The following is a 56,223-nucleotide window of genomic DNA, read 5'->3' as shown; positions in this document are numbered from 1 at the left end:
GCCGACCAGGTGCCAGGCCCAGTCCACCGGGGACTCCGAGAACGACACGAACCCCGAGTACGGCAGCGCGTTGAGCATGAAGCCGAAGACCTGGACGACGAGCAGGCCGACGAGGAAGGTCGGCACCGACAGCCCGAACATCGCGAAGCCGGTCGAGAACCGGTCGACGACCCCGCCCTTGCGTATCGCCGACAACGCGCCGAGACCGATGCCCATGACGAGGCACAGGACGGCCGCGCCGATCGCGAGCGACAGCGTGACGGGCAGCCGCTCGGCGATGAGCGTCGTGACGTCGCTGCGGTTGGGGAAGGAGTAGCCGAAGCAGGGGGCGTCGCAGTGCACCTGCTGGGCGCCCTCGCCGTAGGCACGGCCGGCGACGAGGCCCTTCACGAACTCGGTGTACTGCCACACCGGGCTCTGGTCGGTCTGCATGTAGGCGCTGACCTTGGCCCGGGTCTCGGGCGGGCACGGCTTGCCGCACATCGCGCGGGCCGGGTCCTTGGAGGCCCCGAAGAACAGGGCGATCGTCACGAAGGCGATCGCGAGGAGCATGAACACCGCGGTGAACAGGCGGCGGGCGATATAGACGATCATGCGGCATCCTCCGTGCGCACGTCGAGGACGTCGCGCAGCGCGTCGCCGGCGAGCGTGGCGCCGAACACGATCAGGAACACCACGGCGCCCGGGAAGAGCATGTACCAGACGTCCGCACCGCTGTAGATCCACGGCAGCGAGTCCGAGAGCAGCTTGCCGAGGTCGGGGACATCGCCGCGCAGGCCGACGCCGAGGAACGACAGGCCCGCGATGACGCTGACGTTGCCGGGCAGTGACATCGCGAACAGGACGACGACCAGCCCGAACAGGTGCGGCAACAGCTCACGGCGGATGATCTGCCAGGGCGGCGCCCCGGTCGCGCGCGCCGCCTCGACGAAGGCGCGGGCGTTGACGGCGCCGGCCTGGGCGCCGATGATCCGGGCCGGAACGGTCCAGCCGAAGAAGGCCAGCACCAGCACGAGGACCAGGCCCCGCGGCAGCTCGGGCGGCACGATGGCGGTGATCGCGATGACGAACATCAGGCCCGGGAAGCCGAACATGAAGTCGATCACCCGCCCGGCAACGGCGTTGAGCCAGCCGCCGAAGTACCCCATCGCCGTACCGAGGACGGCGGCGAAGCCGAGCGCCAGGATGCTCGCCCCGAACGCGATGAACAGCGACGAGCGGATGCCGTAGACGATCTGGGCGAACAGGTCGACGCCCGTCACCGGGACGACGCCGAGCCAGTGGTCGGCGCTGACGCCGCCGAGGGCCCCCAGCGGACGGCCGCCGTCCGGGGCGAGCAGGTCGGTGTGCATGGTGTTCGGATCCTGTCCCTCGATCCGCACGAGCAGCGGGGCGCAGAGCCCCGCGACAAGCGGCACGACCAGCATGACCAGGCCGGCGACCCCGGACCGCTTCCGGAGCAGGCGGCCCAGGACCGACGTGCGCCGGCCCCGTGCCTGCCGCGACTCAGCGATCGACACCGACGACCAACTCGTTCGCGAACGGCGGGTAGGCGGGGATGAAGTAGTTCGAGATCTTCGACCCTGCCAGGGCCTGCGTGCGCTGCACGAGGATCGGCACGACGGGGGCGTCCTGCATGATCTGCCTGTCGATCGCGGCCCACATCGTGGCGGCCTTGCCGAGGTCCGGCTCGGCGATCGCGGCGTCGATCGCGGCGTCCACCTTCGGGTTGGAGAACTTCGAGGCGTTGCCGCCGCCGTTGTCGATCTCGCTGGACGCGAACAGCGGCTGGATGGTGCTCATGCCGCTCGGGAAGTCCGCTCCCCAGCCGTTCGTCGTCAGGTCGTAGTCCCCGTCGGCGGCGGAGATGAGCTCGTACCAGGTGTTGCCGTCGAGGCCCTTGAGCTCCACCTTGACCCCGGCCCGCGCCAGCGAGTTCTTGATGCTCTGGGCTTCCTTCTCCTCGATCGCGCTCACGTCGGTCGGGTAGGTGAGCGTGAGCTTCAGGTCGGAGACGCCGGCCTCGGCGAGCAACCGCTTGGCCTTGTCGACGTCGCCGGTGTCGCCGCCGTCGTACAGGTTGTACGCGGTGTAGCCGGGGATGCCGGGCGTCATGATGGTCGAGGTGATCTGGCCGCCGAACTTCGGGCCGCCGTACACGCTCTGCACCTCGGCCTTGTTGATCGCGTAGTTGATCGCCTGCCGTACGCGCACGTCGGACAGCCCCGGGCGCTTGACGTTCATGGCGAGGTAGCGGAAGTAGCCCGACGGGCTGTTGGCCATGCGCCCGGAGATCGACGGGTCGGACTCGATCCGCTGGAACTGCGACGGCGAGATGAGCGCGTTGCTGATCGCGGTCCGGTCCTCGCCCTTGTCGTCGATGAGGCGCTGCACGATCGTGTCGTTGTTCAGGCCCATGTCGAGGACGATCTTGTCCGGGCCGGCGAACCGCACCTGGTCGCTGTCGGCCTTCCAGTTCGGATTGCGCTCCAGCACCGCCTGCGAGCCCTTGCGGAAGCTCGTCACCTGGTACGGTCCACTGGCGACCGGGTGCTCGCCGTACGTCTCCGGCTTGGTGTCGGCCGCGGCGGGCACCGGAGCGAAGGCCGGCATGCTGACGATCCACGGCCAGTTGCCGAACGGACGCTTCAGCCGGAAGACGATCTCGCGGTCGCCGGCGACCTCGATGGAGTCGAGCTCCTTGCCGTCGTACGGGCCGTCGTAGTCGGCGCCGCCGACCAGCAGCGTCTTGTGGTAGCCGAGGCCGCCCTGGAACATCGGCGCGAACGACCGCTCGATGCCGTACTTCACGTCCTGCGCGGTGATCGGGCTGCCGTCGGAGAACTTCAAGCCCTCCTTCAGGGTGAAGGTCCACGTCTTGCCGCCGTCGTCCGTCTTGCCGGTGTCGGTGGCGAGGTCCGGCACGAGCACCGTGTCCTTGTCGGGGAGCGTCCGCCACGACGTCAGCCCGCGGTGCACCCACCGCAGCCGGCTGGTCGGGACCATCTGCGCGTTGGCGGTCTCGAAGGACTCGGTCGCGCGCCGCGAGAGGTAGTGCAGGGTCCCGCCCTGGGGCACGGACTCCAGCGGCGCCGCGTTCTTGCCCTTCGTCGGCTCGGTGGACTGCGAGGTGGACTGCGAGGTGGACTGCGAGTTCGCGTTGCAGCCCGCCGTCACGAGGGCCAGGACGAGCGCGAGCCCCGCGGGCACCACTCTCCGGGATCGATTCGCCATAGATCGCGCTTCCTGTGAAGCGGCCCCGATCGATCGGGTCCGCTGCTGATCTCAGGAAGGGAGTCTGTTGGCGAGCGAGAGCGCGCGTCCATCGAGGAGTTCTGCACCGGATCTTTCAGATTTTCTGAAAGATCGTGGGGATCCGCGCGCGCGGCGTCCATGATAGTCCGGCGGTCCCGGCGGCCGGAAGACCGGACCTGCCCGAACCGGAGATCCCGGCCGGTGCTCCCGGACCGGTGAGTTGCCGGGCATCAGCCGCGGTCCCCGGTTCCAGGGACGATCAAGCCGGTCTCGTAGGCGATGACCACGGCTTGGGCGCGGCTGGACAGCTTGAGCTTGGTCATGAGGCGGCCCAGGTGGGATTTGACGGTGGCCTCGGCGATGTTCAGGCGGGTGGCGATCTGCTGGTTGGTCAGGCCCTGGCCGACCAGGTGGAGCACGGCGGTCTCCTGGCTGGTGAGCCGGGCGAGTTCCGCGGGCCGCCGCCGGTCGGGTTCGGGCGTGGTGACGAAATGGTGGACCAGGCGCCGGGTGACGCTGGGCGCCAGCAGCACCTCGCCGCGGGCGACCGTGGCGATCGCTGCCAGCATCTGGTCGGCTGGGGTGTCCTTGAGCAGAAATCCCGAGGCGCCGGCGCGCAGGGCGGCGAAGACGTGTTCGTCCAGGTCGAAGGTGGTCAGGATGAGGATCTTCGGCGCCGGGCCGGCGGCGTGGGCGAGGATGTGGCGCGTGGCGGCGACGCCGTCCAGGTCGGGCATGCGGATGTCCATCAAGATGACATCCGGGGCGGTCGCCGCGGCCTGGGCGATGGCTTCGTGGCCGTCGGCGGCCTCGCCGACGACCGCGAGAACGGCGTCGGTGCGGAGGAGGGCGACCAGGCCCGCGCGGACCAGGGCCTGGTCGTCGACGACCAGGACGCGGATGGCCCCGCGGTCGGTGTCGGGGCCGGTCATCGGGGTGCCCCGGGTCGTGGCGCGCTCTGCTGCGGGTGGGCCGTGGCGAGAGCGGGCTCGGCGAGTGGGGAGGCGGGCAGGTGCGCGGTCACGGTGAAGCCGCCGTCCGTACGTGGGCCGGCGGTGAGGGTGCCGCCGTAGAGGGTGGCTCGTTCGCGCATGCCGATCAGGCCGTGCCCGTCGGCGCCGTGCCCGGTGGCGGCCGGGCCGTCGTTGCCGACCTGCAGCGTGACCGCGGCGGGCTGGTAGGTCAGGGTAAGGGTCACGTCGGCGTGTGGGGCGTGTTTGAGCACGTTGGTCAATGATTCCTGGGTGATGCGGTACAGGCACCGGTCCACGCCGGGCGGCAGCGGGCGTACCTGACCGGAGGTCTCCCGCCGGATCGACAGGCCGGACAGGCGGGAGCGTTCCAGCAGCGTGTCGAGCTGGGCCAGCCCCGGCTGCGGGGCGTAGGAGTCCTCGCCGGTGTCGGACGTGAGGCGCAGGACCGACAGCATGTTCCGGAGTTCGGCCAGTGCCTCGCGGGTGGTGGCGGCGATCGCGGTGAACGCGTCGCGTGCGGCGTCGGGCTCGGTGTCGATCAGGCGGCCGCCGGCACCGGACTGGATCGAGACGACCGACAGGTGGTGGGCGACCACGTCGTGCAGTTCCCTGGCGATGCGCACGCGTTCTTCGGCGACCGCTCGCAGGGCTTTCTCCTCGCGTTCGATCTCCAGGTGGCGGGCGTGCTCGATGAGGTCCTGGTGGCGCAGCCGGCGGCTGCGCACCCCCTCCCCGATGGCCCAGGCCGCGCCGAGCTGAAGCGCGTTCTCGACCAGGCTCTTGACGATCGTGAAGGTCAGCCCGGACCTGACGAGGTCAGGCACGAGGATGCCCGCCATCAACACCAGCGCCAGGACGCCGTCGCGGTGGCCCTCCCGGCGGTAGGCCGCGACGGTGTAGAGGCTGACCAGCACCGGCGGGGCCTGGAATCCGTTGGGGTAGCCGGCCAGGCCGCAGCCGATCAGGCCCACCGTGATCACCGCGAGGACGGGGACGGGGTGCCGCCTGCGCAGCACCAGCGGCGCGCTGGTGAGCACCGCCAGCAGGTACGCCAGCGCGACGGGGTCATGGGCGGACAAGGCGGCCTGCGTCACCGCCAGCGCGGTCGACACACCGGCCAGCAGGCTGTCGGCGACCATCACCGGCAAGCCGCGCCACCAGCGGCCCCATCGTCGCACCACGTTCATGAGACGAAGGTAGCCGCCAGCATGACCCGCTTTGTCCTCCTTTGGGAGGAGTCGTGGTTAGGGCAGCGGTTGCAGAGAAGCGGGCGGCTGGTGTGCCGGTGGCAGGGCCCGGATCGCCCTTCCGCACGATGCCCAGGGGCTGCTCAGGCCCCTAGTTTGGATACAGCCGGCGATCAATGATCAACAGGGGGCACCCCTGAGCCCGGACACATCATGACCGGAGCGTCGAGATTCGACGCGTGCCGGATCCGCGGGAGAACAACCCCTTCACCAAGGAATGACGCATGCTCCTCATCAAGAGTGGAACGGCAGCCGCAATGGCGCTCACGGCCGGAATCGGTTTGGGCGCCGCCGGACCGGCGCAGGCGGCCACCCCCCTGGACCGCTTCCACCATCAGACGATCACCTGGCGCGCCTGCGCAACCGGGCCCGGCGATCAGATGGGCGAACAGATGGACGCCGCCGGTGCTCGATGCGCCACCGTTCTGGTCCCGATGGACTACCGCAGACCGCAGGGGCGGCCCCTCTCCATCGCGCTCTCCCGGCTCAAGGCCACCGATTCCGCCCGGCGCCGCGGCGTCCTGCTGCTCAACCCCGGCGGGCCGGGAGGCTCCGGCCTCTCGATGACGCTCCTGGGCAAGGCGATGCCCGAGGTCGCGGCCCGTTACGACCTGGTGGGCATGGACCCCCGATTCGTCGGCCGCAGCACACCGATCAGCTGCCGGTGGCAGACCGACACCTTCCTCCGCTCGGCGGGACCCGACCGGCGTTCCTTCGACGAGGGCGTGCGCCTCGCCGAACAGCTGGCGGCGGGCTGCGCCGAGGGCAATCTCCAGACCCTGCCGTACGCCACGACCAGGAACACCGCACGCGACATGGACGTGATCCGGGCCGCGCTCGGCGAGCAGAAGCTGTCCTACCTCGGCTACTCCTACGGCACCTACCTGGGTGCGACCTACCTGCAGATGTTCGGCTCGCGGGCCGACCGGGTGGTGCTCGACAGCGCCGTCGACCCGCAGGTGTACGGCCCGCGCATGTTCTCCCGCGCCGCCCCCGCGATCGACGTCGCGCTGCGGCGCTGGGCGTCCTGGGCCGCGTCGCATGACCAGGAGTACGGGCTGGGCGGGACGCGTGACGCCGTCCTGGCGACCGTGGAGAAGATCAACCGGCATCCCGTGCGGATCGGCGGATACCACGTCGATGCCCATGTCGTGCCGTACTGGCTGTTCGCACGCCTCTACAGCGACGGCCCGCAGTCCTATGCCGTCCTCGCCGCGGAGGCGCGGGCGCTGAGCCGCGGCGGCCAGACACCGCCGCCCGCCTCGCTGAAGGAATTCCTCGACGGCCTGTTCACCGGTTCCGGAGCGGCCTCGGACCGGGCGGGCACGGCGATCCTGTGCGGTGACCGGGCCGCACCCCGCGACCCGGCGACCTACTACCGCGACATCCAGCGGCACCGCACCGCCGAACCACTGTTCGGACCGCTCGTCCGCAACATCTCTCCGTGCGCGTTCTGGCCGGTCAAGCCGCTTGAGGCGGCCACGAGGATCGGCAACTCCGTACCGGCGTTGATCGTCGGCGCGGCCGGCGACCCCGCGACGCCCTATCCGGGCCAGCAGGCCATGCACCGGGCGCTGACCGGCTCCCGCATGATCACATTGACCGGCGCCTTCCGCCACGGCGTCTACCTCGCGGCGGGCAACGCCTGCGTCGACACCAAGGTCACCAGCTACCTGGTCGACGGCGCCCTGCCCGGTGACGACGTCACCTGCGACCGTCCGGCCGTCTGACACGTCCGCGCCCCCCTGGGGCCCGGCGACGGCGGTGCGCAGGATCCGCGGGGCTCATCGTCTGGACACGGACCCGAGCCGCGGCCCTTCCAGGAACGGCAGGCCCGCCGCGTACCGCCGGAAGAAGCCGGCGGTCGGGGTGTTCGCGGTTGCGACGGCGTCCGGGGTGCCCTCCGCGACCACCGCGCCCCCGTCCGGACCGGCTCCCGGCCCCAGGTCGATCACCCAGTCCGCGGACGCGGCGACGGGGACGTCATGTTCGGCCACGACGACGGTGTTGCCCGAGTCGAGCAACACGTCGAACGCGTCCACCACCCGCTGGATGTCAGAGGGGTGCAGGCCCGAGACGGGTTCGTCGAGAACGACGAGACCGGCCTTGCGGCCCGCGGCGCCGCGCTGGATGGCGGAGGCCAGCTTCAGCCGCTGCGCCTCGCCGCCGGACAACTCTGTGGCGCTCTGGCCGAGCTGCAGATAGCCGAGCCCGACCTGGTTCAAGGCTCCCAGGGTCTCGGCGAGTTGCCGGGGTTCGGAGAACTGCTCCACCGCCTCGGCGACGGTCAGCTCCAGCACCTGATCGATGGCCAATCCCTGGTACTTGATCTCCAAGGCCTCCGGCGTGTAGCGCCGCCCCTGGCATGCGTCGCAGACCACCCACACATCCGGCAGGAAGTGCATGTCGACCAGCTTGCGGCCATAACCGGTGCAGGGTTCGCAGCGGCCACCGCCCGCGGTGTTGAAGCTGAACCAGGACGCGTTGACCCCACGTGCGCGAGCCATGCCGGTTTCGGCGAACAGCCTGCGGACGACGTCGAACGCCTTGCTGTAGGTGGCCGGGTTGGATCGCGGCGTGCGCCCGAGCGGTTCCTGATCGACGACGGCGACCCAGTCGAACCCGTCCAGGCCGGTCACCCGGCGCACGGTGTCGATCGTCGTCCCGTTCAAGGCAGCCTCCGCGCTCGCCGCGAGCGCGCCGAGCAGGCTGCTCTTGCCGCTGCCGCTCACCCCGGTCAGGCAGGTGAGCCGGCCGGCGGGGAAACGCACCACGTCCGCGGTCACGTTGTGCGCACGCAGGCCGTGCAGCTCCACCCAGCCGGTGTCATTCCCGACCGGGCGGCGGGTCCGGCGCAGCCGTGGCCCCTCACCGGCCAGGTAGCGTCCGGTCAGTGACGTGGGGTGGGCGGCCGCGTCGGAGGGAAGCCCCGACACCAGGATCTCACCGCCGAGGCGGCCCGCGCCGGGCCCCATGTCGATCACCCAGTCGGCCCTGGCGATCAGTTCGGGGTCGTGCTCGACCAGGAGCACCGTGTTGCCGGCCTGGCGCAGCTCCAGGGCGATGTCGAGCAGGTGCGCCTTGTCCGCCGGATGCAGCCCGGTCCCCGGCTCGTCCAGGACGAAGACGATGCCGCTCAGCTCGGTGCTGAGCTGCGCGGCGAGCCGGGTTCGCTGCAACTCGCCCCCGGACAGTGTCGCCGCGCTCCGGGACAGCTGGAGATGGGCCAGGCCGAGGCGGTCGAGGATCCCGAGTCTGCGGCCCAGGTCCTGCAGCAGCGGCTCGCCCACCTCGCGCTGCCGGGCGTCCAGGTCGCCGGCCACCCGCCCGGCCCAGCCGCGTACCTCCCGCACGTCCACCTGGAGCAGGTCGGGAAAGGTCAGCCCGCCGAGCCGCACGGACCGGGCCACCTGGTCGTACCCGCTGCCGCCGCAGGTGCCGCACGGCTGCTTGCGCATGTACGGCAGGTAGCGCTGCTTGGCGCTGGCGGTCTGGGCGTTCAGGAACACCCGCTCCACCTCGGCCAGCGCCCCCCGCAGCGGCTGGCTGGAGGTGTAGGTCACCGAGACCGTCTCCTTCTTGCTGGTCATGTCGACGGTCGCCTCGACCTTCTCCTCACCGGTGCCGTACAGCACGCAGTGGCGGAACTCCTCCGGCAGCGACCGCCACGGCAGGCCGAGGTCCACGCCGCGCTTGTCGGCGAGCGCCGGCACGAACGCGTGCTCCCCCGACCGCCACTTGGCGTACCAGGGCGAGGCCCCCTCGAAGAGGGGAAGCTCCGGACGGGTGATGACGAGGTCCTCCTGCGCCTGCCAGCGCCCGCCCACGCCGTGACAGTCCGCGCAGCTGCCTTCCGGGGTGTTGCGGTCGAAATGAGCGGTCGTCAGATGCCCGTCGACGCTCTGCGCCGCCGGGTCCGCGCCGATCCCCGGAAGGCGCGAGTACAGCAGTCCCAGATGCCCGTCGATGCCGGTGATCGTCGCGACCGTGGACCGGGGATTGCGGTTCAGGCGGCGCTGGTCGACTGCGAGCGTCGCGCCGAGCCCCACGATGCGGTCGACCTTCGGCCGATTGCGCTGGGTGATGTACTGCCGCACGAACGGCGAAAGCCCCTCCAGGTACCGCAGCTGGGCCTCGTTGTGCAGGGTGTCGATGGCCAGCGAGGTCTTGCCGCTGCCGCTCACCCCGGTGAAGGCGGTGAGCCACCCCTTGGGGATGCTCACCGACACGTCCCGCAGATTGTTGGTACGAGCCCCCACCACCTCGATGGCCTCTCGCCCCAAACTGGCGACGTCCCGTACGAACGCAGTCAACCTTGATCCACCCTCTCGCAACACAGCAGAACACAGGCGGACGGACTTCCACCCATGTCGAACAATTGATTCCGCCACTACGCGGCCGCTTGATCAGCCCCTCGGCACGTGGCCGGTCTGGATTCGGCCCGTGCCGCAGATCAAGGCGCCGACCGGTGCATTGAGGATCACCCTGAAACCCGACGCCTTGTGTCATGTTTTCATCCGTGTCCTGTCCCGGGACATGCTTGCCGCGTCGATCCCAGGACATGGGTGACAGGCGCTGTCTTCGGCCCGTCTGTCGTGCGTCGTCACGGCGTCGCGCGTCAGATCCGACCAGCGCTGACAGACGGCGCCATGGTGATGAACAAGATCTTCGCGGCCACAGCCGATGACGCTCGCCGCTGACGAGTTGATCGACGCGGAGAAGGCACATCACTCGATCATGAAGATGTGTCTGGCTCGATGCATTCCGCTCGGGCCACTACGAAGGGCGCGAGCGGCCGGCCTGGGCCACCGAGCAACGACGGCCATGCTCGCCGAGCCGGCCGGCGACATCACCTGCATCCACTCAGCGGATGCGCCTGCGCCTGCGCCACCTGTAATCCGCGCATGTCGGCCAGGGCCTCCCCCCTCAGGAGCTGGGTCCTGCCGGCGCCCGGCACGCCGTCGAACAGCAGGCTGCCGCCGGTGCCGGACTCGGCGGCGGCCATGGCCGCCCCGGCGGCCGCGAGCTGGTCGTCCCTGCCGAGGCAGCGCAGGCGGGCGACCGGCTTCCTGGTCACCACCGGCGCCGGCGGCAGGTCGAGCTCGGAGGTCTGCGCCAGGATCTCAGCCTCAAGCGCAGGCCCCGGATCGACACCGGGCTCGGCGGCCAGGGAGCGGCGCGCCTCGGCCAGTACGGCCAGGGCGTCGCCCTGCCTGGCCGAGCGGTAGAGGCCCAGGGCGAGCAGGGTGTCGAGTCTGCGTTCCGTCGCCCCGAGCTGGAGTTCCTGGAGCCCGGTCGCCTCTCCTCGCGCCCACAGGGTGTGCGCGAACTCGGTGTAGGCCGGACCCCGCCACAGGCCGAGCGCCTCGTCGACCAGGTCGAGGGCGGTACGTGGATCGGCGGCCGCCCTGGCCTGCCGCAGCAGCCGGGCGAGCACCGCCCTGTTGCGTGGCGTGCCCACCTCCAGTCGTTCGTTCCCCCGCCACACCTCGACAGCAACCGTCAATACGTGCAGGTCAGGCCCTACTTCGTTGAACTCACGGCCGAAACTACGAGAACCCCGTTCGGGCCCAGGAAGAGCGGGGGGCTCAAGGCGCGAGGTTGTCGAGAGCGACCGAGTAGACGACCCGCTGATCTTCGCCTTCGGTCAGCCCCCACAGCTCGCCCCCGGTGCCCGAGTACCACAGCGACAGGTCCTCCGGCCGGTAGCCCCAGTCCGTACGGGCCGTCATCGTCATGGAGGCCAGGTCCACCGACGCGAAGCGCCTGGAGTACGGGACGTTGACGAACTTGCCGGCGCTCATGTTGACGTAGAGCCGGCCGTCGTGGAGCTGGACGCCCTGGACGTCGCTGATGGCGTGGGTCTCCGCCGTCGTGGGCGTGGTGGACTCCCAGGCCGCCGTCGGGGTCAGGCCGAGCCGGTAGTCGCCGGTCTCGGCCGAGCGGAAGGCGTAGCGCGCGATCCGGGTGCCGTTCAGCGGCTGGGGCTGGCCGTTCAGCCATGTGGCCCGGTAGTCGCCCACCACGAGGGCCTGCCGGCCGGTGCTCGTCCGGTCCAGCGAGATGTAGTCGAAGTGCAGGTCGGGGCTGACGAAGTTGGCCACCTCCGGCATGACGTACTGGTAGTCGTCGAGCTTGGTCTGATGGCGGTAGATCCGGCGGGTGTCGAACACGCGGATGGCGCTGCGCTTGGCGCTCGGGGCGCCGGTGCCGTCGGGCCAGCCGGGGGTGGTGGCCATGAACAGGTAGGGGCCGCTCCAGGCCAGGCCGCCGCCGTGCCCGTAGATCCGGCTCAGGGTCCCGTCCGGGCGGACCCAGACCGGCAGGACGGTCCGGTAACGCAGGTCGTTCAGGTCTACCACCGACAGCCGCACCGAGTTGGCCAGCGAGTGGTCGGGCGGGTTCTGCCAGGACCAGCTCGTGATCAGCGCGTCCTTCGAAGTGGGCACCGGAGCGGCGTCGTTCCTCGCCTCACCGGAGGTGGCCAGGCCCTGCGGCACCCAGGCCGTCTCGCCCGTCAGGCCCTGCAGCTTGGCGTCCCAGCAGAACGCCCTGCCGACGCCGCCCGTCGTCGGCCCGAAGGACTGCATGCGCGAGGCGCAGGCCGGGTCGTCGGCGGGCGTCGGGAGCCGGGGCCGATCGTCGCCGCTGAGCACCTGGTCCAGGGTGGTCAGCGCGAACGCGTCCTCCATGGGCTGGGTGTACGGCTCGGCCCCGACCGTGAGCGACAGGCCGGTGAGCGCGTCGCCGGTCAGGCGCTTGAGCGGCGCCACCACCTGGGCCGCCGCGGCGGCTTCTGTGGCCGCGGACGCAGGGGCCGCGGTGGTGGGGGCCGCCGGCGCGGTGCTCATGACGGTGGCCGTCATCGCCAGCGCGATCAACATCTTTCCCAACGGATCCTCTTCTCACTGTGATCGTCAGGCGTCGCAGGACGCCTTCTGGGTGGGCCAGGCCCGCCGGCACCACCGGGTGTTCACGCCGGGCCGGGCGTCACGGGCGACGCGGACGTGCAGGGTGCCCGCCTCGTCGTAGAGGGCGGCCTTGCCGTACCGGTAGGCCAGGATCCTGGCGCCGTCGAACGTCCACCATTGCCCGCTGTCGCCCGGCGCGCAGGGGGTCAGGAGCGCGTCCTGCTTCTTGGGCCCCCGAGCGGTCAGGCATCGGCGGTCGTACCTCTCGTGGTCATTCCGGATCATGAACGTCCCGGGCACCCCTGTGGCCCGGGAGATGTCCTCGACGTGCCAGAGCTGCCAGCCGTCCTCGGGCTTGCCCGCCTCCCGGTTGCAGGCCAGGGAACGGACGTCGTCGCCGTTGTTGGCGTCCAGGCAGTCGCCGGTGCCCGCGTTGACGAACCTGACGACACCGGTGCCGCCCGCCGCCGGAACGGCGGTTCCGGCGGGCACCGGCGTGAGCAGCGACAGGGTCAGGGCGACGAGCAGGCGCATGGATCTCCTCGGCTTATCGGCGGCGTGGCAGGTCCCCAGTCTCGGCGTGGCGATCATTGTCCGGAAGCCCGTTTCGCACCCTGGACAAACTTGATCAAATCGGGGTGGACACGTATTTTGCGCTGGTTTGTGGTTCTCATGGGATCTAGGGGGAGCGCATGGGACGTCGTGAACAGGTCGTGGATCCGATGGACGGCCCGGTCGCCGCCTTCGCGGTCGAGCTGCGCAAGTTACGGGAGCAGGCGGGGTCCCCGTCCTACCGGGCGATGGCCGCGCGGGCCCACTTCGCCGCCTCCACGCTGGCGCAGGCCGCCGCCGGGGAGAGGCTGCCGACCCTGCCGGTCACGTTGGCCTACGTCCGCGCCTGTGGCGGCGACGAGCGGGAATGGCGGGTCCGCTGGGAGGAGACCCTGGCCGCCGGCCGGGAGCGGGCCTCCGTGACCGCGTGCGAGCGGGCGCCGTACCGGGGGCTGGCCGGCTTCGAGGAGGCCGACCGGGCCTACTTCTTCGGCCGGTCCGCGCTGGTGGAGCGGCTGGCCGGCATGGTGAAGGCGCACCGGATGGTGATGGTGGTCGGTCCGTCGGGCTGCGGCAAGTCCTCGCTGCTGCGCGCCGGGCTGGTGCCGGCGCTGCGGCCGCGCGCGGCGCGCGTCGTCACGCCGGGCGTCCGTCCGGCCCTGCCCGCCGCCGCCGCGGGAGAACTGGTCGTGGTCGACCAGTTCGAGGAGGTGTTCACGCTGTGCGAGGACCCCGCCGAGCGCAGGGCGTTCATCGACGCGCTGGTGGCCGCCGAGGGCGGGGTCGTGCTCTCCGTACGCGCGGACTTCTTCGGACGGTGCGCCGACCATCCCCGGCTGATCGAGGCCGTCGAGGACGCCACCGTCCTGGTGGGCCCGATGAGCCCGGCCGAGCTGCGCCAGGCGATCATCAAGCCCGCGGCCACCGCCGGCCTGATCGTGCAGCGCGAGCTGACGGCCCGGATCCTGGAGGAGGTCACCGGGCAGCCCGGCGGCCTGCCGCTGATGTCGCACGCCCTGCTGGAGACCTGGAGACGCCACCACGGCAAGGCGCTGACGCTGGCGGCGTACGAAGCCGCGGGCGGCATCGCGGGCGCGGTCGCCCGCACCTCCGAGGAGCTCTACGCCGGCCTGACCCCGGCCCAGCAGGACAGGCTGCGCCACCTGCTGCTGCGGCTGGTCATGCCCGGCGAGGCGGGCGCGCAGCCCACCCGCCGCCCGGTACGGCGCTCGGAGCTGCTGACCGGCGACCCCGGCGACCCGGGCCCCCTCCTGCTCGAACGCCTGACCGCCGCCCGCCTCGTCACCCAGGACGGCGAGACGGTCAACCTGGCCCACGAGGCCCTGCTGACCGCCTGGCCCCGGCTGCGCGCCTGGGCCGAGGAGGACCGCGAACGCCTGAGAGTGCACCGGCGGCTCACCGAGGCGGCCGACACGTGGGAGGAGCACGACCGCGACCCCGGTGCCCTCTACCGGGGGCTGCGCCTTGAGCTGGCCCGCGAACACCTCACGTCCCGGACCCTCACCCCGGCCGAACGCGCCTTCCTGGCCGCCAGCGACGGGGAGCGCAGGAAGGGCAGGCGGCGCACCGCGGTCCTGGCCGTCCTGGCGGTGTTCCTGCTGGTCACCACGTCCCTCATCTGGCAGCGGAGCCTGGTGAACGGCCAGCAGAAGCGGGAGCTGCACGCTCGCGACATCGCCGGGATGGCCGAGACCCTGCCCCTGTCGGAACCGTCCCTGGCCATGCGGCTCAGCCTGGCCGCCTGGAAGCTGGCCGACCTCCCCGAGACCCGCGCGGCCCTGCGCACGGCGAGCCTCCAGCCGCAGCAGGACGTCTTCGCCGACCAGGACGTCTCCCCGGACACCCGGCGGAGCCTGAGCGCCGACGGCCGCTGGCTGATCAGCGCCACCGCCACCCGGGTCACCCGCTGGGACCTGCGCACCCACCAGCCCCAGGTCACCGACGCGCCGGTCCGCTCCGACGCGGCGGCGCCGCCGCTCGTGTGCAGCCCCGGCGAACCGCTGCGCCTGCCCGACCCCGCGACCGGCAGCCTCGCCGCCCCCGCCTGGGCGCCCACCCCGACCGCCGAGCAGTGCCGCGAGGGACGCCTGCGCCTCTCCCCGGACGGACGGACGCTGCTCATGGCCACCCCCGCCCTGGTCAGGGTGTGGGACGTGGCCTCGGGAACGGAGGCCGCCGCACTCAGCGCGCCGGGCGTGCGCGAGATCAGCTTCAGCGCCGACGGCGCCTTCGTCGCGACCGCCGGCGAGGACGAGCTCCAGGTGCGCGCCACGAACCACCTCCAAGGAGTGCTCCTGCGGCACCCGCTCCACGGCGACCTGGTCGACGACCTCTGGATCGGCCCCGACGCCGGGGAGATCCGCTACCTGACCGGCCCCACCGTGCAGACCCTGCGCGTCGGCTCGGCCTTCACCCGCGACTGGCGCGAGGAGAGGGCGACCTCCGCCGCCTTCAGCCCAGACGGCAGGAGCCTGCTCCTCACCTACCGGGACCGCGTCGAGCTGCGCGACGCCAGGACCGGAGAAGAGCTGCCCGGTCCGCCCCGGCCCTCCTGCCCGACGCCCTGCTGGATGCAGGCCGCCTTCAGCCCCGACGGCCGGACCCTCGCCTACGGCGACGCCTACGCCGCCTCCTTCACCGCGACGTTGTGGGACCTGGCCGGCCGGCGGATCACCGGCCAGTCGCCGCCCTTCCGCCACGGCGGGCCGCTCGCCTTCGCCCAGAACGGCGAGCTGCTGCTCATCAGCGGCGCCTCGGTCGGGCAGGAGGCGCTCACGAGCTGGAACACGCGCACCGGCGCCGTCACCACGACCCCCGGCGTCACCGGCAGCCGGATCGCCGTCGCTCCAAGAGGAGAACGCCTGCTGACCGACCGGGGCGACGTCGCCTCACTCCCGCCGCTGCGGCGGGCCGGCGGCGGCCCCGGCCCTGGCCCCGCGGAGGCGCTGGCCTTCAGCCCCGACGGCCGGTTCCTCGCCACCGGCGACACCAGAGGACGAACCGCCCTCTGGGACGGCGACCCCCGCCGCAACCTGGGCACGCTGCCCCCCACCGCCTCGGGAGCCGTGACCGCGCTGGCCTTCTCCCCGGACGCCGGCCTGCTCGCCGTCGGCATGGAGGGAGGCGTCGTCCAACTGTGGGACACCGCCGGCCGCCGGCCTGTCGGCCCGCCCCTCGCCACGCCGGGCGGCGCGGTCCTCGCGCTGTCCCTCAGCGGCGACGCGCTGTCGGTGGCGGGCAAACACCTGCCCTTCCAGCGTTACGACCTCAGCGCCGCCGGGGCTGCGAGCACCGTATGCCGGCGGGTCGGCCACGGGCTCGGCCGGGAGGAATGGGCGAGGTACTTCCCGGACTTCCCCTACCAGCCGACCTGCGGGCCGGCCCGCACGCCGAGGGTGACGAGCTGAGTGATCTCTTCCTGGGGCAGCGGGACGGCGCCGTAGAACGTCTGCCGGTTGACATCGGTGACGGTCAACAGGGTGAGGTGGGCGGCGGCGCTGTCGGCGTCATGGATGTCCAGCAGGCCGCGGTCGGCGATCCGGCGCAGGTATGGCGCCAGGCGCAGGTGCGCGGTCTGTGGTCCGGCTGCGATCCAGGACTTCAGGATCGGTGGGGGGATGTGGGCGGCCTCGGCCTCGATGGCCCGTACCAGAGCGAAGTGATCGGGGAAAGAGGTCACTGCGGCGACCCGGTCGAGGGAGAAGTCGATCAGATCCTGCTCCAGGTCCACGATCTTGTGCAGGTGCCGGTCCATGATCTGTGCGATCGCGGCGGTGACCTCTTCTGCGCCTTCCAGTGCTGGAACGCCACTGGCCGGCCGAACGGATCGGGCTGCCGACGCTCGTCATGCTGGCCGCCGGCGCCGTGGCCGTGGCCCTGCCGCTGACCGCGCCCTGGCCGACGGCCCTCGTAGCGGCCAACGCGTTCGCAGTGTTCGCCGCCACGGCGGCGATGGCCTGGCACTCCGATCGCGCCGGCAAGGCCGTGCCAGGCGAGCATCGAGCCACCGCGCTCGCCCTGTTCACCCTGTGCTACCAACTCGGCGGCGCCTTCGGTCCGGCGCTGGCCGGCCTCCTGCTCGCGTAAGCGGGGGCTCCGGTCCCAGCACTGGAGGATGCCATCCGGCCGTCCTGGCAGTTCGCCCAGTCCGCCCGGTTCGCCGAGCACGTCCCGGCTTGCGCACAGGCGAAGCGGTCCGCTCGACGGTGAGAGGCGCACAGCCTGGGGCCGTCGACAAACGGTGACATTCGGCGGACGACGCGCTCATATTTGGCGCCAATGGTGGTTCGTCATGGACGAACCACGCACCATCCCTCCCCGGCCCCGAGACAGGCTGTACGCCGCGGCCACGCTGGTGCTCGCCGTGCTGCTGCTGCCGCCGGCCTTCGTGCGCCATCCCGGCCGCGCCCGCGAACTGGCCTGCCGCTGGGCGTTGCGGATGCGATTCCCCGCCGAGAACCTCGCCGGGCTCACCGACGGCGCCCTGGCGGCGTTCACCGCGGCGCGCACCGAGGCGCTGTGGCGTCACGGCCAGCTCATCGGCGTCACCTCCGGATACCGCGACCCCGTCGTCCAGCAGCGGATGTTCGACGACGAGGTGCGCCGCTCCGGCTCTCCGTCCGTGGCCCGCATGCTCGTGCTGCCACCGGACGAGTCCAGCCACGTCAAGGGCATCGCCCTGGACGTGCGCCCGCACGAAGGCGCTCGCTGGCTGGAGGAGCACGGCGCCCGCTACGACCTCTACCGCCTGTACGACAACGAATGGTGGCATTTCGAGCACCGCCCGGACAGGCGGGGCATACCGCCGCGACGGCTCCCCCACCCCGGCGTGCACCACCTCTTCGAGAAGGGGTAGCGATCCATGTCCGGTTCTCTGGGGCGGCGGCTGCGCGCGGCGCGCGAGATGGCGTTCGTCGGGCGGGAGGAGGAGCTCGCGGTCTTCAGCACGGCGCTGTACAGCGGCGCCCGCAGCGTCCTGTACGTGCACGGTCCGGGCGGCATCGGGAAGTCGGCCCTGCTGCGGCGCTTCGCCGACGAGGCCGAGACGGCGGGGCGGCCCGTGTCCATGCTGGACGAGCGCCTGATGGACCCGGCGGCCTGCCAGGACGACGCGGTGCTGCTGTTCGACGGTTTCGACCGCGTGCAGAGCCTGGAGGGGTGGCTGCGCGACCGGTTCCTGCCGCGGGTGCCCGCGGGGGCGCTGGCGGTGATCGCGGGACGGAACCCGCCGGATGTGCGCTGGCAGGCGGATCCGGCATGGGCGGGGTCGCTGGAGGTGCTGCCGCTGCGCGATCTGCGGGCCGCGGACGCGCACACCCTGCTGGACGCCGCCGGCGTGCCGGCCGAGGTGCGCGAGCCGCTGCTCGCCTTCGCCGGCGGTCACCCGCTGGCGCTGCTCCTGGGGGCGGCCGTGGCGGCGAAGGACGGCGGGCGCTGGAGGCCTGATCAGGACCTGGTGGCCGAGTTGCTGGATCAGCTGGTGGGCGAGCTGCCCTCGGCCGCGCACCGGCGTGCCCTGGAGATCTGCGCGCACGCGTACACGACGACGGAGGACCTGCTGCGGGCGGCCTTCCCCGAGGACGCGGGGACGCTGTTCCGCTGGCTGCGGCGGTTGCCGTTCGTCCAATCGAGCGGTCTCGGGCTGTTCCCGCACGGCGTGGTCCGGCGGCTGCTGGAGGCGGACCTGCGCTGGCGGGACCCCGAGGCGTACACGGTGATGCACGAGCGCGTGCATGCGCACGTGGCGGACAGGGTGCGTACGGCCGGCGAAGCGGACGTGCCCGGCGCGGTGGCGGCACTGCTCCATCTCCACCACGGGCCGCCTGCCGGCGACGGCGAGTTCCAGGAAGAGGCCCTGCCACAGGCGGAGGCCGGCATCCTGGTACAGGAGGCGGCATTCTGGGTGGAGCGTCAGCCGGAAGCGTTCCGCCTCTATCGAAGCGCCGAGACGGGCGAGCCGGTGGCTCTCTCCGCGTGGCTGCGGTTGACGGAGCTCGACGAGGAGGAGCCGGCGGCCGATCCCGTCGTGGCCGCGGCGTGGGCGCACGCGCGCGCCACCACCCCGCTGCGCGCCGGTGAGCACCTGGCGGTCAGCAGGCAGTGGGTGCTTCCGCCGTACCGCGGTAACTCGCTGTTGCTGGAGCTGATCCGGTGGCGAGCGCTCGGCAACTGTCTGCGGGCCGAACGGCTGGCCTGGTCGTACATCGAAGCACGCATGGAGCGGTATCACGGGATGCGTGAGATCTCCGGCGGCCTGTTCGTTCATGACTGGCGGGCGGTGCCCGCGCAGGCGTGGCTGGAGCAGATGGTCAAGAGGCCCGCGAGCGGCCCTGGCGCCGCGACGGCGAGACTGGCGGTGCTGTCCAGGGAGGAGTTCGCCGACGCGGTCCGCGCAGCGTTGCGCAGGTTGCCGCGGCCGGACGAGCTGGCCACCTCCCCCCTGACGCGCACCAGGCTGGTCGCCGATGAGCAGAATCCCGCCACGGCACTGGGTGACCTGCTGCGCCAGGCGATCGGCGACCTGAGCGAGGACCCGCGCTCGGTCAAGTTCCACCGGGCGCTGTCCGTCACGTTCCTCTGCGGTACGCCCACGCAGGAGCTGGCCGCGGAACGGCTCGGCATCCCCTTCACCACCTACCGCCGCCACCTGGCGGCCGGCATCGAACGGGTCCGCGCCGACCTTTGGCACCGCGAGCTGTACGGCACCAGCCGTACGTGAATCACTCGGCGAGGGCGAAACCGACCGCCGCCTCGGCGTGCAGCCGGGCGCTCGGCAGCACAGGGATCGGGCTGTGCTTCTCACTGATCAGCAGCTCGATCTCCGTGCAGCCGAGAACGACGCCCTCCGCGCCGTCGTCGGCGAGGTCCTGGATGATCCGCACGTAGGCGTCCCTGGAGGCTTCCCTGATCACCCCGCGCACCAGCTCGTCGAAGATCACGTCGTGCACCAGCTTCCGCTGTTCGCGACGCGGGACGACCACCTCGACGCCGTGGGCGGCCAGCCGATCCAGGTAGAAGGGCTCCTCCATGGTGAACCTGGTGCCGAGCAGGCCGACCTTGCGCATGCCCCTGGCGCGGATCTCGGCGGCCACGGTGTCGGCGATGTGCAGCACCGGCACGCCCACGGCCCGCTCCACGTCGTCGCTCACCCGGCTGAAGGTGTTGCTGCAGACGAGCAGGACGTCGGCGCCGGAATCCTCCAGTCGCCTGCCCGCACCGGTCAGCAACGTGCTCACCTCGTCCCAGCGGTCGGCGAAGATGAGGTCCTCGACCGTCGTGTAGTCGACCGACCAGATGAGGCTGTTGGCGGAATGGCTGCCGCCGAGGTGCTCGCGGATGCGCTGGTTGATGATCTGGTAGTAGATCACCGTCGATTCCCAGCTCAACCCGCCGATCAGACCGATGGTGCGCATGGAACTCCGTTTCGCCGGCTCGTCGCCGGAAGGCTTGACAGGGGGGCTGGTCATTCGGCGGAACAGAAGGTGTTCAGGCGTCGGCCAGCGCGCGGGCGCAGGCGCCGAGCCCGATCTCGCTTGATGCCTTGACGAACACCACGTCGCCCGGTTCGAGCAGCGAGCCGGCCAGCTCGGTGGCGCCGGACACGTCCTCGACCGCGTGGACGGCCACGCCCCGGTTCGCGGACTCCGCCGCCCACGCCATCGCGAGCGGATCCCCCTCCCCTACCGCGATCAGCACGTCGAAGCGGAGGTCGGCGACGAGCCGGCCGATCTCGGCGTGCCGGGCGCGCGAGGTGTCCGCCTGCTGCCCCATCGCGCCGAGCACGGCGACGGTACGGCGGGCGCCCGCCATCGCCCGCACCGCCCGCAGCCCGGCCTTCATGGACTCGGGGCTGGCGTTGTAGGCGTCGTTGACGATGGTGATGCCGTCACGTCGTTCGACGATCTCCAGCCGGCCCGCGGAGCGCCGGCGGGCGGCGTTCAGTCCCTCGGCGATCTCGGCGGCGCCCAGGCCGAGCGCGGTGGCCACGGCGGCGGCGGCCAGCGCGTTGCCCACCTGATGCTCGCCTATGAGGTCGAGCGTGACCGGGGCGCTGCCGTCCGGCGTCACCAGCTTGAACGCGGGCCGCGCGCGGTCGTCCATCCGCACGCCCTCCGCCCGCACCCGTGCCCCCGCCGCCGCGCCGTACAGCAGGACCTTGGCCCTGGTACGGCCGGCCATCCCGACGACGTACGGGTCGTCGGCGTTGAGCAGCGCGAACCCGTCCGCCGGAAGCGCCTCGACCAGCTCGCCCTTGGCCTCGGCTATGTCGGCCGGTCCGGATCCCATGCGCTCCACGTGCGCGCTGCCGACATTGAGCACCAGCCCAAGCTGCGGTGGCGCGAGTCCGGTCAGGTACGCCAGGTCGCCCTTCCTGCTCGCCCCCATCTCCAGCACCAGGTACCGGGTGGCGGCATCGGCGCGCAGCACGGTGAGCGGCAGGCCGAGCTCGTTGTTGAACGACCTGTCCGTGGCGACCGTCTCGGCGTGCCGTTCGAGCACCTGCGCCAGCAGGTCCTTGGTGGTGGTCTTGCCCACGGAGCCGGTCAGGCCGATCACGGTCGGGCTGATGCGTCCGAGCAGGGCCTTGGCCAGCACGCCGAGCGCGAGCTGTACGTCGTCGACCACGAGGGCGGGCACGCCGACGGGCCGCGAGGCCAGCACGGCGACGGCGCCGCCCGCGACGGCACGGCCCGCGTAGTCGTGGCCGTCGACGCGGGCGCCGACCGTCGCGGCGAACAGGCCGCCGGGCACCACCTCGCGCGAATCGACTGCCGCGGGTGCCGTCACCAGCGCGCGCGGATCGCGCACGTCGTGCAGGCTCGCGCCGACCACCTGCGCGATCCGCTCCAGCGTCATGGCGATCACTTGCCGCTCCTGACGGTCACTTGCCTGCTTCTGCCGCTCCGGGCGAACGCGAGGTCGATGAGGCGGCGCAGCAGATCCGGGTACGGGACACCGCTCTCGGCCCAGGCCCTGGCGTAGACGGAACGGGCCGTGAAGCCGGGCATGGTGTTGATCTCCAGCACGTACAGGCGTCCCGACTCCTCCTCGTAGAGGAAGTCGACCCTGGCCAGGCCGTAACCGCCGATCGCCTGGAAGGCGCGCAGCGACATCTCGCGCACGTCCTCGGCCACGCGTTCAGGCAGGACGGCGGGGATCGTGGCGATCTCGGCATTGCTGAGGTACTTGGCCTCGTAGTCGAGCCAGTCGCCCGGCACGAGGAGCTCGCCGGGCAGCGACGCCTCCGGGAGGTCATGACCGCCGAGCACGCCGCAGACGAGCTCGCGCGCGGCCACCTCCTGCTCGACGATGACCACCCGGCCGTGGGTCAGCGCCAGCTTCACACCCGCGCGCAGCTCCTCCATCGTGGTGACACGCGAGATGCCGATGGAGGAGCCCAGACCGGACGGTTTCACGTACATCGGCCAGTCGAGCGACTTCACCAGCCCCCAGGAGTCGATGGTGGCGCGCCATTCGTGCTCGGTGAACCACACACCCGGGGTGACGGGAATGCCCTCCGCCAGGAACGCGCGGCGCATCGCGACCTTGTCCATCGCCACGGCGGAGGCCAGGACGCCGCAACCCACGTACGGGATGCCCAGCGTCTCCAGGTGCCCCTGGACGACGCCGTCCTCGCCGAACGGTCCGTGCAGCACCGGGAAGACCACGTCCACCTGATCGCGTCGCAGCTCCACCGGCCACCTGCCCTGGCGGTCGATGATGACGGGCACGGGCTCGTACAGCTCCTTCGGCAGGGCGTCGAGCACGGCGTGTGCCGACAGCAGCGACACCTCGTGCTCGGCGGACGGCCCGCCGGCCAGCACCGCCACGCGTACGCGTTCTGTCACTTTCGATCAGCCTTCCTAGGTGGGACGGTCGCAGGACCTGCCCGCCGAGTGTCGGCATTTCACCTGACCAGTTTCCAGGCCATTCACTGTCCGATTTCCGGCTGTGGGCGCATGAGTGGGCCGAAGATGTCCACACCGATCTCCCAGGCTTGGCGCTGGGCGAGCAGCCGTCCTGCCGCCTGCGGGTGCGCCTGGCTCCACGCCTGTGCCGCCGCGCTGTCGGCGAAGAAGTTGACGTGGCCGCAGCGCACCTCCGCGGCGGGTCTTGGACCAGCCTTCTCCGGCAATGGGTCAGGATGTCGCAGGCGGCCATCGCCCGCTGCAACAGGTCGGCATCGAACCCGTGCCCGCGCATGTGGTCGAAGAGGGGGACGTATCGATCGCCGCCTCATGGTCGTCACGCGCTGAGCAAGATGACGCGCGTGTAGGGGTGCCGTCGGAATACGGCAGAAACGGGCCATGCGAGCACATCGCCGCAGGCAGTAGAGAAGCCTCGCGGCGGTCAGACGGCTCGCACCGGGACCCCGATTCCCGTCATTGGAGGGATCATGGACGCGTGAGGGCGGAGATGCTTGCGAATCTGTCGGCGGCCGATCCGGGTATGCGGGCCGAGGCGCTGCGGTGGTTCACGGCGCACGGGGACTCCGGCGACGCGGCGGTCGTGGCACCTCTCGTGCGGGATCCGGGCGAGTTCGATGATCGGGATCATGACGATCCACCCGAGTCGGCTCGCACGCCCGTCCGGATGGTCGCCCTCGAAGCGCTCGCCCGGCTGCGGGCGCCGGGGATGTTCACCGGGGTGTTCGACGACGCGCTTCAGGACGGCGATCTCCGGGTTCGGGTGCGGGCCGCGCTGGGAGCCTCGGCCGGGGCGCTGCTGGCGCGGCTCGCCGTTGAGCGCGATCGGGGGGTGCGGTACCGGATCGCGGTCGGGCTGCTCGCTGGTGACGTCGGCCGCGACCAGGCGGTTGCGGCCCTCGAACGGCTGCGCGGCGGCGACGATCCGGCAGCGGTCGCCGCCGCCTCCGTCCTCGGCGCGGTGGCGTGCCTCCCCCACCGGCGGCGGGACGACGGGTAGCGATGCCGCCGCTTCGATGATCGGGGACGATACGCCCACAGTGACCGGGCAGGACCGTGTCCATTCGGGTCTGCCGCATTCCGGCGGCACCTCAGAAGATCTTGGCCCGGTCGCCGGGGTCGATGAGCGGCGTGGCGGTGAAGGAGACCCGCGCGACAACTGTGACAGGCCGGCGGGGAACCCCCTTCCTCGCCTTCGGGGTCGGGATCGGGAACCGCGATCGAGTCCTCCAGCCTCGGAGGCCGCGCACCGGTCGTGCCGGAATTCACGGGAAACGCGACTTGACCTTGACCCTAAGGTCAAGGGTGACGCTGGTGGCATGACGAACTCGAACGCTGCCCACCTGGGCTGGAAGGGCCTGTTGCCGGTGGAGGACACCGCACTGGCCGTGACCGACACCGGCGGGTCAGGCATCCCCGTGGTCTACCTGAACGGTTCCTACGCGAGCCAGCGGCACTGGCGGCCCGTCATCAACGCCCTGGGGCCGGGGTGGCGGCACATCACCTACGACGAGCGGGCTCGCGGCAGATCGAAGAAGTCGGCGGACTACTCCTTCGAGGCCTGCGTCCGGGATCTCGACGCCGTCCTGAAAGCCAGGCGGGTGGAGCGACCGCTCCTGGTGGGCTGGTCCTACGGCGCCTTGCTCGGGGTCCACTGGGCCGCCCGGCATCCGGGCCGCGTCGCCGGCGTGGTCGGGGTCGACGGCCCCTTCCCGTCCGGATGGACCGACGAGGCCGGCCACGAACGCATCCGGCGGCTGTTCCACAAGGCCCGATGGGCGTTGCCGATGGCGCGCCTCATCGGCAACGCCGCGCGGATGAGTGCCGCACAGCATGCCGAGATCAACATCGAGGCCCACATCCTGCACGCCGCCCTCGAACCGGTCCTCGACAGCCTGACGGTCCCGGTCCGGTATGTGGTCGGCTCGGGAGAGGCCCTGGGAAGCAGGAATGACGAGCAGGAGCAGATGCGCACTACTCTCAACCCTGTGCTCGCCCGCAACCCGAACCTCACGATAAGCGCGAAGGTCACCGGCAACCACGGCACGATCGTGCGCAAGGATTTCCGCGCCATCGCCGAGGCCACACGCGAGCTCGCCGCCCTCACCCGCGAAAGTCGCTGACGACCATGACCAGCGGCGTCACGATCGGCCAGGCGGCGGCCTTCGCCGGCGTCACGATCAAGACCGTCCGCCACTACCACCGGCTCGGCCTGGTCGACGAACCGCGCCGGGACGCTTCCGGCTATCGCCGCTACGGGTCGTCCGACCTGCTGCGGCTGGTCCAGGCCCGGACACTGGCCGAGTCCGGCGTACCGCTGTCCGAGATCGCCGCCCTGCTCGATGCCGATCCGGAGCGGTTCGCCGTCCGCCTGGCCGAGGTCAAACGGCGGCTGACCGAGCGGATCGAGGAGCTGATCGCGCGCGGCGACTCGCTGGACCGGCTCGCCAACAGTGACCGGGCCCTGTTGCCCGACCGGGCCTGCGCGCTGCTGGAGCGGGCCGCCGACCTCGGCTTCACCCCGGATGAGGTGGCGGCCTACCGCGAGGGCATGGTGCTGGCCAGGGCCCTGGTCCCCGACGGCTTCGACGACTATCTCACCAAGGCCGAGCACGTCCTCGACGACACTCGGTTCGTCGCCTTGACCAAGGAATGCTGGGCCGCCAAGGACCTGGCGCCCGACGACCCCCGCATCGAGGAACTCGCGACCGCCGTGGCCGACCGCTTCCTCGCCAACCCCGCACTGCTCGCGATCTCGAGCGGCCTCCAGGCCCGCACTGACGTCACCCGATACGGCCTGCTCAACCATCACGGCGAAGACCAGGGGTCGGCCATGACCCGGCTGACCACGCTGGTCGAGGCGAAACTGCGGTCCGCCGGCGTAGACATCCCCCACCAATAGACGCGGCTCACCGTCCACAGTCCCGACGCGGTGAGCCGACCACCACACGGTGGCCGGTCGGCTGACGGTCCGCAGCCGCGTGCCTCGCGGCGAGGGCTGGGCGCTGCACCAGCTCCGCCACTCAGCACTGCAGTACCTGGCCGAAGCAGGCCGCACGGCGGCCGCTTCGCCGCCGGCCGGAGGTGCACAGGCCACCGGGAGGCTCCGGACGGCTGACCCCAGCACGCCCCGCTGCGTTCGGCGGGTCCGCGACTGGGCCGGCGTTGGCGACGTCGACCAGCTTGGTCGGCAAGTGGACGCACGCCGTCAACGTCGGCGCCGCCGACTTGCTGGCCATCCATGGCGAGTTGCCTTGCAGCTCCAGGTTGAATTCGTATCTCTTCAGCCGGTAGAGGCGCAGGGATCGCTGCGGGAGGAAGCCGAGCATGCGGATGAGTGTCGAGAGGATCACCGTAGGGAAGGCGCTTGTGGAACAGGCGATACAGCGCCCATTGCCACAGCGGCGGGCGCTCCCGCAGGCGCAGTGCGATACCGCCCCGTACGACGTCGAGCGAGTCGCCCCGCGTCTCGAGATCGGAGCGGGTAGGCCCGCGCGAGAAGCCGGCAGCGGCGTTCGTAGCCATCCATGATCACGTCCCGGGCTGGAGTCGTGCGCCGAGGCGGCGAGGCGGGCCAGGCGGGCGACCCGCGAAGTGCTCATACCTTCCCTCCAGTGGATCCGGTGCCCGAGCCGGGATGTAGGCGAAGCCGTAGCTTTTCCGATCCATCGTGTGCTCGGTGACCATGAACCTCGCTTTCCCGGGGATCTTCTCCACGGCGGTCCTCGCCAGGGCCAGGCTGGGCCTGGCAGACCTGGCTGCGGCATCTTGTCGGACGCGAAGGGCAGACACCTCACCCTCCCGGTTCGCCGTTCGGATCATGGAATCCCATGAGCTCCATCTCGACCGCGCACGTGCCAGGACGAACCAGATTCGGAAACCCTTGAAACGGCCCAATTCCGCCCGATCTTGATGATCAAGCGGGATCCCGTCAAGTTCAGTCCAGCCGTTTCAAGAACGCCTCTGGTGGGGTGTTCACGAATAGGGCCGGCCTGGGGCGGAAGAGAGGTTGAGAAGATCGCTTCCCCAGAAGAGAATGATCGCTTCCCGCGTACGCAGCCCAGGCGCTGACCGGTTCAGGGGTCAGCGGGTCGCGTCGGGCGCTCCCCTCCAGGTCGAGCTGGGCGACGTCGTGGGCGACAACGACGTCCTACACGCCGGCACCGGGATCGGCGACGAGGTCGAGTCGCCGCTATGTGTCCCTCTTGACGAAGGAGATCACAGCGGTGGCGAGCGCGAGTACCAGCCACCCGGTGAGGATGCCCGCGCCCTGGACGGGTGTGAGGTCCTTCTGTAGCGCCGGTCCGATCTCGTACATGCGCATCCCGGCGCGGCTGGGCAGGTAGGCCGCCAACGTGGTGTGGCCCGTCAGAAGAGGCGGCACGACCAGTACGAGCGCCAGCATGGTGACCAGAGCTGCGATGAGGTCTCGGACCAGGGCGGCGACGGCGTAGCCGAGCAGGCCGATCAGCACAAGGTAGGCACCGGCCCCGGCCAGTACGCCGAGGCGCCCCCCGGCCCAGCTCATGCCCGGCGTGAGCCGGGCCGCCAGAAGGGATACGCCGATGGTCAGCAGCGCGGTCAGCGACGCGGCCACCACGTAGGCGATCGTCTTCCCCGCCATGAGCAGCGTACGGCCCGGGACGGCGGCGAGGCTCGTGCGGATCTGGCTGCCGCCGTACTCGGTGGCGACAGCCAGGATTCCGAGCAGGATGAACCCGACCTGCCCATACTCGAGGACGCCAAGCGCGGCCTCGGCCGCCGAGGGGGAGCCGCCGAGCCGTTCCCGCCCCGCGGCGAAGACGATCGCGAGCATGGCCGTGCCGGTCACGGTCGTGACGGTGGTGATCAGCGTTGCGGGCAGGGTGCGGAGCTTGACGAGCTCCGCCGCCACGATGTTCCGGAAATCGTTGGTCATGTCAGGCGTCCCGCCGGACGAACACGCGAGCGGCGACGGCGAGCAGCCCAGCGGCCCAGGCGGTCATGACGAGGCCGCCAGGCAACGGATCGAGCATGCCTTCCCTGGGCATGAAGACCCCGATCATGGCGGCCCCTGCCACGTCGGGCAGGTAGTTCGCCAGCGGGGTGAGTCTGGTCAGCAGGAAGGTGACCGACACCAGCGTGGTGTTGGCGATGAACGCGATCAGCGGCACGATGCCGCTGCGGGTCATGACGGTGACAGCAAAGGCGATCACCGCGATGAGCACCCAGTATGCGACGCCCCCTGCTGCCCGCCGGCCGAGGGCTGTCAGCACCTCACCTGGAGGGTTGCCATGCGCGCCGAGCAGGACCTGTGACAGCGCGATGGTGACGGAGATCGTGACGGCGGAGAGCGCGCCGGTGACGAGGATCAGCACGATCGTCTTGGCCGCGAGCAACATGCCGCGCCGCGGCGTGCAGGTGAGGCTGGTCAGGATCTGCCGACCGCCACCGGCGTCCTTGCTGTTGGGCGCGTACTCGCTGCTGACGATGACGACGCCGAGCACGATCGCGCCGACGATACCCACCGGGATGAGGTTGAAGCCGACCTCCATCGTGGAGGTGTGAGTCAGCGCGGTGGGGTCGCCGAGGTCGAGCTTGTTCCGCATGGAGTTGGCGGACATGGCGGCGAAGCCGAGCGTGGACAGTGCGCTGAGGGCGAGGGCGAGCAGGGCCGAGGGCAGGGCGAGCAGCTTCCTGAGTTCGGCGGCGATGGCGTTCCTCAAGGTCACGATCTGCTCCGTGCGTCACGCGAGGGGTGGCCGGGATTCGTCAGGGCGAAGAACGCCTCCTCCAGTGAGGCGTGCCCGGCGGTGACCTCGGCGAGCGGGCCTGTGGTGACGATCCTGCCCCCGCTGATCACCACCAGGTCGTCGGCGGTCTCCGCCATCTCGCTCATCAGATGGCTGGAGACCAGCACGGTGCGCCCTGCCTTCGCGTACTCCTTCAGCAGCCGCCTGATCCAGCGGATGCCGTCCGGGTCGAGGCCGTTGACCGGCTCGTCGAGAATGAGCACCTCCGGCTCGCCGAGCAGGGCCGCCGCCACCCCGAGCCGCTGCCCCATGCCGAGCGAGAACGTGCCGACGCGCTTGCCCGCGACGTCCGCCAGCCCGGTCTCCTCCAGCACCTCGCCCACCCGTGACTTCGGGATGCCGTTGCTGCGCGCCACCCATGACAGGTGAGCACGCGCGGTCCTGGACCGGTGGGCGCCGCTCCCCTCGAGCAGCGACCCGACCGTGCGCAGCGGGTCGCGGAGTTTCCGGTACGGCCTGCCGCCGATCAACGCGGCCCCGGAGTCGGCGCGGTCCAGGCCGAGCAGGATGCGCAGCGTGGACGATTTCCCGGCGCCGTTCGGGCCGAGGAACCCGGTCACGCGGCCCGGGGCGGCCGTGAAGTGGGCGTCGTCCACAACGAGCTTCGCCGCGCGGCGTTTGCTGAGTCCAACTATCTCGATCACGGTCTCCAGCGTTCCAAGCACGCCGTGCCGGGCGCATCGGCCAAAGGTTGACACCAGGCCGTCAGCCGAGACCGTCCACGTAGCCGGACTCGTAAGCAAGGATGACGAGCTGGGTTCGGTCCCGTACGCCGAGCTTGAGAAACAACCGGCTCATATAGGTCTTTACCGTGGCCCTGCTGAGAAAGAGTGCCGCGGCGATCTCCTCGTTCGACATGCCCTGGACGATGGCCGCCACGACGTCCCGCTCGCGCTCGGTCAGCACGTCGAACGGGGACGGGCCCGGCCGCGGCCGGCTCCTGCCCTGGGAATAGTCCGCGATCAGGCGCCTGGTCACCTCGGGGGCGAGCATGGCGTTGCCGTCGTGGAGGGTGAGGATCGCCCGCAGGATGTCCTCTGGGACGGCGTTCTTCAGGAGAAACCCCGAGGCGCCCGCGCGCAGCGCCTCGTAGACGTACTCGTCGAGGTCGAACGTCGTCAGGACTACGACCTTGGCGGCCGGCTGCCGCTCGCAGATGATGCGGGTCGCCGTGAGGCCGTCCATGACGGGCATGCGGATGTCCATGAGGACCACGTCGGGAAGGAGCCGCTCTGCCGCGTCGACCGCCTCCTGTCCGTCGCGCGCCTCACCTGCGGTGACCAACCGTGGGTCGCTGTCCACGAGCTCATGCAGCGAGGCCCGCAACAGGTCCTCGTCCTCGGCGATCAGCACCCCGATGCGCCCAGCCGCATGCTCACTCATGTGCCATCGCCTCTGGCAACGGGATGGTCGCACGCACCTCGAACCCGCCGCCGGGGCGCGGCCCGGCGGCGAAGCCGCCGCCGAGCAGTTCCACCCGCTCCCGCAGGCCGACCAGTCCATACCCTGGCTCGCCGTGAGGCGTCCGCGGCCCTGCACCGTCGTCGGCGACGGTGACCAGGACGTCGCCGCCCCGACCGCACATCGTCACGGCGCAGTGCGCTCCAGAAGCGTGCCGAACGGCGTTCGTCAGCCCTTCCTGCACGACGCGGTACACGGCCAAGCCGATACTCGGCGACACGGTGTCGACACCCGTCACCGTCATGCTCACCCTGACACCCCCGCCTCTCGCACGCTCGGCCAGGTCCAGCAGATCCCCGATGCCCGGCTGGGGCCGGCGCTCGGCGCCTTCCTCTCCGACACGGACGAATGTCAGCGTGGTACGCAGCTCATCCAGCGCCTGCCGGCTGACCACCTCGATCCGCTCCAGCCTGTCCCGCAGCCGGCCGGGGTCATCGGCGCCCACCCGAGCCGCCACCCCCGCCGTCACCGCGATCGTGCCCAGCGAGTGGGAGACGACGTCGTGCAACTCCCGCACCACGCGCAGCCGCTCGGCCGCCACCGCCGCCTGCGACTCCGCCCGCGTCGCGTGCTCGGCTTCCAGCACCGCCCGCCGCGTCGTGCCGCCCAGCAGCCATGACCCGGCCAGTGCGAGCAGGCTCAGCATGATGAACCGCAGCACGCCGCTCGCGCCGTCGGCGGTGCCGAACAAGGCGATCGCGATCACAACCAGGCCCGCCGCCGCCTTGACGATGGACAGCGACCTCGGAGTACCCCACGTCACCGCCACGGGATAAAGCGTCCACGCAACGGCGACGAACGGATCGGCGGCCAACCCCAGAGCCAGCCCGGTGACGGTCACCACGGTGACGACGCCGACCGCGACAAGCGGCAACAGCGACCGCAGTAGCATGCCGCCGAAGAACAGCACGACCAGCCCGCCCGACACGTACGGGCCGGGCCGGCCGTCCAGAGGCAGCCAGAAGGCCAGGACGCATACGCATGCCGCACCGGCATCCAACCCGACGGAGCCTAACCTGCTGCGCGACGTCGACGGACGCTCGGCCATTCACTCAGCCTAGTCCCAGCGCCAGGACGCTCGACCACCTCGTCACCGACCACTTCCTCGACCAGCGGCGCCACACCCACCAAGCCCCAGAAGAGCCCGGCACATCCGCCGACATCCCCGAGATCCCAGCAGAGCGCCTCGACCACTCGCCGCTCAGGGGCCGCAGCAGGCCACCACCTGCCCCATGACCCGCACTTCAGATCACCGTGTCGCACCATCAACTTCAGTCCAGCCGTTTCGAGAACGGCCCACGACGGAGGCTCAGGGATTCTGCTCATCCTTGAACACGATGTACATCGCCTCCTCCGGACCAAGGATCAAGAGCCTGCGCCCATGGCCGTACCGGTAGACCTCGTCTGTCGCATCCCGCCAGAAGCGGCCGTCCTCGTCGGCATCGGCCCACACCCGTAAACGGCGTTCCGGACCGCCCACGCGGCGGATGGGGCGGTCGAGAAGCTCGTTCAGGAGATACGGCACCAGCTCTGCCGCCTCCGCGCCAACTGCTTCCTGCAGGCAGGCGGCACGGAAGGACTGCAGTTCCCGGAAGAACTCCGTCGTGTCCAGAGGCTGGAGCCCGGCGCCGACCTCCCCTCCCCACCATGCCCGGCCGTCGTCCGGGTCGCCCAGTTCGAGCGGATCACGCTCCTCCGTCAGATTGTCCGGATCCTCGAAATACGCCTGCGGATCGTCAGGGACGGGCAGCTCGTCGAGCAGGTAATCGTCGAGATACCGTCGGCTCCACGCGCTACTTCTCCACCACGTCCTGATGGCGTCCACTCCAGCTGAGGACGGCAGCCCATGCCGCACCCATTCGATCTTGAACGGGCCGTAGCCGAAGAAGTCCAGCGGGGCGCGAAGAGCAGTTCCCGCGCAGATGGCCCGCAGCCTCGCCTCGGTGAGCGCGTGACTCCGCTCCCCCGGCCGGGCTCCGCTGTCGCACCAATGCCCCGCGAAGGAACAAGCCGGGTCACGGTCGAGTCCGCGATCGTCCACGCGCACGACACTGAGGCGCATCAGGCCGGAGGAGGACAGAAGCACAACATGCGTTTCCCCCTGGACGTCGCCACCGGCCGGGTCGGCGACCCTCACCAGCGCCGCCTCCTCGGCCCAGTCTTCGATCGACGCCCGAAGAGCGGCGGACATCAGTTCGACGCGCCGTGACGCCGGCGTGCCGAACAGGGCGCGCTCCACGGCCGTAGCCACCCCGGGGAGAGGGATCGGTTCGCAGGAGAGCGGCTCGCGCACCGGCCCATAGGGCGACAAGGCCGGAAACACCCCGGCGTTCACGAGGGAGGCGGTCTCCGGCCCGGCGGGGGCCTGCGTCACTTCACGAACATCGACGAGGAGGCGAATGCCGACCGCTTCCTTGTCAGGGGTGTCCTCCTGCAGCCACTCATTCAGCAGATGCGCACATGCCGCCACCTGCATCTGCGCGTGCCAGATAGGCGAGTCCCGGCCGTCTTCGCATGTGTGCCCCAGAAACTGGCAGATCGTAAAATCCACGAAAGCCTCTCAGTTCGCATGACTTACTTGAGACCGCACGCCCGCGCCGTGCGCCTTCCGCGCCTCGGCTGCTCTCACCAACGCCTTCGCGCGCCGCTCCCCCGCATCAGTCACCACCGGCAGGGCCATCAGGCACCTCTCCCCCCAGGGGGTCGGCTGGTCAGTGGCTAGCGTCAGAGATCACGACAGGGTGACCGTCGATCATCATGCCGCACAGGGTCAACGCATGTGACACCAAACCCGGTTCACCGGTCCGCTCCTACTGACAGGCCATGATCAGGTAACCGCTGTCCGTGTGCTGATCAATCAGTACGACCCGGCGTCCTGCTCCCGAGCGTGCCCCCACCCGTCAAGTAGACCGATCGTTACAGGTCAGCAGAGACCGAGTTTTCGGCACCGGATGTTAGCGCTGGGATGCGCTCGAATCCGCGTGGAGAGCGTCTCGGATGCGCTGACCTGCGACTCAGTCATTCCGGAACCGGACAGAATAGGCGTTCCGTCCGATCAGTGCTACCTGACGGCTGGGGACAACTTCGGGAGAAGGACGCCTGGACCAAGACCTTCACCGAGCCGCGTCCCTGCGCCGCGATCGTCGCCCGCCTCACCTACAACGCCGCCATCATCGACACCGCCACTCGCTCCTACCGGCTCACTCAGAGCGAGGCCCAGCACTCCCCCCACAGCTGACGGCGGTCAACCCGTTGTCCGGTGCGTGAGTGCCTGATTCACCTCTTCAGCTCGCCGCCCAGCGCGACTGGCAAGATCAGCTTGTGATTCGATCGGCGACTTTGAGCAAGATCGAAGTTTCAGACTGGCGGGCTGTCCATTCCTGGGCTTCTCTCGCCGAGGTCTGCAGGGGTTCGGGGACGGCAGTCCCCGAACCCACAGACGGACTGAACCCTCGAACCGGGATCTCGCCCAGGTGGGGCCAGAACTCGTGCGTGATCAAGGCGGTCCAAGATCGCTGCCGCCCTGCGGGGAGGGTTATCCGACCGCGTAGGCGTGGTGGATGGTCTGGCTGACGGTGTTGCCCGCGGTGTCGGTCGACGTGGCGCGCAGGGACACGAAGCCCGCCGTGCGCGGGTTGGTCATCCGCGCCGTCCAGTCCGAGCCCTTGGCTCTGACCCGGATGTCGCGCCAGGTCGCTCCGTCATCGACGGACATCTGCAGGTGGATGGACTTCACGGCCGCCGCGGGAGCGCCGGGATTGCGTTCGATCCAGATCGGCAGCCGGGTGGACGATCCGGGCTTGGCGCGGTTGTACTCGTCCAGCCCCTCCGGGGCGAAGCGAATCGCCGCCAGGGCGAGCGCTTCCCGCTTGGCGGTGCTCGCCGAGCGGAACGTCCACGTCGATTCCACTTTCGTGGACAGCGTGGAGTGCGGCACCTGTCGGCGGGCCGTCGCGCTGAGCGTGTACCTGGCGGGCTCCGCCGGGAGACCGGTGCTCAGCCGGCAGGAATCGGCCTCCCACAGCCCGCACCTGGTGTAGTCGATCGTGGAGATGACCTGATCACCCTTGGCGAGGCTGATGGTGCCGGTGGCGGCGCCGTCCATGCCGACCCGGCCGGGCACGCCCTCGGAGAACAGCCGGGCGCCGTCGAACGTCACGGTGTTCCCCTCCCGCCAGGCGCCCGAGGTGGCGAAGGACGGGCCGCTGACCGCGACGCCCCACGTCTGCCGATCGCGGCCGTCGCCGGTGGGTCCCGTGGCCCCCGTGACCGCGGATTCGCCGACGCGCAGCGCGCTGGACCACTTGTGCCCTCGCGTCCGGTATTCCGTGAGCTTGCCCGGCAGAGGCACATCGTTCGTGGGGGTCAGGAATCCGTCAGAAACGCCTTCGATGGCGTTCGCCACGAAGTAGGTGCCCTTCGCGGCCGTTCCGGCACCGCGGAAGGTGGTGGTCACCTTGTCGAGGTCCTTCACCCTGGCCGCGTACGTGGGGTCTTCGGGCACGCCGTCATGGCGTTCGTCCACCAGGTCGTAGCGGACGGGGGTGGGAGAGGCGTCCTTCTTGTGGAAATGCATTCTGGTGACGTACTTCAGTCCAGGCTGCTTGGAGCCGAGCACGAAGTACACGGCGCTGGGGTCGGGCCTGCCTCCGGCCCAGCCGAGGTACCACGAACCATTGATCACCCACATCTCGGTCCACCCGCTGATGACAGCCGTGGGCTCGTCCAGGGTGAATCTGATCGGTTTGGCCTGGCGCGTGTCCAGGACGATCTCCGTGCCCTGTTCGCCGACCTTGACCGGCAAGTGCGTGGTCGTGATGCGCGTGCCTTCGTAGATGTCCACGTACAGGCTCCACTCGCCGGCGGGGAGCCGGTAGGTGTCCGGCGCGCCGCGAAGGACCATCCGGAGACTCTCGCCTTTGCCGTTGTAGAACTCCCCGACCGCGTCGACGGGCTGGCCGTCGGTACCCAGTGCGCTGATCTTCACGTCGTAGGCTTCCGGCTCCACGTACGCGGTGGCGACGGTACGGACGAGAAGGTCACCCGATCGGGCCGTGATGGTGCCCGGATGATCGCCGGGCTCCTTGCCGGTCCCGTCGATCGTCACGGTGACCGATGCCGTGCCCTTGACGGGCACCTCGACCCGCTGTGCCGAGGTGCGCAGCACGTCGCCGTCCACGGTGAGGTCCAGCGTGACCGCAGAGTCGCCGGCGTTGGTGTACGTGATCTCCTTGGTCGCCTGCCGTTCGCCGGATCTGCCCCAGCGGAGGACCGTGCCGATGTTCGCGGGACTGGCATACACCTGCTGACCGACCGCGCGAACCAGGTCGACGCGCCCGGCGCCCTGGTCGAAGTGCGTGGCGCCGGCCTGCGGCGCGGCGCTACCGATGAGCGCGGCCTTGAGCTGCTCGCCGCTCCAGTCCGGGTGCTGCTGGGCGAGGATCGCCGCCGCACCCGCGACGTGCGGCGCCGCCATGGAGGTGCCGCTGTGGGCGACGTACGGGCCGTCTGCCGTGCCCTGCGCGGCCGCCGCCATGATGTCGACGCCGGGTGCGGTCACGTCGGGCTTGATCGCGTGATCGCCATTTCTCGGGCCGCGGCTGGAGAATTCGGCCATCTTGTCGGACTTGTCGACCGCGCCGACCGTCAACGCCGCATCGGCGCTGCCCGGGCTGCTGACCGAGCCGGGTGCTCCGTCGTTGCCCGCCGCGATGACGAACAGCGCTCCCGTACGCGCTGACAGGGTGTTGACGGCCTGCTCGATCGGGTCGATGCCAGGTGTGTCCGGGCCGCCGATGCTCATGTTGATGATCTTTGCTTTGACCTCGACAGCGGCCCATTCCATGCCTGCCAGCATCGCCGATTCGCTGATGTTCTCTCCGCCGACCTTGCCAAGCGCGATCTTCGCGCCCGGCGCGACACCCCGATACTTCTCTCCGGCGCCCGCCACGATGGAGGCGACATGGGTGCCATGCCCCACGTTATCGGTGATGTCTGGTTCGTCGGAGAAGTTCCGCGACTGCGTGACCACGTCCTTGAGATCGGGGTGGGTGGCGTCGTAACCGGAGTCGAGCACGGCGACCGTGACACCGGATCCGGTCAGCCCCTGTTGCCACGCCTGCGGAGCCCCGATCTGCTTGACGCTCTGGTCAAGGGTGATGGGCCGCTTCCCGTCCAGCCAGATCTTCGACTTGCCGGCGGCCAGTGATCGGGCGCCACCGACCAGGCTCTGCCAGGTCTGGCCCGCCGTCGCCTTGGACACGCTCGTGCCGGCCAGCCCCAGCCCGGCGAACTCCTTCGCCTTGCGCGTTCCGCTGAGCGCCGGTGCCGCCGTCCCTTCGGCGGACTGGACGATCAGCGGTATGTCCGCCTTGTAGGCGTCGCCGTACCGCCAGGTGAGCAGCTGCGTGACGTCGAACAAGCGCTCGTCCAGCAGGCCCTGGGCCAGCAGCCGTTTGGCGTCCTCTGGAATGACGTGAAGGTGGCCCTGACGGCGCTGGACGTCGAAGCGATGATTTCTGCCCGGACCAGGCTCGATCCGGTAGCCGTTCGCTGTGACAGTCACCCGGTCGCCGGTCAGCAGCGTCACTGAGCCCGACACCCCGGTCACGGGAGATGCCGCCTCGGCTGCCTGCGCGGCACTCGTGGTACCGCCTGCGATGAGCGATCCCGCCACGATCACGGCGAGGGTTGCGTGGGTTAATTTCATCTGCTCTCTCGTTGTCGATGTGCGGAGAGTTGACATCAGCTCTCGACGCCGAGGCGCGAGATCACCATGTGCTGGGAAGGCGATCACCGCCGGTTGGCGTCGGGGCAACGGCCGGATCAGGAGAGTCCGCGATCATCACCACCGCCCTCGCTCACGGAAGCCCTCCGATGGGGCAGCGCGGGCAAGGGGCGCCCAGGCCGGCCCGGGAGATCCGAACGCGTCGTGCGTCACTCGTTGCGAGAGGTGCCGCTCACCCCCACGAGCGGCACCCCGGGAGCGCTGCGTCAGACGAGCTTGCCGTAGATCCGGGACGGCGCCGCCTGGGCCGCGCCTTCCCTGCCGAACTCCTGGTAGACCCGCGACGTGATCTCCACAGCCTTGGGCAAGTAGGCGGGGTAGAAGGCCTTTCCGCACTCCAGGTCCCTCAGCGCCGCCTTGATCTCCTTGTCCAGGTACGGCCTGGCCTGCGCGGGCTTCAGGTTCGGCCGGAAGATGACGGTCTTGCCCTCGGCCTCCTTGGGTAGTTCGCCCTTCCACGTCTTCTTGGCGACGTCCGAAGCCTGCCGCACGATCTTCGTGTGGCTCAGACCGTCCAGCGCTGTCGGCCTGGTCTCGCCGACCCCCAGGCACGTGGCGAACTGCTTGCCCAGCTGGACGAGCTGCTTGTCCTGGTCGAGGACGCTCAGCGACTTGTCCACCGCCGCTTCGAGCTGGTCGTAGTAGTCCTCCTGGGAGGTGACGGTCTTGCCCAGCACCTCCTTGACCGCCTGGGAGAAGCAGGCGTCGTCGGCGGCGCGCCACTTCTTCAGCCGGCCGGCCGCGAGCGACATCAGCATCTTGTTGTTCGGGTCCTCGTGCTGGACGGGGTTGACGACCTTGTCCTTGGGATAGACGTTCGGGGACCAGACGCCGAAGCCGTACTTGGCCCGGTACTCCCGCAGCGCCTCCAGGTCACCCGCGAGCCGCTCCTGCTCCCCGGGCTGCCACGTGTACCGAGGCTCCGGGGAGGCCACGTAGTCCAGGCCCCGCTCCATCATGCAGGCGACGCGCTTGGCCTCCAGTTGTGTCTGCTTCTCGTACGCGGCGGCGTCCCCCGACGGCGGCGAGGTGAGGCCGCCGAATGAACCGGCGAGCAGGGTGACCGCGACGGCCTTGGCGATGAACATGCAGGTTCTCCTCTTTCCTTGAGGGCATGCCGGATCGATCTGAGGGCATGCGAAACAGAACTCACGGCCCGAAAGGCCGGATCAGGTGGGGAAAGGTCTCAGCAGGGGATCTTCATGCGGGACGCCTTCGGCGACACCTCGGGCAGGCCGGGGGCGAGATCGGCGGCGAGCACCGCGGTGCCGGTCACCATGCCCTTCTTCTCGATGTACTCGCCCTTGGGCAGCTTCACCCTCCTGCCCTTGGTGACCACCGTGCGCTCGCCCAGGTAGTGATAGGTCTGCCGGTCGAAGATCAGCTCGGACCGGGTGCCGTTGCCCTCGTCCATGGCGACGGCCAGCCCGGGGCGGCCGGAGACGTCCGCCGCGTCACCGATGAGCACGATGCCGTCCAGCCCGGCGGCCACCTGGTAGAGCGCGGCGCCCAGGCTGGGCCGTACCACGGACTCGCGGATCAGGCCCTGGAGGGAGGACCAGATGCGCAGCGGCTCCTCGCCCGTGTCGGCCACGATCTTCGCGCGCACCTGGGCGGGGTCCGTCGGCCAGGTGCGCAGCCGGGCGTAGGCCGGTTGGCCAGGGCAGCCCGACGACTCGGAGAGGATGTCCTCGACGCCGTGGTCCCAGAAACGCCGAGGCGCCGGTCCCGTGGCTGACAGGCTCTGCTTGCGGCTCAGCCAGGGCTTACCCACGTCGGCGGCCTCCCAGCGCTCCTCGTTGACCATCACCTTGGTGTACTGCATGGCGCCCGCCTCGTCCCTGGTGTACAGGCTGTGCTGGGCCAGCGTCTTGGTGTGCACGTACTGGCCGCGGGCCGGCACCATGTCGGGCCGGTCGGCAGCGGCCCGCGCGGCCAGGGTGAGCAGCGCCTTGGCGTCGGCCGGAGGGGCAGCGATCAGGTACCCGGGGGTACGCGAGTCGGAGCCGCCCAGACTCACCTGGCTGACGATGATTGCGCCGGTGAGCATCACCGCCATGGCGCCGACCAGGGCGACGCGCCGGATCGGCAGCGCGGTGGGCCACCAGCGGCGCGGACGGTCCAACCGTGACGCCTGTGCCTGGCGGGTCAGGCGGAGGAGGCGGTCACGCCCCCTCGCTGCCGCCTCCGGCGTCGGCTCGGGCTCCGCGAACACGGCCTCGATCAGCTTCAACTCGTCCATCACCACTCCCCGATCGGGTTGACGTCGCCCAGGGCCTTGCGCAGCTTCTTGCGCGCCCTGTTGAACCGGGACCCGACGGTCCCCACCGGTACGTCCAGGGCGGCGGCGATCTCCTCGTAGCCCAGCCCGCCGAACACGAGCAGGAACACCACGTCGCGATCGCCCTTCGACAGGCCCTTCAGCCCCCGTACGAGCTCCGGCCGGCTGGCCTGCGCCGCGAGCTGCGAGGTCACTCGGTCCTCGTGCCCGTCACCGGAGTCCTCAGCCGCGATCTTGCTGAGCGCGTTCAGGCGGCGGCCCTCCCTGCGGCGGTGCCGGGCCACGACATTCGTGGCGATGCCGAACAGCCACGACCGCACGGTGCCCCGCTGCGGATCGAAGCCGCACCTGCCGTCGAACGCGAGCAGGAAGGCCTCCGCGACCAGGTCCTCGGCCTGCTCGCCGCCGAGCCGGGCGGCCAGGTAGCGGTAGATCTCCTGGAAGTACCGGTCGTACAGGAGGGCGAAAAGCTCGGGATTGTCCATCGACCGCTCGACCATGGTGACGTCTTCCAGCACATCGTTGGCGTCAGGTGGTGCAGCCATGGCGTCCTTCCGAAGGCGACTGTCTCCCAGTGTTCGCCGCTCGGCAGATTTTCTTCACGCCAATTTCCGGCGCGGCCATCGAAGCGCCCCAGCGGGCACGCGCCCTCCACGCCGAGGACACGCTGAAGGCCGCGCTGAAGGCCGCGCTGAAGGCCGCGCTGAAGGCCGCGTTGAAGGCCGCCCACACCGAAACCGTCCAGGATCGGCGTGGTGCCGGGCCGTATGCGGTCCAGACATGGGCGCCCGTCCAGGTCATCTAGCTAGCTCCTGTCCGGCCGGGCAGGCCGAGGCCTCGGGTACCTGAACAGGCGGGCGGTCTGCGCGGCGATGTCGTAGTACACCTCGCAGACGCCGATCAGCCCGGCGGCGACGATGACCACGGCGAGCGGCAGGTGATCCAGGACGATCAGGCCGGCGAGCACAACCATGATCACGCAGCGGACGGCGTTGGCGCTGATCATCAGCACCCGTAACGGACTCCGGTCGGCGTGCACGCCGACCGGAGTCGCGAGCAGGGACCATGGCAGGGTCCTGGCCAGCGCCACAGCGCCCAGGGCGATCGGCGAGTGCGTCAGCGAGACCGTGACGATGGACAGCAGGACGAGGCCGACGCCGTCGGCGACATTCGCGAACCCGAACGCGACCAGCAGCCGGGACAGCCAGGAGCCGCCGGCCCGCGACGGCTCCACGGCCGTGTCACTCACCGGCCACCACGATGCATCCGAATGACAACCCGTCCCGGCTCCTGACCAGCCGGCCCGCGTCGTTGACCCCGGGCTGCTTGGTGGAGCAGCCGCCGCTGCGCTCCATGACCTGGAAAGGGCCGAGCAGCACGGGCGCGAGAACGTCGCGGATCTCCTCGCGCTCCAGGTCCCAGTAGGTCAGCGGCCAAGGGCCGGGATCGACGGCCTCCTGCACGACGTGGTCGCCCGCCCGTACGGCCTCCTTCGCCACGCGCTCCCATTCGCCTGCCGGGGTACGGTCTCCGAGGACCACTCCGCGCGAGCCGAAGGCGTTGCTCGGCTTGAGCACGGCCCGCTCCCGATGGTTGGCGGTCCATTCGGCGACGTCCACGACCTCTCCGCCGCGGCGGGCGGGCTGCTTCGCGAGCCTCGCCGTCCAGGGCACGAAGTCCAGGAGACGCTCCTGGTCCGGCGGCAGGTCGGTCCGCTGGAACAGGTAGGTGTTGCCCCGCCGGTGCAGGGCGTCGTCGCCGACCTCTGCCTCGTCGAAGGGGACGAAGTCGCAGCTCAGCCCGTTCGCCGAGTGGTGGGCCGCCTCCAGCTCGAAGGCCCGCAGCGAGCCCTCGTCCCCGTCCCGCGCGAACCCCAGCAGGGCCAGCCTGGCCGTGCCGGGCGGCAGGTGGTCCTTGACCCAGGCCAGCCGCGCGGCGAACACCGACTGCGTCGTGATGCCGTGCGCGCGGTGCGTGTCGAGCCCTGGAGCCGATTCCATCAGGGCGCGGGCCAGGACCGGCGTGGAGGTGGCGCCGTCGAGGCACGCCCCGAAGTTGAACTCCAGAAACCGCGGACGGCCGTCCTCGACCAGCACGTCCGCGCGCGAGCAGCCGAGCACCCGGTTCAGCGGCTGGCGGCCGGGCAGGAACCAGCGGGGTAGCCTGCCGGACACGAACTGGCGCAGGGCGGCACCGTCGAGGCCGGCGGGTTCGACCGCCGCGCAGAGCAGCGGGCCGTTCGCGGTCCTGACGTCGAAGGCGACCGCCTGCCGTACGTCCGGATGCTGGCGGAGCACGCTCTCCACGTCGCTCGGTTCGAGCCTGAAGCCCCTGACCTTGAGCTGGCGGTCGAGCCTGCCCAGGCAGTCGAAGTCGCCCGACGGCAGCAGCCGGGCGCCGTCACCCGTGCGATATCCACGGCGGCCGTACTCCTGGGGCAGCGAGATGAAGCGCGCAGAGGTCAGTGTCTCGTCCCCGACATAGCCGTCGGCGAGCCCGCTCCCCGTGACGATGAGCTCGCCGGGCATCCCCGGCGCCACCGGGTGCAGCCCGTCGGCCAGGACCACCGCACCTGAGCCGTCACGAGGCGGGCCGATGGGCAGCTTCCGCTCGTACCCGTGGGCCGGGTCGTACCGGTAGCAGCACGAGTAGACCGCGTTCTCGGTCGGACCGTAGCCGTTGACCAGGCTCTCCGGCGGTCTCGGACGGCAGCTACGTGATCGTCCTACGCCAGTCGATCCTCCACGGCCGCTGCCGGCGTAGCGAGCACGGCGGCCGGGCGTTGCCCGGCGTGGTCAGGCCGGCGCGGTCAAGCCGGCGTGGTTAGACCGGCGTGGTTAGACCGGCGTGGTTAGGCCGGAGGCGTGAGCAAGGGCGGCGGCCTCGGTACGGGTGCCCACGCCGAGCTTGGCCAGGATGTTGGCCACGTGGAACTTCACGGTGTGTTCGCTGATCAGCAGGTCTTCGGCGATCTGCCGGTTGCGCAGGCCGCGCGCCAGCCGTTCGAGCACCTCGAGCTCGCGTGGCCTGAGCGCGGCCAGGGCGGCGTCCGAGGCCGGGGGGGCGGGCGGGGTGAGCGGCAGCGCGGCACTGATCGTCGTGCCCCAGCCGGGGACGGCGTCGAGGGAGAGACGGCCGTCCACGGCGGCTGCCAGCTCGGCCAGGCGGCGCAGGGCAAGCGCGCCGGCCGCGAGCGTGCCCGGCCCGTCGTCGCGAATGACGAGGTGGAGCTCGGACTCCTCCGGCTCCCAGGACACCCGAACTCTCGTCAGGCCGTCCTGCTCGAGCATGGTGACCACGGCGCCCCGTGCCAGGGCCAGGGCGGTGTTGGCGATGTCGGACGGTAGGGCACGGTCGCGGTCGCGCGGCCCGGCCAGTTCCAGCGACACCTGGCTGTGGCGGGCGAGGGGTGCCAGCTTGCCTGCCAGCCGGTCGAAGGCCGCCCCGGCCGGCTCCTCGCTCAGCGTGGAATTCAGGTCGGCCGCGGCGCGCAACTCGATCAACGCTGACACGGCCAGGTCGGTGGCGGTGCGCCGGGCGGCGGCGTCGTCGAGCGTACGGCTGCGCAAGGTGCCGAGCAGGGATTGCAGTGTGGCGGCGTGAATGCTGGTGAGCTCGGCGATGACGCGGGCCCGCTCGCCGGCGGCCACCCGGTTGCCGGTCAGGTCGGCGGGGGGCAGGTTCTCGGCGCGGTGCATCAGCTGCAGGGCGACCAGGTCCCACAGCCGCTGCACCAGCTCGGCTGGCGGGCCGGCGGGCGCGTCCCCGCCGACGGTCACCACCACGAGCAGGCCGCCGGAGGCCCCGGCCGGGCGGGAGGCGACAGCCAGCACCGGCAGGTCCTCGCCGGCCAGACGTGCCCGGCCGGACCAGGGCTGGCCCACGCCGACCGTGCCGCCCACGCGGGCCAGCTCGGCGCTGGTGATCTTCTCGATGATCGCCGTCTCGCCGTGGGCCTTCATGGGATGCCGGGCGCAGTCGCCGGTGAGCACGGTCACCGCCCGGTGCGGCAAGAACTCGGCCAGCGCCTGTGACAGCGGTTCGAGCATGGCACCGGTCGGCGCCCGCAGCACGGATGCGGCTGCCGCCAGCGCGGTGTGCGGGTCGGGCAGGTCCATGCGCTGATGCTAGGCGACGCCCGGCAAGGGAGGTCGCTGCCCGTTCGGGTAGCAGGTGCCGCCCGGACGGACGGTGAGCGGGAGGGCGGGCGGCGAGCAGGCTTGCCCTGCCCGATTCGCCGCCACATCAGGAGCCTCTGATCATGAAAGCTTTTGTCGCCGCTGCCTACGGCACCCTGGAGCAGCTGCGTGTCCATGACGTGCCCACCCCCGTCACCCGGCCCTGGCCAGGTGCAGGTCCGCGTGCAGGCTGCGGCGCTCAATACCATCGACGTGAAGCTGGTCACGGGTGAGCTGCGTGCGATGTTCCCGGTGACGCACCCGTTCGTGCCCGGCGTGGATGCCGCCGGGGTGGTGGCGGCCGTGGGAGAAGGCGTGACGCGGTTCGCGGCCGGTGACGAGGTGATCGCCTACGCAGGCGCGGCCTCGGGAATGATCGCCGAGTATGCGCTGGTCGGCGAGGGGCCCGAGCTCGTCCGCCGGCCGCGCGCGCTGTCCCCGGCCCATGCCGCCGCGCTGCCCATGGCGGCGATGACCGCGCACTGTGTCCTGGCCGCCGCCGCCCTGGAGCCAGGCGACAGTGCGCTGGTCATCGGCGCGACCGGCGGCGTGGGCGCCCTTGTGGTCCAGCAGGCCGCCGAGCTGGGCGTACGCGTGCTGGCCACAGCAGCACCCGCCGACACGGCCTACATCCGCGCGCTCGGTGCGCACGAGACCATCGACCACACCGCCGTCGACACTCTGAGCGCGGCCCGGCGGCTGCACCCCGACGGGCTGGACGTGGTCGTCGACCTGATCAACGCCGGTCCCGCACTCGCGTCCCCCGCCGGACTCGTACGGCCCGGCGGCCGGCTCGTCTCCACCCTGTACGACCCGGCGGAGGTGGACGGGGTCGCGCCCGTCTACGTCCGGATGGAGGCATCGACCGGCGACCTGCACCGGCAGGCCGAACGGGTCGCGGCGGGCCGGATGAGCATCGAGGTGGCCGCGACCTACCCGTTCGACGAAGCCCCGCAGGCCATGCGCGACCTGGCCGAAGGCCAGTACACGCGCGGCAAGATCGTCATCACTTTCTGAGGAGTCCGTCATGCTGTCCCTTCCCACCCGCGCCGGGGACCGTCCCCGTACCGGCCCGTCCGTTCCGCACGTCCAGCTCAGCCAGAACAGCCCCGGCGAGATCCGCGAACAGCTCGCGCAATGGATGAGCACCCGGCTTCCCGGCACCGAGATCAGGCCGAGCGAGATCTCCGAGCCGGGCTCGCTCGCCTTCTTCCTGCACCAGGACGCGGTGCCGCCGCAGGGAGCGGTGCTCCTGCCGCCCCGACTGGTCGCCGAGTTCGCCCACGTCCACGTCGACGGCAGCCTGCACATGGCCCTGTCACAGGAGGACCAGCAAGAGCTCATCGCCAAGGGCTGGGGCGAGCGCCATCCCCTGTACTCACCCACGATCAACGTGGTGATGCTGTACGGTCCCCGCAGCCCACAAGAACTGGAGACTGCCAGAACCGTCGTCGCGGCCTCCTACCGATACGCCACCGGCAGGACCCTGTAGCCGCCCGGCCCCGCAGTCAACCCCTGGCCGCGTCGCCCGCCCGCGGCGCGGAGGTTGACCGCGGCGGCCAGCCAGGCACCGGGTGCGCTCCTGCCGCGAACGGCGGACGGCTAGCTGTACTGACCACAGAGGTTGGACACGGGGACGACGACACGATGTCGATGATCTTGTGAATGGGTGAGGGCCTCCGGTTCGGCCGGATCCTGGCCTGGGCCACGGCACTGCGCGAATGGTCGCTGGCCAACCCCAGGGTTTCCGCCTGATCTACGGCGACCCCGTGCCCGGCTACCAGCCGCCGGCGGGCCGGCGCCCGAAGCCGCCAAGCGGGCCTGCCTCGGGCTCACCGCGCTGGCCGCTGCGGCCTGGCCGTACGCCAAGGACGTCCAGGACGACGACTGCACCTGGGCGGCGTTCGCCCCCGAACAGGTGGACACCGTCCGAGATGCCTTCCCCGACCTGCCGCCCGCCGCCCTCGCCCTGGCGCTGCGCCTGTGGGGACGCATGCACGGCCTGCTCGCGCTGGAGGTCTACGGGCATCTCGGCCCGCAGGCTCACCGGCCCGGTGACCTGTACCGGGCCGAGATGCGTGACCTGATCAGGTCACTCGCACTGCCCTACGGTGATTGACGTGATCGTCGGCATCGAAGCGGTTACTTCCGAGATTAGTCCAATCTCGGAAGTACACTCCCGGATCCGCTTCCGAGATTACGAGGCGCCGTCTGGGCGCCCGCTCCACCCGGCTCCCGCCCGCCTACGACAGCCTCCTCGGCGAGTACGCCGCGGCGCTGGAGCGCGCGCCGCTGTCGGCCGAGACCCGGCGCACCTACCGCTGCCGGGTGCGCATGTTCCTGTCCTGGCTGGCCGACCACGCCGCCACCTATTCCACCGATCCCCTCACCGATCGGCAGGCACGGAACTGGGCGGTGCGCGACTACCGGATGTGGCTGCTGCGCGACGGCCCCGCCAAGCGCAGCCGCGTCTACGTCAACTCCGCCCTCACCGCACTGGATGACTTCCACGTCCGCCGAGGCCTGGGCAAGGCCGACGTCGCCCGCGAAGACCTGCCCAAAGCGCACCCCGCGCCCTGGAGGAGCGCGCCCGCATCCGCTGGCTGCGCGCCGTGGAGGCGCATCTGTCCCCCCGAGGCCGGTGCATCGCGCTGATCCCGTACTACGCCGGCGCCCGCATCAGCGAGGTCGTCCGCCTCGACGTCGACGACATCCAGATGTCGGCCCGCAAGGGCCGGCTGCGTCTGTACGGCAAGGGCGGCAAGTTCCGCGAGGTCGACATCCACCCCAAGCTCCGCACCGAACTACAGCTCTGGCTCGACGAACGCCCCAACTGGCCCCACGCCGACGACAACCGGGCCCTGCCGCGGATGAAGAGGATCGCCCAGCAGAAGCTGGTCAAGGCCGATGCCAGCGACCAGGTCCCGTCCAGCCTGAGCGGCATGGTGGCCGACAAGCCGATCGACTGGACGATCATCGCCCAGCAGTACGACCAGATGGTAGGCCACCGCCTTGCGGCTGGGCACGGCCGAGGCCGAGCTGGTGCTGCGCCGCTTCACCCGCGGCGGTCCTAAGCACCCCACGGCAGGAGAAGATGACCGACGTCGACAGACGCGGCCTTTCGCCCATGTTCTGGTCCAACGCCAACCTCTACGGCCGGATCGACATCGACATGAACCGCCGCCTCGACCTCGGCTTGGCCGCCTGAGATCCGCCGGCGCCCCTGCACATGCGTGCCCGTCTTTGGTGGTGCTCGAAAAGTTCGGCGTCAGGCTGCCACTTCCGTGGTGACGGAGGGCGCAAGGGTTCGTTCACGTCTTCCGCTTCCAGATCGATGCTCCAGCGCAGATGAGGCCGATCAGGAACGGGTGAACGGCGCCGCGTTCGATGAGGCCGATGATGCCGATGGGGGTGTCGCCCGTAGTAAAGATCATCGCGAGGTAGAGCACCATCGAAAGCAGACCGATCACGCCGACCGTGATCAGTGCTCGCCCCATTCGCGGAGAGATGCCGATGCGCCGCCATCTGCTTCCGAGCACGATGGCCAGCGCGTTCCCGCCGACGAAGCCGGCGAAGGCTCCCATGCTGTGGTACTCGCCGGTGCCGTTGTTGAGTGCCTCGCCAGATCCGGGAAACAGCGCGAGCAGGACGCCACCGACGGCCAGCAGCGTCGCGGGGACGAGCATGGCCCAACGGCGGCCGTCCGACAGATCGCGCAGCGTGGCCACTCCGGCCAGGATCGTGATCCCGAAGAGGAGGAATCCGGCATTCATTACCCAGGCCAGGGGCGAGTACATGTACTGCCCGAACAGAGTCGAGGGCCCGTGGACTCCGAGGTTGCTGATGAAATGGTGCGTGTAGCTGTAGGCGGGGTCGGTCCACGCTGCGGCGGTGACAAACTCTCCGAGCAGGAAGATCGCCGGCCCGGCGACGAGCAACGCTCCCGCCACTCGGCGCTGCGGAGGCAAGCGCACGTGGGAGGCAGGCATCTCGCGACTTCTGGACCGTGAGTCAATTGCTTCGGACATGGTCGGGTCCCTTTCTGATAGCCGGGGTTGGCGGGAGGGCCCGCCGGAGATTGACGCGGCTCGCTTGTGCCTGCGACTCCCGATCGGCGGCGGCCGGGGAGGCCGAGTGGCTGGGCTAAGACCTCATGGCTTGGAGCCCGGTAACCGTCAACGAGTACGCCATGAGCGAGAATCTCGAACTTCACTCACGCACTCACTATATCGAGACTACTTTTGCTGTCAATGTACTTAGTGTTCGGGTGTAGAGTATGCGCCATGGCGGATGCAGCGACGGCAGGGCGACGTGAGCGCAAGAAGGCGGCGACGCGGGCGGCGATACTGGAGGCGGCGACGACGCTTTTCCTTGCACGCGGCTTCGATGCGGTGACTGTGCGCGAGATCGCGGATGCGGCCGATGTGTCGCCCAAGACGGTCTTCACACACTTCCCACACAAGGAGGCGCTTGTCTTCAGTGACGAAGGTGAGCGGCATGAACGCCTGATTGCTGCGGTGAGTGGCCGCATGGCGGGGACCTCGATCTCCGACGCGCTGAAGGCCCACTACCTCTCCGAAATCGCCGCGCTCAAATCCGAGCCGCAGAGCCAAATACTCGCGCTCATGGAGGAGACGCCGGCTCTGGTCGACTACGCGGAGAAGATGTGGTTGCGGCACGAGGATGCCTTGGTCGCGGCGATCACCGAGGAATTCGGGCTGGAGGAGCCAAGCGAAGAGATCCGCTTCTACGTCCGGTTTGCCCTGCAGATTCAGCTCATGGCCATCCGTGAACCCGATCCAGCGGCGGCCATCGATGCGGGGTTCCACCTTCTCGATAAGGGGTGGGCGCCCTACGACGAGGCCAGAGGGGGATAAGCGCAGCCGCAAGAAGTCGTGAGCCGCCGCCATCGGGCAGCTGGGGAGAGTCTCTGGGCCAGGGCCTCATGTCGCGGCGGCGCCCCATCGGGCCCGCCGCTCCGGCGTCGTGGCCAGGGCGCCGAGGGCCTCTTTCTCCGGGCCGTAGATCCGGCGGATGTTGGCGAGTTGCTGGTCGCGAGACTGGCCGGATTGACCTTCTCCGGACCTCAAGTGCCCAAAAGGGCCGATAATCTCGCCCGACGAGCAACGGCGCGAAAGTGGCGACGCGTGTTCATCTACCGTTCGTTAGATGAACGCCCGGGCGGCCCCGGTAGGCACGTCTGCGTGTCCCAAGCGGGGATCTCGAAACCTCGGCCTCCCATCAAGATCTTCGGTACGGGCTTAGACACTTCCGATCTTGCTCGCTCCTACGGAAACTCGATCACGGCCATGGCCAAGTAGGCCGTCCCACCAACGACCGTTTTCGGGACGGCATTCCTGCGACACGCGAAGACGCGACAGGGTGCCGAAACTGCCGCCGCCGCGAACACCAGGCGGACAGAATGCGTACATGCGAAGGATATGGGTTCTCGGCTCGACTGCTGCGGCGTTTGTGGTGGTGGCAGTGGCCCTGTTCCTGAGTGACTTGGAGACGCTGTCGTGGATCGCGGGTGCCGGCTCGTTCGTCATCGCGACGGCATCCCTGGCCTTGGCATTGCCTCAATCCGGCACATCTGGCGGGGGACCCGGCTGCCGCCCGCGACCAGGGGCATGACGAGCATCCGAACGAAAAGTCCCGTTGGCGGGTGCCCTCGGCTAACTATTTGATCTTCCGCTCGTCCTGCTTGCGTGGCCTGCCCTACCTTAGGCATCTATGCCGGTTGAGTTCTTGAGTGATGGTGAGGCGGCCGCTTCTCGGGTGCTCCGTCGCAGGCGGAGCTGGAGCGGTTCTTCTACCTGGGCGACGCGGATCGGGCGCTGATCGCCGAACGACGTGGGACACACGCCCGCCTCGGTTTCGCCCTCCAGCTGACGACAGCCCGCTACGGCGTCCTCCTCCCGAGCGTGTCCCTGGCCGCCAGGTAGTCCCGACCGCTCAGAATCCTTGATTCTGTGCCGCCTACGTACCTTCCGCCTTTCCTGCCTCCTTGGTCCACCGGGCGAGGCTGTATCGGGTGATCAGGGTGTCGGAGTGGTCGACGCCCAGGACACGCTCGCGGTCGGCAAGGAGGGCGGCGAGCTGGTCGCGGGCGGCGGACGCGTCCCCCGCCTCCCCCGTCCAGCGTCCAGGCTGGCCCGGGTGATCAGGGTGTGGGAGTGGTCGGCGCCGCGGACGCGCGCCGCTGCAGTGCAAGGGCACCAACCCCAACGACCCCCTGATCATTGCCGCCGTCATCGGCTGGCGCTGGGTCGCAGCCGGCGCCATCGCCCTGGCCGGACTGATCAGCGGCGCCGTCCTGGGAATCCGGCGGCTGCGCCGCCGGGCTCATGGCAGGAGAGCCGCGTCCAATGACGCCTGACTCGTCCGATTCCAGGGGCGGCGGTCAACCGGCTTGGCCGGTGGGGCAATGGGGCGGGAGCTCTCGCAGGAATGAGGAGTTCTGACACGCCGCGCCGACCCGCCGGACGATGTCCGGCTTGTTCCCGCCGCCGGGGAGCGGCGCGCTGCTGACCCGCGGCCCAGGCACCTTCGATGTGAGTGCCGGTGGCGTGCACATACTCCATCGGGGTGGCAATCCAGAGCTGGCCAAGCACTACACGTGTCGATCAAGGTCATTTTCGCCGAACACCATGACGTCGCCCAGTCCCTGCTTCTCCGGCACCACCACCCGCACAGCCTGCCCAGCAGCGGAAAGCTGGCGGCTGCACATCGTCCGGCGCGCGATCGCCGCCTGCCATCTCATGCTCCACGGGCCAGAACCACACCGCCGGAGAGACCCTCGTGCTCTACACCGACGGGCTGATCGAACGCCGCGGTGAGGACATCGACACCGGCCTCGCCCGCCTGACCGACGTCCTCGGCCACTGCGCCCCCCTTCCGCCGGAGCTCCTGGCCGACGCCGTCCTGGCCCACCTCGGCGTCGCTCATGACTACCGCGACGACGTTGCCCTGGTCATCGTCCGCTTGTGACCCGCGGGGCCTTGCCTGAGCCGGAATCCCCCGATCAAGTGTTCGCCCCCGTCCCACCGCCCATCCCGTGAGCGCAGCGCAGGGGCGCGGCGTCCGGGAGCGAGGTCGCAGGCCGGGGTGCCCGCGAAGAGATCGTCGAAATCGATCACGCCCCAGACGGTGCCGTCCGCGGTGAGGACGTTGCGTCTCTGACGCACCCAAGTCTTGCGCAGAGGCTGGAGCACGCGCCACCCAAAAGCCCCACCCTCAAGGACTTTGCGCTCCTACCAGCGGTCGGGGACGGGTAGATCAGGCGGCGGCGCGGTCGCCGGTGCGGCGGCGGCGCAGGTCGGCTTGCTCGAGTGCTGGTGGTACGTAGGCGATGTCGAGCGTGCCCGGGTTGACCCCCGGCGGGACCACCTTGTCGATCTGGTCGAGGGTGTCGTCGTCGAGGGTGGTGCCGGCGCCGGCGAGCAGGTCGTCGAGCTGCGCCATGGTGCGCGGGCCGATGATCGCTGAGGTGACCGCGGGATGGCTGATGACGAAGGCCAGGGCCAGATGGGTGAGCGACAGACCGGCCTGCTCGGCGATCGGGACGAGTTCTTCGACGGCATCGTGGTTGCGCTTGTCGGTCATGTGCTTTGGCACCCAGTGCATGCGGGCGCTCGAGACGTGTTCGTTGCCGCCCTCGCGGTAGCGGCCGGTGAGCAGCCCCGAGGCCAGCGGGCTCCAGACCAGCGTGCCCAGCCCGTAACGCTCGCAGACCGGCAGGACGTCGCGCTCGATACCGCGGTTCAGGATCGAGTACGGCGGCTGTTCGGTGCGGAAGCGGGCCAGCCCGCGCCGTTCGGAAACCCATTGGGCCTCGACGATCTCCGCGGCCGGCAGGCTGGAATGGCCGATCGCGCGTACCTTGCCCGCCTGCATCAAGTCGGTCAGGGCGGCGAGGGTCTCTTCGATATCGGTGCCGGGCTCGGGGTGGTGGACCTGGTAGAGGTCGATGTGGTCGACGCCGAGACGCCGCAGCGAGTTCTCGACCGCGGTGACGATCCAGCGGCGGGAGCTGCCGCGACGGTTGGGGCCGGCGCCCATGGGGCCGTTGAACTTGGTGGCGAGCACCACGTCGTCGCGTCGGCCGCGCAACGCCGCGCCCACGATCCGTTCCGTTTCGCCGTCACCGCCGTAGACGTCGGCGGTGTCGACGAAGTTGATGCCGGCGTCGAGGGCCCGATGGATGATGGCGACGCAGTCGTCGGGGTCGCGGTTGCCGAACGGGCCGAACATCATGGTGCCGAGGCAGTAGGGACTGACCTTGATGCCGGTACGGCCCAGGGGGCGAGTGCGCATGAGCTGTTCCTTCCAATGGCGGAGGGCCGGGCATTCCGAGGCGGCCTTCCCAGGCCGCCTCGGACCGGATGAGTGCGTTGGTGGTCAGCCGGCGTACGGGGCGGCGACGTCGAGGATCCAGGTGACGCCGAAGCGGTCGGTCAGCATCCCGAAGCCCGGGGCCCACTGCGACGGGCCGTACTTCTCGATGATGTCGGCCCCGTCGGCGAGCTTGTCCCACAGCTCACCGACTTCCTCGGTGGTTTCGCCTCGGACGGACACGAAGAACCGTTCGCCGGTCAGCGTCATGCCGTGCTCGCGAGTGGTGGCGGCGGGCGCGGCGGCGGCCGGTGCCTGGCTGGGCACGTCGTACGCCATGATGCTGAAGCCGTTGTCGGCCGTGACCTGGCCGAAGACGATCTTGTCGGCGTCTGGCAGTTCCTTCGGCATGCCGAAGTCGCCGTACGCGATGGTGGTGAGGTGGCCGCCGAACACGGTCTGGTAGAACTCCAGCGCTGCGCGAGCGTCACCGCGGAAGTTCAGGTGGGTGGTGGTGGAGATGGCCATGCTGGTGACTCCTTGTTGATTTTCCGGGCGCGGTACGCCCGGTATGGGCTGGTAAGTCTCGTTCGAGAACCAGGGAAGGGGGGTGTCGGACGGCCGGATCGGCGAGTCCCCACGGTGGTGCTGGTCTCAGATGGCCAGCAGCATGGCGCTGACAATCAGACTGCCGACGATGTTGTAGCCGCCGGAGATCGCCGCATGGAGCAGCGGTCGCGGGGAGTTGGGGTTGATGGCGATGGTGACGATGTTGGCCGTGAGGTAGCCAAGGCCGACGATGAGGCCGAACAGCAGCGCATCCCCGTAGGTGTCGATCTTCAACGCAGCCACCAGGATCGCGCTCGTGAGGGTGATGACCAGGCTGGTCAGAGGCGGCCCGGCGAGGAACAGCGGCGAGGTCGGCGCCTTGGCGCCGACCTCGCGCCCGAGCGAGCGGTTGTACGCCTTGGGGAACAGGCCGGCGAACCAGACACCGCCGAGCAGGGTCAAGGCGATGAAGCCGAGCAGCATCCCGAACCAGTCCAGATTGCCCAGAACATCAAACATGGCGCCGACTCCGTCAGTGTCAAAGGGGGCCGTCCGGGATCGCGTGGCTGACCGGCTCGATACGAAGGTTCGCAGCGGTAGGTGACAGGGTGTGGCACCTACTTCGGGCAGAATGAGTTCATGCAGAAGACTTCTGCCCGACTGCTGGCTCTGCTGTCGCTGCTGCAGACCCGCCAGGACTGGCCCGGCACGGCGCTGGCCGATCGCCTGGACATCAGCCTGCGCACCGTGCGCCGCGATGTCGGCCGGCTCCGCGAGCTCGGCTACCCCATCGCTGCCGTCAAAGGCCCTGACGGCGGCTACCGGCTCAGCGCCGGCACCGAACTACCCCCGCTGCTGTTCGACGACGAACAGGCCGTCGCCCTCACCATCGCGTTGCAGATCGTCGCCACCAACCCCGCCAGCGGCCTCGCCGAACCCGCCGAGCGGGCACTGAACACCATCCGGCAGATCATGCCCTCCCGACTCCGGCACCGCATCGACGCGCTGCGTGTCACCGCCGTTGAACGACCTGTCACCCCGCCGGCCACCCCGGTCGGCGGCGACGTGCTCCTGACCGTCAGCGCCGCCGTCCACGCCCGCGAGATCTTGCGCTTCGACTACGGTGCCGAGGTCACGGACAAACCCCGCGCCGCGTCGAACCCCACCACGTCATCACCTGGGACGGACGCTGGTACCTCATCGCCTGGGACCTCGACCGCGACGACTGGCGCACCTTCCGCGCCGACCGGATCACCCCGCGCACCCCCAACGGGCCCCGGTTCACTCCACGCGTACTGCCCGGAGGAGACGTCGCCACCTTCGTCACCAGCACGTTCCGCGGCTCTGGCGACGCCTCGGGCAACTGGCCCTGCCAAGGCACAGTGATCCTCGACCTGCCCGCCGCCACCGTGGCCCTCTACACCCGCGAGGGACTCGTCGAGGAGACCAGCCCCCACCGCTGCCGGCTCACCCTCGGATCCTGGTCCTGGCCCAGCCTCGCCGCCGCCATCGCCCGCTACGACGCCGACATCGAAGTCATCGGCCCCGACGAACTCACCGACGCCTTCGAACACCTGGCCCGCCGATTCACCAGAACGATCACCGCCCACGGCATCGCATCACCGACATTGTGAGTCGCCATGCCTACGGAACACGCAGTGGTTGAAGTGAACTCGTCGGCACCATGCGGGATCGGTCAAACGCAAGCGACCAGGTAGTCCCACACTGCGCCTCAACGCGCGGCGCCGGGCCCGAGCATGAAAGGGAGTGTCCCCGTGCATCGTGCCGGAATCCCACGATGTCCTCAACTGGATCACCGGCCGCGTCCGTCACGCCACCGACCAACTCGCCAGTGCACCTGACGTGGCGTCCTCATCCGTTGCAGGACTGAACGGAACGGGTGTTGGATCTAGAACACGTCGCGCAGGGTCTCCAGGAGGAGAGCGATGTTGGCCTCGTCGCGGCGGTAGTAGGTCCACTTGCCCCGTCGGGTGGCGACCACCAGCCCTGCTTGCCGCAGTATCGCGAGGTATTGCGAGGTGGTTGACTGTCCCAGGCCTGCACGCTGCTGGATGTCGGTCGCGCAGACACCGATCTCTATGTCGTCGGGCTCCTGGCCGGGGAAACTCATCGGCTCCTTGAGCCACACCAGTATCTGACGGCGGGCCGGGTTGGACAGGGCCCGGAACACAGCCGGCAACTCCGCCTCCGAGAAGGGGGTCCCAGTAGCAATCCAAGCTCCCGCTTCCGTCATCGCCACGAGCCCCAGCTTCCACGGCAAGACCGCAGCTCCCACCAAGCCACCGGATCGGCCCCTCTGCCAGCCCCGGAGCGCCGAGTCGGCGACAAAGACGTCCAGCAGACCCGCGCTCGTCCGCCGTGGATGGGACGAGTCTTCAGCCAGGCCATTCAGGCATCTCAAGGCATGCCCTACCGCAGCTGCAGACGATGCCGTGATCACATGTGCCTTGCCGAACTCGAACCTGCGGCCGTCGGATTAGAAGCAAGATCTTTTAGTTCCGCACGGTGCCGCTTGATGGCGGTTCATGCCGCCTCAGCGCGCTTTGCATGTCCGGCAATGCCGGGTTCTGACGGCACGTTTCGGGGCGTACGAGCACGCACCGAGCACGCCCGCGACCATCCTGCCGACCACGACAGGCCATCATCTCTCACATCAGGTCGGAAATTTGGCAGACAGCCTCGGCTGCAGCCTTCACGGACCACTACTCATATGCGGCTTGAACTGCATGGATGGAGTTTTCGGCAGCCGCAGAACCGATCATCTCGGGGGCCGACATGGGAGGGGTGGCCGTGCGTCACCATGCTGCGGTCACGGTCGACCGTCATGGAGCCCGTCACCGGCGAATGCCATCGCTCGAAGCGCCGCGACCTGGGCAGGTCGACCGCTTCCTGCTTCTCCAAACTGCGCCGGCAGAAGTCGCCGTAGTCATCGTCGCTGTACGTGGCGGCCGGCGACGTGCGCAGGCCCGGCAGTTCGTCGCGGTGGTCGCCCGTCTGCGTAGCCGCCAGTGTTCGGGCACCTATCCTTGCTTGCATGGGTGACGTACTGAAGGGGCGAGGTTGCGCGTGGGAGTTCGAGGACGGTGGGCTGCGCATTACGCCTGAGCCGGGTAAGGCGTCGAAACTGAGCATGGAGCTCGGAGAGCGGTTCGTGCCGTACGACGCGCTGGCCGACGTCATTCTGGAGCCTGGTGCACGCGGCAGGGTGGTGTTGCGGGTGGTTCCCCGGGAGGGAGCCGATCCGGTCATGTCCGCGGCAACGGGGCAGCTCCAGGAGTCGCTCGATCCGTACCGGCTGGTGCTGCCCGCCGCCACGGAGACGCTGGCCGGCCAGTATGCCAACGAGGTGCGCGCGGCCCTGTCCCAGCACGGTCCGGCTGAGCGGTTCCTGATCGCCGGTCCTTCGGTGCCGCGTCGTTTCAAGGCATGGGATGGTGAGGCCGCCTTCGACGGGCAGGCTGTCACCTTCACCTGGTTCGCGTCCACAGCTTCCCCGGCCAAGTACACGGCAGGTGACCGGCGTTACCCGATCACCGAGATCGAGGGCGTCGACTGGCATGCACTGGAGGACGCTCGCGGGTCATTGCGGCTGCGCATCCGTGGGCACCAGGCCCTCTCCAACCCCAACAACGATCCCGCCTCCGTGGTGTTCGGCATTGGCTGGGGAGCCACGCATCACTCCCTGCCCTTCGCCGCCGCCGTGCTGGCCGCCGTCCAAGCTTCCAAGATCGAACAGGTCACGGCGGAAGGCTGAGCTGCTGTCCCGTATGTGGTTTTTGTGCGCGTTGGCGCCTTGGAACTCAAGGCGCCCGACGGCACGCTTTCGTCCGGGAAGAACCTGAGGTGCCCAGCAGATTCCGGACAGTCAGCTACATAAGCTGACAGAAGTCTGGAAGAGGTAGGTACGTGACGAGGCGTCGTAGGCAGTTCTCGC

General features: G+C 70.1%; 53 protein-coding genes and 3 pseudogenes (1 of these 56 only partly in view). 21 read left to right on the top strand and 35 right to left on the bottom strand.

Translation table 11 applies throughout. The features are described 5' to 3' along the window. The 5 genes from ABT158_RS30870 to ABT158_RS30850 form a co-directional block, all read right to left on the bottom strand. On the bottom strand, positions 1 to 594 hold the 5' portion of the coding sequence (locus tag ABT158_RS30870) for an ABC transporter permease (protein ID WP_352359341.1). Its footprint begins 393 nt before the window's first position; 594 of the gene's 987 nt are visible here — the first part of the coding sequence; its start codon is at positions 592 to 594; its stop codon lies off the left edge, out of view. Beyond that, positions 591 to 1,520, bottom strand: a complete 930-nt coding sequence (locus ABT158_RS30865; protein WP_352359339.1) for an ABC transporter permease — start codon at positions 1,518 to 1,520, stop codon at positions 591 to 593. The genes ABT158_RS30870 and ABT158_RS30865 overlap by 4 nt, the downstream gene beginning before the upstream one ends. Beyond that, a complete protein-coding gene (locus tag ABT158_RS30860) occupies positions 1,507 to 3,234 on the bottom strand; it encodes an ABC transporter substrate-binding protein (protein ID WP_352359337.1) in 1,728 nt (575 codons plus the stop codon). Before ABT158_RS30860 ends, ABT158_RS30865 begins: the two co-directional genes overlap by 14 nt. Before the next feature lie 251 nt (positions 3,235 to 3,485). Further along, positions 3,486 to 4,187: a response regulator gene (locus tag ABT158_RS30855; RefSeq protein ID WP_352359335.1), complete on the bottom strand. Its 702-nt coding sequence runs from the start codon at positions 4,185 to 4,187 to the stop codon at positions 3,486 to 3,488. Then, a complete protein-coding gene (locus ABT158_RS30850; protein WP_352359333.1) occupies positions 4,184 to 5,416 on the bottom strand; it encodes a sensor histidine kinase in 1,233 nt (410 codons plus the stop codon). Before ABT158_RS30850 ends, ABT158_RS30855 begins: the two co-directional genes overlap by 4 nt. 494 nt (positions 5,417 to 5,910) lie before the next feature. Between ABT158_RS30850 and ABT158_RS30845 the strand changes: the two genes are divergently transcribed. Beyond that, a complete protein-coding gene (locus ABT158_RS30845; RefSeq protein WP_352359331.1) occupies positions 5,911 to 7,206 on the top strand; it encodes an alpha/beta hydrolase in 1,296 nt (431 codons plus the stop codon). Positions 7,207 to 7,260: 54 nt separating this feature from the next. Here ABT158_RS30845 and ABT158_RS30840 read toward each other — a convergent pair whose 3' ends face one another. From ABT158_RS30840 to ABT158_RS30825, 4 genes are all read right to left on the bottom strand, one after another. Beyond that, positions 7,261 to 9,789: an excinuclease ABC subunit UvrA gene (locus ABT158_RS30840; protein ID WP_352359329.1), complete on the bottom strand. Its 2,529-nt coding sequence runs from the start codon at positions 9,787 to 9,789 to the stop codon at positions 7,261 to 7,263. A 536-nt stretch (positions 9,790 to 10,325) separates the two neighbouring features. After that, complete coding sequence (locus tag ABT158_RS30835; protein WP_352359327.1) at positions 10,326 to 10,982, bottom strand: AfsR/SARP family transcriptional regulator; 657 nt, start codon at positions 10,980 to 10,982, stop codon at positions 10,326 to 10,328. An 82-nt stretch (positions 10,983 to 11,064) separates the two neighbouring features. Next, positions 11,065 to 12,369: a hypothetical protein gene (locus tag ABT158_RS30830; protein ID WP_352359325.1), complete on the bottom strand. Its 1,305-nt coding sequence runs from the start codon at positions 12,367 to 12,369 to the stop codon at positions 11,065 to 11,067. 24 nt (positions 12,370 to 12,393) lie between these two features. After that, positions 12,394 to 12,921, bottom strand: a complete 528-nt coding sequence (locus ABT158_RS30825; protein WP_352359323.1) for a ricin-type beta-trefoil lectin domain protein — start codon at positions 12,919 to 12,921, stop codon at positions 12,394 to 12,396. A gap of 158 nt (positions 12,922 to 13,079) precedes the next feature. Here ABT158_RS30825 and ABT158_RS30820 point away from each other — a divergent pair, with 158 nt between their 5' ends. Then, a complete protein-coding gene (locus ABT158_RS30820) occupies positions 13,080 to 16,367 on the top strand; it encodes an NACHT and WD repeat domain-containing protein (protein ID WP_352359321.1) in 3,288 nt (1,095 codons plus the stop codon). Here the strand turns inward: ABT158_RS30820 and ABT158_RS30815 are convergent. Next, positions 16,319 to 16,714 (bottom strand): TetR/AcrR family transcriptional regulator C-terminal domain-containing protein, encoded by a 396-nt coding sequence (locus tag ABT158_RS30815; RefSeq protein WP_352359319.1) that lies wholly within the window; start codon positions 16,712 to 16,714, stop codon positions 16,319 to 16,321. The genes ABT158_RS30820 and ABT158_RS30815 overlap by 49 nt on opposite strands. Positions 16,715 to 16,755: 41 nt before the next feature. On the opposite strand from ABT158_RS30815, the gene ABT158_RS30810 reads away from it, so the two are divergent. The 3 genes from ABT158_RS30810 (at position 16,756) to ABT158_RS30800 (ending at position 19,678) form a co-directional block, all read left to right on the top strand. After that, positions 16,756 to 17,046: an MFS transporter gene (locus ABT158_RS30810; protein ID WP_352359317.1), complete on the top strand. Its 291-nt coding sequence runs from the start codon at positions 16,756 to 16,758 to the stop codon at positions 17,044 to 17,046. A gap of 205 nt (positions 17,047 to 17,251) precedes the next feature. Continuing rightward, the gene (gene vanY-N / locus ABT158_RS30805; protein ID WP_352359315.1) at positions 17,252 to 17,815 is read left to right on the top strand and encodes a D,D-peptidase/D,D-carboxypeptidase VanY-N; all 564 of its coding nucleotides are present in this window, start codon (positions 17,252 to 17,254) and stop codon (positions 17,813 to 17,815) included. Between the two features lie 6 nt (positions 17,816 to 17,821). Beyond that, positions 17,822 to 19,678, top strand: coding sequence for an ATP-binding protein (locus ABT158_RS30800; protein ID WP_352359314.1), 1,857 nt, complete (start codon positions 17,822 to 17,824; stop codon positions 19,676 to 19,678). 1 nt (position 19,679) lies between these two features. Here the strand turns inward: ABT158_RS30800 and ABT158_RS30795 are convergent, their stop codons facing one another. The 4 genes from ABT158_RS30795 to merB all read right to left on the bottom strand — a co-directional run bounded on the left by ABT158_RS30795 (position 19,680) and on the right by merB (position 23,095). Further along, positions 19,680 to 20,372 (bottom strand): aspartate/glutamate racemase family protein, encoded by a 693-nt coding sequence (locus ABT158_RS30795; RefSeq protein ID WP_352359312.1) that lies wholly within the window; start codon positions 20,370 to 20,372, stop codon positions 19,680 to 19,682. A 73-nt stretch (positions 20,373 to 20,445) separates the two neighbouring features. Beyond that, the gene (locus ABT158_RS30790; protein WP_352359632.1) at positions 20,446 to 21,816 is read right to left on the bottom strand and encodes a UDP-N-acetylmuramoyl-tripeptide--D-alanyl-D-alanine ligase; all 1,371 of its coding nucleotides are present in this window, start codon (positions 21,814 to 21,816) and stop codon (positions 20,446 to 20,448) included. A 5-nt stretch (positions 21,817 to 21,821) separates the two neighbouring features. Further along, positions 21,822 to 22,808, bottom strand: a complete 987-nt coding sequence (locus ABT158_RS30785; RefSeq protein ID WP_352359310.1) for a D-alanine--D-alanine ligase family protein — start codon at positions 22,806 to 22,808, stop codon at positions 21,822 to 21,824. Positions 22,809 to 22,891: 83 nt separating this feature from the next. Continuing rightward, positions 22,892 to 23,095 carry an organomercurial lyase gene (gene merB / locus ABT158_RS30780; protein ID WP_352359308.1) on the bottom strand — a complete coding sequence of 68 codons (204 nt, stop codon included), beginning with the start codon at positions 23,093 to 23,095 and terminating at the stop codon, positions 22,892 to 22,894. 281 nt (positions 23,096 to 23,376) lie between these two features. Between merB and ABT158_RS30775 the strand changes: the two genes are divergently transcribed. From ABT158_RS30775 to ABT158_RS30765, 3 genes are all read left to right on the top strand, one after another. Continuing rightward, positions 23,377 to 23,886, top strand: coding sequence for a hypothetical protein (locus ABT158_RS30775; RefSeq protein ID WP_352359306.1), 510 nt, complete (start codon positions 23,377 to 23,379; stop codon positions 23,884 to 23,886). 319 nt (positions 23,887 to 24,205) lie between these two features. Next, positions 24,206 to 25,009, top strand: a complete 804-nt coding sequence (locus ABT158_RS30770) for an alpha/beta fold hydrolase (RefSeq protein WP_352359304.1) — start codon at positions 24,206 to 24,208, stop codon at positions 25,007 to 25,009. 5 nt (positions 25,010 to 25,014) lie between these two features. After that, positions 25,015 to 25,788 carry a MerR family transcriptional regulator gene (locus ABT158_RS30765; RefSeq protein ID WP_352359302.1) on the top strand — a complete coding sequence of 258 codons (774 nt, stop codon included), beginning with the start codon at positions 25,015 to 25,017 and terminating at the stop codon, positions 25,786 to 25,788. A gap of 121 nt (positions 25,789 to 25,909) precedes the next feature. Here the strand turns inward: ABT158_RS30765 and ABT158_RS30760 are convergent, their stop codons facing one another. The 7 genes from ABT158_RS30760 to ABT158_RS30730 form a co-directional block, all read right to left on the bottom strand. After that, on the bottom strand, positions 25,910 to 26,215 hold the full coding sequence (locus ABT158_RS30760) for a hypothetical protein (RefSeq protein ID WP_352359300.1): 306 nt from the start codon (positions 26,213 to 26,215) through the stop codon (positions 25,910 to 25,912). Positions 26,216 to 27,078: 863 nt separating this feature from the next. Further along, a complete protein-coding gene (locus ABT158_RS30755; RefSeq protein ID WP_352359298.1) occupies positions 27,079 to 27,804 on the bottom strand; it encodes an ABC transporter permease in 726 nt (241 codons plus the stop codon). A 1-nt stretch (position 27,805) separates the two neighbouring features. Continuing rightward, positions 27,806 to 28,597 carry an ABC transporter permease gene (locus ABT158_RS30750; RefSeq protein ID WP_352359296.1) on the bottom strand — a complete coding sequence of 264 codons (792 nt, stop codon included), beginning with the start codon at positions 28,595 to 28,597 and terminating at the stop codon, positions 27,806 to 27,808. Continuing rightward, positions 28,594 to 29,322, bottom strand: a complete 729-nt coding sequence (locus ABT158_RS30745) for an ABC transporter ATP-binding protein (RefSeq protein ID WP_352359294.1) — start codon at positions 29,320 to 29,322, stop codon at positions 28,594 to 28,596. Before ABT158_RS30745 ends, ABT158_RS30750 begins: the two co-directional genes overlap by 4 nt. Before the next feature lie 61 nt (positions 29,323 to 29,383). After that, the gene (locus tag ABT158_RS30740) at positions 29,384 to 30,031 is read right to left on the bottom strand and encodes a response regulator transcription factor (protein WP_502911582.1); all 648 of its coding nucleotides are present in this window, start codon (positions 30,029 to 30,031) and stop codon (positions 29,384 to 29,386) included. 22 nt (positions 30,032 to 30,053) lie between these two features. Continuing rightward, complete coding sequence (locus tag ABT158_RS30735; RefSeq protein ID WP_352359290.1) at positions 30,054 to 31,187, bottom strand: sensor histidine kinase; 1,134 nt, start codon at positions 31,185 to 31,187, stop codon at positions 30,054 to 30,056. 261 nt (positions 31,188 to 31,448) lie between these two features. Further along, entirely contained in the window at positions 31,449 to 32,690 is a 1,242-nt protein-coding gene (locus ABT158_RS30730) for a hypothetical protein (protein ID WP_352359288.1), read from the bottom strand. 507 nt (positions 32,691 to 33,197) lie between these two features. Between ABT158_RS30730 and ABT158_RS30725 the strand changes: the two genes are divergently transcribed. Further along, positions 33,198 to 33,377, top strand: coding sequence for a hypothetical protein (locus tag ABT158_RS30725; RefSeq protein ID WP_352359286.1), 180 nt, complete (start codon positions 33,198 to 33,200; stop codon positions 33,375 to 33,377). 297 nt (positions 33,378 to 33,674) lie between these two features. Here the strand turns inward: ABT158_RS30725 and ABT158_RS30720 are convergent, their stop codons facing one another. The 4 genes from ABT158_RS30720 to ABT158_RS30705 form a co-directional block, all read right to left on the bottom strand. Continuing rightward, on the bottom strand, positions 33,675 to 36,728 hold the full coding sequence (locus ABT158_RS30720) for a S8 family serine peptidase (protein WP_352359284.1): 3,054 nt from the start codon (positions 36,726 to 36,728) through the stop codon (positions 33,675 to 33,677). A 404-nt stretch (positions 36,729 to 37,132) separates the two neighbouring features. Continuing rightward, the gene (locus tag ABT158_RS30715) at positions 37,133 to 38,014 is read right to left on the bottom strand and encodes a hypothetical protein (RefSeq protein WP_352359282.1); all 882 of its coding nucleotides are present in this window, start codon (positions 38,012 to 38,014) and stop codon (positions 37,133 to 37,135) included. Between the two features lie 98 nt (positions 38,015 to 38,112). Next, a complete protein-coding gene (locus ABT158_RS30710) occupies positions 38,113 to 39,168 on the bottom strand; it encodes a CU044_5270 family protein (protein WP_352359280.1) in 1,056 nt (351 codons plus the stop codon). Beyond that, the gene (locus ABT158_RS30705) at positions 39,168 to 39,752 is read right to left on the bottom strand and encodes an RNA polymerase sigma factor (RefSeq protein WP_352359278.1); all 585 of its coding nucleotides are present in this window, start codon (positions 39,750 to 39,752) and stop codon (positions 39,168 to 39,170) included. The genes ABT158_RS30710 and ABT158_RS30705 overlap by 1 nt, the downstream gene beginning before the upstream one ends. 29 nt (positions 39,753 to 39,781) lie before the next feature. Here ABT158_RS30705 and ABT158_RS30700 point away from each other — a divergent pair, with 29 nt between their 5' ends. After that, on the top strand, positions 39,782 to 40,012 hold the full coding sequence (locus ABT158_RS30700; protein WP_352359276.1) for a hypothetical protein: 231 nt from the start codon (positions 39,782 to 39,784) through the stop codon (positions 40,010 to 40,012). Here ABT158_RS30700 and ABT158_RS30695 read toward each other — a convergent pair whose 3' ends face one another. From ABT158_RS30695 to ABT158_RS30685, 3 genes and pseudogenes are all read right to left on the bottom strand, one after another. After that, entirely contained in the window at positions 40,013 to 40,456 is a 444-nt protein-coding gene (locus tag ABT158_RS30695) for an MFS transporter (protein WP_352359274.1), read from the bottom strand. After that, positions 40,449 to 41,903, bottom strand: a pseudogene (locus ABT158_RS30690) (AMP-binding protein); the annotation flags it as partial. The pseudogene ABT158_RS30690 and the gene ABT158_RS30695, both read right to left, overlap by 8 nt. Positions 41,904 to 42,044: 141 nt before the next feature. Further along, positions 42,045 to 43,325, bottom strand: coding sequence for a LuxR C-terminal-related transcriptional regulator (locus ABT158_RS30685; RefSeq protein WP_352359272.1), 1,281 nt, complete (start codon positions 43,323 to 43,325; stop codon positions 42,045 to 42,047). Positions 43,326 to 43,520: 195 nt separating this feature from the next. Between ABT158_RS30685 and ABT158_RS30680 the strand changes: the two genes are divergently transcribed. The 5 genes from ABT158_RS30680 (at position 43,521) to ABT158_RS30660 (ending at position 46,459) form a co-directional block, all read left to right on the top strand. Then, entirely contained in the window at positions 43,521 to 44,402 is an 882-nt protein-coding gene (locus ABT158_RS30680) for a zinc-binding dehydrogenase (RefSeq protein ID WP_352359270.1), read from the top strand. Between the two features lie 10 nt (positions 44,403 to 44,412). Beyond that, positions 44,413 to 44,877 carry a luciferase domain-containing protein gene (locus ABT158_RS30675; RefSeq protein ID WP_352359268.1) on the top strand — a complete coding sequence of 155 codons (465 nt, stop codon included), beginning with the start codon at positions 44,413 to 44,415 and terminating at the stop codon, positions 44,875 to 44,877. Positions 44,878 to 45,225: 348 nt separating this feature from the next. After that, the gene (locus ABT158_RS30670) at positions 45,226 to 45,504 is read left to right on the top strand and encodes a WHG domain-containing protein (RefSeq protein WP_352359630.1); all 279 of its coding nucleotides are present in this window, start codon (positions 45,226 to 45,228) and stop codon (positions 45,502 to 45,504) included. 209 nt (positions 45,505 to 45,713) lie between these two features. Beyond that, on the top strand, positions 45,714 to 46,040 hold the full coding sequence (locus ABT158_RS30665) for a hypothetical protein (protein WP_352359266.1): 327 nt from the start codon (positions 45,714 to 45,716) through the stop codon (positions 46,038 to 46,040). Then, entirely contained in the window at positions 45,998 to 46,459 is a 462-nt protein-coding gene (locus ABT158_RS30660) for a tyrosine-type recombinase/integrase (protein WP_352359264.1), read from the top strand. The genes ABT158_RS30665 and ABT158_RS30660 overlap by 43 nt, the downstream gene beginning before the upstream one ends. A gap of 237 nt (positions 46,460 to 46,696) precedes the next feature. Here the strand turns inward: ABT158_RS30660 and ABT158_RS30655 are convergent, their stop codons facing one another. Then, positions 46,697 to 47,374: a DUF998 domain-containing protein gene (locus ABT158_RS30655; protein ID WP_352359262.1), complete on the bottom strand. Its 678-nt coding sequence runs from the start codon at positions 47,372 to 47,374 to the stop codon at positions 46,697 to 46,699. Between the two features lie 294 nt (positions 47,375 to 47,668). Between ABT158_RS30655 and ABT158_RS30650 the strand changes: the two genes are divergently transcribed. Next, positions 47,669 to 48,262, top strand: a complete 594-nt coding sequence (locus ABT158_RS30650) for a TetR/AcrR family transcriptional regulator (protein ID WP_352359260.1) — start codon at positions 47,669 to 47,671, stop codon at positions 48,260 to 48,262. 903 nt (positions 48,263 to 49,165) lie between these two features. Then, positions 49,166 to 49,330, top strand: a pseudogene (locus tag ABT158_RS30645) (DUF4158 domain-containing protein); the annotation flags it as partial. Between the two features lie 668 nt (positions 49,331 to 49,998). Here the strand turns inward: ABT158_RS30645 and ABT158_RS30640 are convergent. Further along, positions 49,999 to 50,148, bottom strand: coding sequence for a hypothetical protein (locus ABT158_RS30640; protein WP_352359258.1), 150 nt, complete (start codon positions 50,146 to 50,148; stop codon positions 49,999 to 50,001). Here ABT158_RS30640 and ABT158_RS30635 point away from each other — a divergent pair. Further along, positions 50,142 to 50,375, top strand: coding sequence for a SpoIIE family protein phosphatase (locus ABT158_RS30635; RefSeq protein ID WP_352359628.1), 234 nt, complete (start codon positions 50,142 to 50,144; stop codon positions 50,373 to 50,375). The genes ABT158_RS30640 and ABT158_RS30635 overlap by 7 nt on opposite strands. Here the strand turns inward: ABT158_RS30635 and ABT158_RS51320 are convergent. From ABT158_RS51320 to ABT158_RS30620, 4 genes are all read right to left on the bottom strand, one after another. After that, positions 50,336 to 50,572 (bottom strand): phosphotransferase, encoded by a 237-nt coding sequence (locus tag ABT158_RS51320; protein ID WP_502911583.1) that lies wholly within the window; start codon positions 50,570 to 50,572, stop codon positions 50,336 to 50,338. The genes ABT158_RS30635 and ABT158_RS51320 overlap by 40 nt on opposite strands. A 91-nt stretch (positions 50,573 to 50,663) precedes the next feature. Beyond that, on the bottom strand, positions 50,664 to 51,701 hold the full coding sequence (locus tag ABT158_RS30630) for an aldo/keto reductase (protein ID WP_352359256.1): 1,038 nt from the start codon (positions 51,699 to 51,701) through the stop codon (positions 50,664 to 50,666). 84 nt (positions 51,702 to 51,785) lie between these two features. Then, positions 51,786 to 52,247 carry a VOC family protein gene (locus tag ABT158_RS30625; RefSeq protein WP_352359254.1) on the bottom strand — a complete coding sequence of 154 codons (462 nt, stop codon included), beginning with the start codon at positions 52,245 to 52,247 and terminating at the stop codon, positions 51,786 to 51,788. A gap of 126 nt (positions 52,248 to 52,373) precedes the next feature. Then, complete coding sequence (locus tag ABT158_RS30620; RefSeq protein ID WP_352359252.1) at positions 52,374 to 52,787, bottom strand: DUF1761 domain-containing protein; 414 nt, start codon at positions 52,785 to 52,787, stop codon at positions 52,374 to 52,376. Positions 52,788 to 52,907: 120 nt separating this feature from the next. Here ABT158_RS30620 and ABT158_RS30615 point away from each other — a divergent pair. After that, positions 52,908 to 53,033: pseudogene (locus ABT158_RS30615) on the top strand (HTH domain-containing protein); the annotation flags it as partial. Positions 53,034 to 53,650: 617 nt separating this feature from the next. Then, entirely contained in the window at positions 53,651 to 53,902 is a 252-nt protein-coding gene (locus ABT158_RS51315) for a WCX domain-containing protein (protein WP_502911581.1), read from the top strand. A 275-nt stretch (positions 53,903 to 54,177) separates the two neighbouring features. On the opposite strand, the gene ABT158_RS30605 is transcribed toward ABT158_RS51315, so the two are convergent. Further along, the gene (locus tag ABT158_RS30605) at positions 54,178 to 54,549 is read right to left on the bottom strand and encodes an ArsR/SmtB family transcription factor (protein ID WP_352359250.1); all 372 of its coding nucleotides are present in this window, start codon (positions 54,547 to 54,549) and stop codon (positions 54,178 to 54,180) included. Between the two features lie 774 nt (positions 54,550 to 55,323). On the opposite strand from ABT158_RS30605, the gene ABT158_RS30600 reads away from it, so the two are divergent. Further along, a complete protein-coding gene (locus ABT158_RS30600; protein WP_352359248.1) occupies positions 55,324 to 56,043 on the top strand; it encodes a DUF4429 domain-containing protein in 720 nt (239 codons plus the stop codon). Positions 56,044 to 56,223 lie beyond the last annotated feature (180 nt).

The organism is Nonomuraea sp. NPDC001636 (assembly GCF_040298265.1).
In the GTDB taxonomy this organism is placed as follows: domain Bacteria; phylum Actinomycetota; class Actinomycetes; order Streptosporangiales; family Streptosporangiaceae; genus Nonomuraea.
Note: the sequence above shows the minus strand (reverse complement) of the source record. Positions and strands in the feature narration are given on the sequence as shown.

Excerpts from the sequence above, each read along its gene's own strand:
- ABT158_RS30765 (WP_352359302.1), top strand. The coding sequence starts at position 25,015 with ATGACCAGCGGCGTCACGATCGGCCAGGCGGCGGCCTTCGCCGGCGTC.
- ABT158_RS30820 (WP_352359321.1), top strand. The coding sequence starts at position 13,080 with ATGGGACGTCGTGAACAGGTCGTGGATCCGATGGACGGCCCGGTCGCC.
- ABT158_RS30650 (WP_352359260.1), top strand. The coding sequence starts at position 47,669 with ATGGCGGATGCAGCGACGGCAGGGCGACGTGAGCGCAAGAAGGCGGCG.
- ABT158_RS30795 (WP_352359312.1), bottom strand. The coding sequence starts at position 20,372 with ATGCGCACCATCGGTCTGATCGGCGGGTTGAGCTGGGAATCGACGGTG.
- ABT158_RS30855 (WP_352359335.1), bottom strand. The coding sequence starts at position 4,187 with ATGACCGGCCCCGACACCGACCGCGGGGCCATCCGCGTCCTGGTCGTC.
- ABT158_RS30640 (WP_352359258.1), bottom strand. The coding sequence starts at position 50,148 with ATGAGATGGCAGGCGGCGATCGCGCGCCGGACGATGTGCAGCCGCCAG.
- ABT158_RS30600 (WP_352359248.1), top strand. The coding sequence starts at position 55,324 with ATGGGTGACGTACTGAAGGGGCGAGGTTGCGCGTGGGAGTTCGAGGAC.
- ABT158_RS30825 (WP_352359323.1), bottom strand. The coding sequence starts at position 12,921 with ATGCGCCTGCTCGTCGCCCTGACCCTGTCGCTGCTCACGCCGGTGCCC.
- ABT158_RS30710 (WP_352359280.1), bottom strand. The coding sequence starts at position 39,168 with ATGGACGAGTTGAAGCTGATCGAGGCCGTGTTCGCGGAGCCCGAGCCG.
- ABT158_RS30850 (WP_352359333.1), bottom strand. The coding sequence starts at position 5,416 with ATGAACGTGGTGCGACGATGGGGCCGCTGGTGGCGCGGCTTGCCGGTG.
- ABT158_RS30675 (WP_352359268.1), top strand. The coding sequence starts at position 44,413 with ATGCTGTCCCTTCCCACCCGCGCCGGGGACCGTCCCCGTACCGGCCCG.
- ABT158_RS30685 (WP_352359272.1), bottom strand. The coding sequence starts at position 43,325 with ATGGACCTGCCCGACCCGCACACCGCGCTGGCGGCAGCCGCATCCGTG.
- ABT158_RS30775 (WP_352359306.1), top strand. The coding sequence starts at position 23,377 with ATGCTTGCGAATCTGTCGGCGGCCGATCCGGGTATGCGGGCCGAGGCG.
- ABT158_RS30815 (WP_352359319.1), bottom strand. The coding sequence starts at position 16,714 with ATGGACCGGCACCTGCACAAGATCGTGGACCTGGAGCAGGATCTGATC.
- ABT158_RS30735 (WP_352359290.1), bottom strand. The coding sequence starts at position 31,187 with ATGGCCGAGCGTCCGTCGACGTCGCGCAGCAGGTTAGGCTCCGTCGGG.
- ABT158_RS30630 (WP_352359256.1), bottom strand. The coding sequence starts at position 51,701 with ATGCGCACTCGCCCCCTGGGCCGTACCGGCATCAAGGTCAGTCCCTAC.
- ABT158_RS30705 (WP_352359278.1), bottom strand. The coding sequence starts at position 39,752 with ATGGCTGCACCACCTGACGCCAACGATGTGCTGGAAGACGTCACCATG.
- ABT158_RS30760 (WP_352359300.1), bottom strand. The coding sequence starts at position 26,215 with ATGCTCGGCTTCCTCCCGCAGCGATCCCTGCGCCTCTACCGGCTGAAG.
- ABT158_RS30770 (WP_352359304.1), top strand. The coding sequence starts at position 24,206 with ATGACGAACTCGAACGCTGCCCACCTGGGCTGGAAGGGCCTGTTGCCG.
- ABT158_RS30755 (WP_352359298.1), bottom strand. The coding sequence starts at position 27,804 with ATGACCAACGATTTCCGGAACATCGTGGCGGCGGAGCTCGTCAAGCTC.
- ABT158_RS30625 (WP_352359254.1), bottom strand. The coding sequence starts at position 52,247 with ATGGCCATCTCCACCACCACCCACCTGAACTTCCGCGGTGACGCTCGC.
- ABT158_RS30655 (WP_352359262.1), bottom strand. The coding sequence starts at position 47,374 with ATGCCTGCCTCCCACGTGCGCTTGCCTCCGCAGCGCCGAGTGGCGGGA.
- ABT158_RS30680 (WP_352359270.1), top strand. The coding sequence starts at position 43,521 with ATGACGTGCCCACCCCCGTCACCCGGCCCTGGCCAGGTGCAGGTCCGC.
- vanY-N (WP_352359315.1), top strand. The coding sequence starts at position 17,252 with ATGGACGAACCACGCACCATCCCTCCCCGGCCCCGAGACAGGCTGTAC.
- ABT158_RS30845 (WP_352359331.1), top strand. The coding sequence starts at position 5,911 with ATGGACTACCGCAGACCGCAGGGGCGGCCCCTCTCCATCGCGCTCTCC.
- ABT158_RS30620 (WP_352359252.1), bottom strand. The coding sequence starts at position 52,787 with ATGTTTGATGTTCTGGGCAATCTGGACTGGTTCGGGATGCTGCTCGGC.
- ABT158_RS30715 (WP_352359282.1), bottom strand. The coding sequence starts at position 38,014 with ATGTTCATCGCCAAGGCCGTCGCGGTCACCCTGCTCGCCGGTTCATTC.
- ABT158_RS30800 (WP_352359314.1), top strand. The coding sequence starts at position 17,822 with ATGTCCGGTTCTCTGGGGCGGCGGCTGCGCGCGGCGCGCGAGATGGCG.
- ABT158_RS30790 (WP_352359632.1), bottom strand. The coding sequence starts at position 21,816 with ATGACGCTGGAGCGGATCGCGCAGGTGGTCGGCGCGAGCCTGCACGAC.
- ABT158_RS30860 (WP_352359337.1), bottom strand. The coding sequence starts at position 3,234 with ATGGCGAATCGATCCCGGAGAGTGGTGCCCGCGGGGCTCGCGCTCGTC.